The following is a 49,547-nucleotide window of genomic DNA, read 5'->3' as shown; positions in this document are numbered from 1 at the left end:
CGGGGACGACGCGGATGCAAAAGAACGGACGGAAGTCATTCTCGTCGAACTGGGCTGGCCGGGCGTCCACGATGTCGGCGGTATCGACGCTGCCCGGTATCTAGAAGCCCTTGTTCCGCTGTGGGTTCGGGTTGGTTCGGAACTGGACACCTACGAGCATGCGTTCACTGTCGTTCAGTGATGCCACTATGTGGGTAATACCGGGGAACGCCTTGGCACTCCGCTGTTCTTCTGCAGATAAAGCGTAGAACGGATCGAGTGTTTTGTCGTCCCAGTCGGTGAGACTCCAAACGGTATTCAATCTATCACAAGTCAGGTAGGAGAAAATATATTTTATTCATCTTTCAAATAGTTTCATAACTTCGGCAAATTTTTGTCGATACGATACAGAACGTAGCGAGATGCCCTCATCGAAAATGACAGGGGGAAGAATAATCTGTGTGGTGATGCTGTGCACTCTTCTCGCCAGCTCACTGGCTACCGCTCAGGTACCGAGTCAGCCATTGCAGTCAACTACGACATCAACACCGATCACTACGACCCCCACACCGTCGTCCACGACCACTACGACATCAACCCCGATCACTACGACCCCCACACCACCGCCTACCACCACCACGAGTAGTCCGACCACTACGACATCGACACTGACCACCACGACCACTACACCACCGCCTACCACCACCACCACCACGAGCAGTTCGACCACTACGACATCGACACCGACCACTACAACCGCGACAGCCACGACGACGAGTTCTCCACCAACGACGTCGCAGAGTTCAACGACGCAGAACGCAGGGTCGGGCGGATCGTCCACTACAGCCGTTTCCACGAGTGAAGAACCAGGTTCGACTGACAAAACCACCGACGGGGGAGAACCCACACAAGTAACTCAATCCCCGACAGATTCTACGACTTCCCGACCAACGACAGAAAAGAACAATAGTACAGGAAACTTCCCACAATCACAAGGCGACGCGGGAGGCTCCCAAAACGGGACGGGTGTTTTTTCATCGATTCTACTCGTTTTGCTTGCCGTTGGGGGTTTCCTTCTCGTTGGTCTTGTCGGTACTATTGTAGGCTGGAAGTATCGTGATAAAATTGCTTCAGGGCTCGCAGGCGCAATGAATACAGGGAGGCAATCTGATAGCCCGACTCGGATGGATATCTTTGAGTTCGTCACGCAAAATCCGGGGACGAACATCGCATCCATCACAGAGGATCTGGGGGTCAATCAATCGACGGTGAAGCAACATCTTCGTACGCTCACCGAAGAGGGGTATCTACATACCCAATCGCTGCAGGGCTCGAATCGATACTTCGTGGCGGGGAAAGATGGGCAATACGATCGTTCGGTCGCCGCTGCCCTACGCAACGAGGAGTTGCGTGAACTCATTGATACGCTTCATCAACACGGCCCCCTATCGGGATCGAGATTGAGTGAGCTCACCGAGAAAGATCAGTCGACAATTTCACGTCAGTTAGACGATCTTGAAGAGAGCGGCATCATTACGCGGGGTCGTGATGGGAACCAGGTGAGAAATGAACTCACTATTGACTTACCCACGAACGAATGATTATTGACATCCTCTCTGCGCTAAAGGGCGAGGCTTTGCGCCTGTTTGAATGTAAACAACCACTCACGCGAGTTTCCCGATCAGGATCTCTGCGGGCCACACTCCCCACCGACGGTGTCGCTCCTGTCGCTCAATTTCAAATCCTCCCTCTTCGAGGGCTCGACGTGCGTATACGGGACGACATCCAACGCGTTCGTAGCCCGGCACGTGGTCAAATATCCAATCGTACGTCTGTACGAATGGGTCGTTTTCGGAAGCTGCTCTCTCCATGGTCACAACTCCCAGTCGACCATCCGGTTCCAACACTTGTCTAATTTCGCTGATGACTGTGCGCATCTCTCCCGGCGAAAACAACTCGAGGGTGTCCTCGATGAAAGCGACATCAGTTGTGCCCTCTCGGATGGGAAGTGACCGAGCGTCCCCTAGGAGCAGATCAATCCGATTAGTCATCCCTTTTCGCTTGGACCGGTGGCGAGCACGGTCCACCATCCTCGGCGCGGCATCGAGCCCGATCACGTGACCCGTCGGACCGACGTGCCGGGCGAGGGCGGTCAGAGCATGTCCCGGCCCACATCCGACCTCCAAAATTTGCTCACCGGATTCGATAGCGAGAAGATTCAGGGCACGCTTTCGCGTCCCGGTCTGCATGGGTGCGATAAACCAGTCGTATGCTTTCGCTAGCCAATCGTAGGTCGCTACGACAGTTTCGTTCGATACCGCACTGACAGGAATATCGGTCATACGTTGATTTTGGCCTCCCAGTATCGTCATACTGTACTACTGGTTACCATCTAACTGGTGGGCAACCAGCATATTGCTATCCGAATGTAATCAACTCGGTCGTCGGTTCGATTCGAAGCGTAGATTGGTATGCAATTGTCGGCAACAGAAGTCACTTCCTAGCATGTCGGTTTGATGTTCTGATCCATTTTGAAGAGATTGTCCGGATCCCACTCATTCTTGAGTGCGACCAACCGTTCATAGTTCTCTCGGTAGGCCATCGACTGTTCGCCCTCTGGTTCTGTCGTGAAGTTCACGTAAGTTCCAGCAGTTGCGTGCGGCGCTAATACATCGAAGTACTCCCGAATCTACGAAATACACTCATCGTCCTGGGTAGAGCCGTGCCAGCGCGTCGTAATGTTCACGAGGAAGTCCGCGTCTCGGTGCGGATAGTGCGATGGCCTTGGTGGCTTCCCGTACTGGCCATACCTGCGACCAAGACAGAAGGAACCGGAGGAATGCGCTTATTTATTTTTCAACATCGGAGTGCTATTCCAGACGGGTGGCTTTTCACCAAGCGAGTGTATCGATGTATCTGTCTGTGAACGTGTGAAACAAGTAGCAGACGAGACGAATGGAAGCAAAAGCATCGACGCTGATTGCTTCCAGCCTAATCGCAGGCGGGTGCAAGATGGTCAGTGCTGGTCACACGGCAGGCGATCTAGTTCTTGACCGAGCACAACAGCCCAACAACCGTCGCCGCCGAGTACGTCCTAGAGCTGCCGGTCGCAACGATCGACTGGGAGATTTCACACCGACCCCAACGACAGGCAGGGATTTTCCGTTATTTTCCGCCTCGGGCACCCGCGTTACCGTTTTGGTTGCCACCGTTTCCTCCGAGGACGCGGACGCTGTCGATGCCCAGGAACGTACAGTCTCCGTCGGTTGACTCGCCTTTCAGGATGAGGTACGTGTCGTCGGACTCCAGTTGGAGGTCCGAAACCTTGAACTTGAATTTGGTGTCATCGTCACCGTCACCGTCGACGTCCTCGACTCTCGACCAGGTGGGACTTGCGGATCGTTCAGACGTCATCGCGAGTTCACAGAGTTTGGTCGCCGTCTCTGTATCGTCGTTGTACTGGACGTTGGTAAAGTCCTGGCAGTCACCAAATGCGGCGTCATAGCTTCCCTTCACCGGGATGAGTTCAACCGTCGAGACGTCGTAATGGGGCCAGCCTGCAGCTACCGGTAGGACACCAGCACTCTTCGGATTGACCGAGTTGGGGCAACTCGACGGTTTCACGTCGACCCAGCACACTTTGGAACAGCCACGACAGTCTTGGTCGTCTGCTGCAGCCTGGCTGGCGAACACGCTCGTACCGACGACAGCACTACCAGCCGCGAAGGCCGTTTTCTTGAGGATGCTTCGTCGCGATACGGAACTACTCTTCTGCGTATTATCAGGAGCCATATCTATAAGATACATTATTGTGAGAGTATATTACTATTGCTGTACTAAAGATATATTATCAACATAATAAATATCGGATAATCAGAAAGTACAATCACAGTGTGGGAACCGTTCCTATGCCATCTAAGTGTTACTAATACTATCTTTAGTCAAATAAATTTTAATACACGTCCTCTGGGTTCATCACGGATTCGCCAAGTCCACATTGCTTGAAAGTTTCAACAAGGCCTCAATGAGACGATGGTTTCTCGTCTCAGCGAAATTCGTTCGTCCGTTCTCAACACTGGTGGAAGCAGTTCCGCGAACTTGCTATCGGCTGTTTCACCCACAATCTCGACCAAACACTCTGATTTGTATGTGTGGGTGAACATGGTACTCTCTCCTGACTGTCAGAATCCCTGTGACCGATACAGAGACAGAGAGTGCAGTGAAAATGTCGTATCCGGAGTGAAATATGAGATTCAAACGCTCTACCGCCGAATATGAGGGATGAATTTCCCTCTTACCCCCTTCTTCCGGTGCCCTTAGCGGCAGTATTCCTCACGACCCATAGCAGAGGTACTATTCTGCAGGCACCACCTCGTAGGGGAGCATCATCTCTTGGTCCTCGTGTTCGAGGATATGACAGTGCCAGACATACCGGCCAGTGAATCCCGTAAAGGCCGGTCTGATGATGGCAGCCTCGTTCGGGTTCACCAAGACCGTGTCCTTTGGCCCCGCTTCACCCGCCCCCGGTTTGGTCACTTGCCCGTCAAGGTAATCTGGCACAGTCGGGTCCGCACCGGCTTCTCGCGCCTCATCGAACGCCTCCGCGTTGAACGTCTGCCGCCCGATCACCTCGAAATCAACCAGATGAAGATGGACCGGATGCGAGTCACCCGTCACGTTCGCCACTACCCACTCTTCCGAGGTCCCGAACGTCGGCTGGACTACCGCCTCCTCGTCAGTGTACAGGGACTGGTTGAGGAAGTGGGAGTCGTACTCAATCCCCGGCGCGACCTCAAGCGTTCCCGTGTCGAGGGTCATGTATCGAGTGGTGCCTGACTCCGTCACGTCAGGTTCCGGGTAGCGCCTGTTGATCTGTGTCAGGAATCGTGACAGGGGGATATGGCTTTCTTCTGACTCGGTTTCGTTCACCTTGATCTGCATGATTTCGGGCATGTCCGACTCAGAGATGGGGACCGTCTCACCCGCATACGGCGTCGGAGCAGTATTGGTGAGCGTGAAGGTCTGCCCCTCGAAGCCTGAGAAATCGACGACGATGTCTGCCCGTTCCGCACCCGAAAGCAGCAGCGACGCGTGGTCGCCATCCGCCCCGATTGTGGCGACGGATTCAAGGAACCCGAGATCGGTGGCGATCTGGTTCATCATCGGCACGCCAGAGGCCGTTTCGTTCTGAAGTTTGAGGTTGAACACCCGTCCATTCGATCCGTTCAGGAACCGGAAGCGGTACGTGCGCGGTTCGACCTCAAGGTACGGATAGGCCTTGCCGTTGACGACGGGCACATCGCCAAAGAACTCCGCTTCGAAGTCGTCGTCGGTCCCGTCCGGGTAGAAGAGCGAGCCATTGCTGTTGAACGAGCGGTCTTGGATGACGATCGGGACCTCGTAGTCGCCGCTGGGGAGACTGTTCTCCATGGGGTCTCGGAGCAGGTAAAACCCAGCGAGGCCAGCGTAGACGTTCAGGCGTGTAATGCCCATCGCGTGATCGTGATACCATAACGTCGCCGGCTCCTGACCATTAGGGTACTCCTTGACCTGCTGATAGTCGACATCACTGTCGGCGGCGGTTTTTCCGTCTGGGGAGACCCACGCCTCAGGGTTCCCGTCGCTGCGTGGTCTCGTTACGGCGCCGTGTAGGTGGGTCACAATCCGCGTCTCGGGTGCCGGAGGTTCGGCGCCATGCACCTGCTGGTCGACACTCAGCAGGTGGTCAGTCGGGAGGTTGTTGATCCATTTGACCTCAACCGCACGGTCGGGCCGGGCCTCGATGGTCGGTCCAGGGTAGCTCCCTGCGTAGCCCCAGACTGTCGTCTCTTTGCCCATCGAGGTGGGGAGTACGGTCTGATCGAATTCGGTGAGTTCGATCTCGTAGCGATCAGTCCCAGCTTTCCGACTGGTGGGGGTCAACACCCCCGGTCGTGGGAGTGGGTCTTCCCACTGGGGAACGGTGAATGGGGTTTCACCGGTGACGGCGGCGGCTTGGTCGGTAGCCCAAGGGGAAGTGGTGAGCAGGCTAGCCGCGCCGGCTGCCTTGAGAAAGGTCCGTCGGTTTGGTGTAAGCGAGCGCTGTTGATCGTCGTCGGTTGGGTCGTCTCTCTTGGTCATGATGGGGGAGCGCGTAATGATCACCACGTCTCACCATTTCATCAAATAGCATCTACATGTCATCTATGGCAATCATCAATTGGATAATATAACTCCCCAACATTATATCTATTGATTAAATATTTACACTTGAGTACAACTCATAGTTATATTAGAAATAATCAATATTTATTTCACACCCTTATCTAATAGTCTCGTGAGGAAACTCTGAAATCTCCCACTGATGGTAATGGAATAATTATATAGTCAATAAATTAATCATTGTCACCTTTATTTGTACAGCAGACATGTATTATGTCTATTTCAGGATATTTTAGCAGGCACTGGTGGATAAAAGAACTTGTGTCTGGATTTTGTTCGTGAATCCGTTTGAGTCAACTCCTCCATCCGTGTGCCATCGGAGATCTTGACTACTGTTCTAGCCACAGTACGAGCTTGATCCGAAGCCACAAACGAGGCAACGTCACTCACATCTTCCAGCGTTGCTGTCCGGTTCAACAGTGCTTCCTCCTCGGTGGTGGCACCGATCTCGTCACGCCCTGGGGGCTATCTTTCTTCGGCGAGAGAATCCCGCCGTTGACGGCGTTAACGAGAGTGAAGCTCTCGTTCGCACACCAGAACGCTACGCGTTCTGGGAACGGGTGTGACTCGTCGCACAGTAGATTCACGTGTCCTGTGGTCGGACTGGCTGCTAACCGACGTAGAACAAACAAGAGACCTCCGAGTCAGCAGAGCAGAACCACGACCCCACTGCCGGATAGGAGTAACGGTCGCGTGACCCGGCCAGCACCCCATCGGGTGGTAACCCAGACGAGAGCATCGAACCACGGACCAGACGTGTGGAAAGCCCCGTCGTTTACCACAGAGAGGAGGTCATGTTGATTCCTCTTCGGTGCGCACAGCGGCACGGCGCTCAGGAATGAGATCAAGGTCGCCGTCGATATCACCGAGGATGAGGAGCGCGTAGTAGCGCAGATACGTCACGACGGGGACTTGGGCGAGCGCGACGACGAGGAGCACCGAGAGGACAAACAGCAGCCCGACGATGGTGAGGACACCGATCCCGAGCGGCTGAACCGTCATCAACAGACCGAACCCAATCGCCCCGAGGATGCCAAAGGGAATTAAAAGAACAAGCATAGCAATGCCAGCAAGGATCGCAATGAGAATTCCGCCGGCGATTGAGAGTATGACTCCGCCGACGGCGTACGCGAGGTACTGCCAGGGATTGGCGGTGATCGTCGGCCAGAGTCGCCGCCAGCCGCCGAGTACGCCACAATCCTGGACGATCATAACCGGGACGACGAACACTGTGGTGAAGCCATTGATCAGGCCGACGAGAATCGCGAGAATGAGGAGCGCTGGCACCAACAGCAGGAAGGGGACGATCGAGAAGCCATCGGTTGGAGCCGCATTTGCGGGCCCAGTCTCGACAACGACTGGCAAAAGAAAGAGTGCAGCAATCACGACGACGCTGCCCAATACGAGCAGTCCGATAACGAGTCGAAACCCGAACAGACGGACTCCCTGGCGCCAACGCCGGTTCCAGTACCGGCGAACCGTGACTTCCTCGTGACGGAGCGACTCGATGAGGACGAACTCCATAATCGATCCTACCAGCAAAAAGAGGATGCCGAGCAGGAGGACTGCCGCGATGATCACCGCGACGAGGAGCCAGACCCGTGGACCAATATCCGGTGGCATCGGGAAGCCACCCGCTGGGGCTTGGTCGGCTGGGATGTTGTACTGGAAGGTAGTGGAGTTCACTCCGGGAGCGCCGATAAAGAACACCACGAGCGCGAGCTTGATCCAGCGCGTTCGCTCGATCGGCCACAGGAACGCCTTTGTCGCGTCGATGGCATCGTCGAGATTCTCAAGTGCGTAGAGCGTCATAGTGAGAATATATCGAACGGACCACATAAAGATTCACCGCAAGACGCATCACCGACCGAACCCGGGTAGCAAGTTCAGACAGGAGGAAATGACTTTTTGCCAAAGTATATTCAATCCCAATAGTAACGTGTCGAAAAAAATACAAAGCATATCGAGCCATCTCAGTTGGTCAAGCGATGTCGCTGTCCCTCAGTGGCCCTCTGTTTCACTATTGTTCACAGTGCTGTGTTGAAAGATGCGTTGTGGAAGGTATCGGGGGTCCCCGAAGGCGGATTCCTCAGGGGACGCTGAACCCCCCTTCCTCGCTGATCGTGAAATACGTCTGGGTACTCGCATCGTCGAGAGTAGTATCGACGACCTCGCTCACCTCGGCGACGGACTCGGCCTCCCACACACAGGTCGCCACTGATCCGTCCTCGGCAGGACAGAACTGGCGGACCTGGACGTTCTCGGGAATATTCTCAGGGGACAGCATCGGTTCACCTCGCTCTAGAAACGCTTCTGGGTCGTGGATGTCGTGTACGATACCGATTTTCATGAGCCTCACACCCCCTAGTAGGGACGTCGGAACGGAGCTTAAGTATTATCTGCACGATATTCTTTGCGGTAGCGAGGAAACCCCGTCGCTTGCAGCGGGGAAGAATCGCGTTCGTTTAGCTGGGCATGCTTAGAGTGGGTCACAGAGTTGTTCCATGTTCGAGATAGCGAACACGAGGACATTTCCGTGGTTCAGCAACGTCGTTGGATCGATTACATCGTTATAATAACGGGAGAGTGCTATTGTGTTCTCTCGTTTTTCCGCAGAAACACCGCAGATACAACTGCACTTGCTAGTGGTCGCGTGTTGTGTACAGGGGGTGGCGTGGGTGAAAGGTTCGTCCCGGTGGCTCGCGGAATGGATCACACGGCGTAGATTGGTATGCCAATGTCGGCAACAGAAGTCCCGTCTCAGCTTGTCGGTTTGATGTTCTGATTCATTTTGAAGAGGTTGTCCGGATCCCACTCATTCTTGAGCGCGACCAATCGTTCATAGTTCTCTCGGTAGGCCATCGACTGTTCGCCCTCTGGTTCTGTCGTGAAGTTCACGTAGGTTCCACCAGTCGCGTGCGGCGCTAACACATCGAAGTACTCCCGGGTCCACGCAATACACTCATCGTCCTGGGTAGAGTCGTGCCAGCGCGTGGTAATGTTCACGAGAAAGTCTGCATCTCGGTGCGGGTAGGCCGTCGCGTCCGACGGGACGCGATTGACCGCCCCGCCGAGATGCGTTACGGAGACCCTCGTGTCCGGTGTCGGCGGCGAGACAGCATAGTCGGTGATGTGATCGAGTGCCTCGACAGATGGAGATTTGAAATTATGCGACTTCCAGAAGTACCGCTCACCTGCCGGATATGACTCATCGAAGGCCTGTTGCCAATCGACGAATCGCCGAGGTTCGACGGTATCGGCGATCGGGTCGCCGACCTCGCGCAATGGAGCGATCACATCCCAGCCCTCCTCGACGTTACCCGAGTAAATTGGGATGACCGAAAGTATCCGCTCACCATGATACTCCTCTGAAATAAACGGCTCGGGAGCAGCGTGGGAGAAGTTGAGCCACACAGAGAGCTCGTCAGGAGCTTCGGATATGAACTCCCACCAAGAGCGTACGACCGAATGTGCTTCATCAGCTGGATAGATGATCAATCCGGCGAGGACCTCCTCCAGTTCATGAAGCTCGAACTCGAAACTCGTCACGATACCGAAATTGCCACCACCGCCCCGGATGCCCCAGAACAGTTCGGGGTGGTCATCTTCACTGGCGTGAACGAGGTCGCCGTCAGCTGTGACGAGATCCACCGACAAGAGGTTGTCAACCGTCATCCCGTGCTTTCGACAGAGATAGCCGAATCCACCACCCAGGCTCAACCCTGCGACACCAGTAATCGATACGACGCCGGCGGGAGCGACGAGTCCGAACGGAGCTGTTTCGTGATCAAGGTCTCCGAGCCTCGCGCCGGGTCCGACACGGGCCGTTCGTGCGTCGGGATCGACCCGAACTGACGACATGAGACCGAGATCGATCATCAGTCCATCATCGCAGACAGCAAGCCCTGCAACATTGTGTCCACCTCCTTTCACCGCAACCAGAAGGTCCTGTTCCCGAGCGAAATTGACGGCAGCTATTACGTCTGCAGCACCTGTCGGACGAACAATGATACCCGGATGGCGATCGATCATCGCATTGTATACCGTTCGTGCTTCGTCGTATCCGTCGTCGTCTGGTTGGAGCACTGGGCCACGGACCTCTGCCTTGAGTTCGCCTATTGCAGTCTCGTCTACTGGGGAAGTGGTGACTGCCATGATCGGTCACCCTAGTATAACACGGAGCAACCGCTTAATTTTTGTCATTATTTATCATCATATTCAGCGAATGCTGTGACCAGCTCCATCCGTTCTTTTTAGTGAGATTCTGTGCTGAATAGATACTCACCGTCGCACGCAAGCGACTGCTAACTGTCTGTGTGTTTCAGCACAGTCATTGAACCCGATTACACCATTTAATTGTTGTCGGAGAATACTGGTCGCCAGTATCGTTCGGAATGATAACTGCTTGCCAAGTATTTTTGATTCCGGGGCCTCTTGTCGGATCGAGATTAACAAGAACGATATTCAGCACAGTCGTCGGGTCGATTACAACAGTATAATAACGGGAGAGCCCCGCGGCACTCCCCCGTTTATCCGCAGACAGACCGCAGAACAGACCGTACTCGACAGTAGACGTCCGTTGCGTTCGATGGTGGTGTGGGTGGAAGTTTTGTCTCTACGGTTGGAGTGGTGCGGCACACGGGGGGTTCGCCGAACCCCCCGATATTATGCGATTGTAATCAGCCCTCCCGATGCGCACGAACCCATCCACGAAGGTCGGGGTGGTTCCACTCGACACGAATGCTCTTTCCGTCGATTTTGGTGGTAGGGTCGATATCGGGGTTAGCGAGATGTCCATCGACGTATGCCACACCAGGAACGCGTTCTGCCATCTCCTCCATCACGCGATAGCCGTCCGTTTTGTACGCACAGCCGTAGTGTGTGGCCACCTCGCGGTAGTTCAGGAAGACGGTTTGGGAGCCAGTTTCGCGGGCTTTCTCCTCAGCCCGACCGAGGACAGAGAGATATTTCTCGTGGATGCTCGCGTTCGCGGGGCGTTTGGTTGAGAAATCGAGGAGGCTGGCGTTTTCTGTGGTTCGTTGGATGATGTCGTGGAGTTCCTTTCCAACCGTGGCTGCTTCAGCAACGATCGTCGGAGAGGTAGCGTCGACACTACTGCCGTCTTCGCTGGTGTACTCGCGCACGTCGTTGATGATTCGGGAGACCGAGGCGCGGATGCGGTGGTTCTGTTGGCGGTCTTCTTCACAGTCGTCTTGGAGGTCCTCAGTCTGGGATTCAAGATCCTCAAGACGAGTTTCGAGCTGGGTGGTCCGGTCGCGTTCTGTTTGGAGTTCGGTTTCGAGGTCGTCGATTCGCTCGTCTTTCGTCGTGAGTTGGGTTTCGAGTCTGGCTTGCTGATCTTCTAATTCGGTGATGCGGTCGGTGAGTCGCTCGATTTGTTCGGCACGGTCTGCAACTGACCGCTTGTTCGTCGTGCCAACAGCGGACGTACGGGTGTCACACATCGGCACCCACCTCCACTGGAACTGCGGTGTGTTCTGGTGTGGAAAGGGGTAGACAATGAGTGATGGTCGTGGCGGTGTCGATCCACTGTGGGGTCTCGTGAGTCGTGTGGGTGGCCTCGATGACAGTCATGGGCGAATCGGCGTTGGACACGGCCGTGGTGGGGGCGTTGTGGAACGTGGCGTGCTCTGCTGTGGTGATCGGAGGTGCCAGGAGAACGAGCGATGGAGTGTGACTCGTCAGTGGATTCGTCTCGACAAGGCGTGTCGATGGAAGATTCGAGATGCGAACGTGAACGCCATTATCGGGTGAGCGGTACGTGAGTAGCGCTGTGTTCACTGAATCCACCGAAAGCGGTGTCTCGGCCCTCATGCGCGCTCACCGTCCGTTGGGTCGGCGAGGTCCTCGACGTGAGCGCACGTTCGGAGCCAAGCATATCGTCCGGTGGGTGTGCGGCCGTACCGATCCAGCTTGGTCTCAGTGTGGTCGTACTCATCGTAGTAGCGGTACTGCACCCTATAGCGGTCGTTCGTTGGTGTGACGACGAAGAGGACGTGCTCGCCGGGTTCGGGACCACGGCAGGTGAGGACGGGATCGTGGTGCTCACACTGGTAGACGACGCCCGTGAGCGTACGCGTTTCAGTGTGAATCTGGATCGGGTCCCCGCAGTCGAACGCGAGCACCGTGTGTTGGTCGATCATCGGTCAGCCTCCCGTATGAGCTGAATATGCTGGCAAGGTGGGCGGAATTGGTCGTGTGCGTCGGTGGGGGTGACTGTGTGCGATGAGTGGCTGGTAATGGACGAGAAGCGTGGATTGTCTGTAGTAACCCACGCCGACTGGCTCATTGGTCGGTCACCTCTGGGTTCACCGGAGCACTGCGATGGAGTACGTTGCCATGACAGCCGCTTCGGACGACGGTCTCCACATCGATGCCACCATCAGTGAGGGAGTTGATTCGTATACGGTGCGATAGCCGGACGGGACATTTTAGTCCCGTGTGCGTGTAGAGAGGCATGCGGTTCTCCGAACGACCGCACGACGGGCGCGTGCTGATACCACGCGCCACTCGAGTTTCTGCGGCTAATTGCCCGTCGAACAGTCGTTAGTGTCTTCAAGCAAGGGAAGTCTATTAAATATTGTCCGTGAATACAGACATGCATGTCTTCAAATAGTGATGTTGTCTGATATTTTCGGAGAAACTAAACCTAACGTCTGGAATCAGTATGTGAATGCGAAAGCGGGCAAACTGGATGAACGAGAAAGACGATATCATCCTTGAGTTACTGCAAGAGACAGGGCTCGCGTTGCCTGTAACTCCCATCCATGAAAATCTTCGTCTACAGGGGTATGATTTCACTCGAAGAACCGTTCGGCGAAGATTGAAGCGGTTAGAATCACACGGCTTGGTCAATTCTCTATTGGGTGAGAAAGGTTATTACCAAATATCTGATATTGGAGAAGCGTATCTTATTGGAGATTTGGATGTGAGTAAGTTAGACTCCAGTGAGGATAGTTCCTGACCAACTGGACATTGAATGTGATTAAAATAATACTACCGAGAGTAGGTCATACACTCCATGTTCGGTACTGAAGTAGTTCATCTGTCTCGATTCGGAACTCACACGACTTCTCTTTCGGGATATCCGTGAGCGAGCGCTCCATAGAGACCGATATCATCACCTAACTCTGTGATTTGGATGTCAGGCCTCTTGACATAGAGATAGTCGTCAAGATACGTTCGAATACCATTCAAGATGGTTTGCTGGTTGTTGAGCGCTACGCCCCCGCCGATGGTGATGAGGCCGGGATTGTACGCGTTACAAAGAGTTCCGATGCCAGCCGCATTATACTGGGCGGTCTGATCGAGATACTCTTGGGCGACTGTATCACCATCGTTTGCAGCCTCGAAAAGATGCTCTGCCTCGGAGTGAGGGCCATCTCGAAGCGTCGTTTCCCGGTCGTCAGTTTGCAGTCGGTGGGCGATATAGTCTGGGATACCGCGACCCGAACAGATCGCTTCCCACGCTCCCGGAACACCAAAACTATCGAGACCAGATGTCGGTGCAACGGGAAAGAGCCCGACTTCTACAGCTTGGCCGGATTCGCCACGGAGGAGTCGCCCGCGTTCGACGACCCCAGCACCGATACCGGTGCCGAAGGTGACGTGAGCTACGCACTCATATGAATCGCCCGCACCGAAATACCATTCTCCGAGCGCGGATGCACTACAGTCGTTCGCCAGAAAGAGCGGGAGGTCACATTCGGACTGAATCACACTTCGAAGATCGATATCTCGGACTGCCGATCCATATTTGGTATCCATTTCCCGAATGATTCCGTTCGAAGTGTCAACGAGACCAGTACAAGAGACAGCGACTGCAACAATCGTCGCGGAGGAGTTCTGTTGTAGGTTCTGAACTGCGTGGACGATCTGCATCGGAAGAATTTCCGGTCGTGTCGGTTCGACTGCAATCTTGGTGAGAAACTCCCCTGCCGGTGTCCCGACCGTATACCGGAAGTGAGTACTTCCGATGTCGAACACCGCAATTCCATCCATTACATTTACTTCGAAACATTTCCGTATAAACCTTCTTTTCCGCTATTCGACGGTTACACTCTTGGCAAGATTCCGAGGTTTGTCGATGGAACGGTCTTTCTGATTCGCGATGTGGTAGGCGAGGAGTTGCAGATACACGTTCGCGACGACCGGTTCCATCATCCCAACATTCGGTACCTCAAACGTGACATCAAACACTGGATTCGGATCAGTTTCCGAGGTCACACCGATAGTGGGGGCACCTCGTGACTCGACCTCTTTCACATTGTGTACCGTCTCGTCAGCGTTCGTTCCCTCGGTCAGGATCGCGATGACCGGGGTTTTGTCCGTGACGAGTGCAAGCGGACCGTGTTTGAGTTCGCCACCCGGAAAGCCCTCCGCGTGATCGTAAGAAATCTCTTTGAGTTTCAGCGCCCCCTCGAGTGCGACCGGATGGCCAAGCCGCCGGCCGATGAAGAAGAATGCATCACTGTCGGCGAGCGCTTCTGCCGTCTGGCGGACTGTCGGTTCGGCATCAAGGACTTGTTGGATCGCACTGGGAACCTCGGAAACCGCGTTCAAGATAGTCGAGGCTTCTTTCGACGAGAGGGCGTTTCGCTGGCGGCCGAGATAGACGGTCAGCAAGGTGAGCGTCGTCACCTGTGAGGCGAACGTCTTGGTTGCAGCGACACCGATTTCCGGGCCTGACCGAATGTACACAGTGTCATCGGCTTCACGGGCCATCGTGGATCCGACGGTGTTCGTCACTGCGAGCGTCCGTACACCTGCGCCTGCAGCCATTCGGAGGGCACGTAACGTGTCTGCGGTCTCACCGCTCTGGGTGACTGCCACGACGAGCGTTCGCCACGGATCCCGATTCTCTCGGAATTCGTACTCACTTGCGACCGAAACCGAGACGCGCACGTCCGCGTACTGCTCTAAAAGTTCTGCAGCGTATAATCCAGCGTAGTATGATGTTCCGCATGCAATTATCTGGATTTCATCGAGAGAGCGACAGTACTCTTCGGACAACGACAGGTCGAGGTCGGCAACACCAGCGAATTCGTCGACACGACCAGTGAGTGCTTGCCGGACGGCCTGAGGTTGTTCGTGAATCTCCTTGCGCATGTAGTGCTCGTAGCCGCCCTTCTCCGCAGCATCGGCATCCCAGTCGATGACCGTGCGCTCACGTTCAACGATATTACTGCCGTTCACGACCGTGATACCACTCTGGGTGATGTGTGCAATATCGCCATCTTCGAGGAACGAAACCGTTCGGGTGTGTTCGACGAACGCCGTCACGTCACTTGCGATGAACGTGGCGTCGTCAGCGTGGCCGATGACGAGGGGACTGTCTTGGCGAGCAACGACGATTCCGTCGTGGTCAACTGCGGTGACAGCAATCGCAAAACTCCCTTCAAGCATCGAGACGACTGCTTCGACGGCGTCGAGGAGATACTCGGTTTCGTCAAGCGCGTCTTCGATGAGGTGGGCGACGACCTCACTATCTGTCTCGCTCGTGAACTCGTGGTCGTCAGTGAGATCTTGTCTGAGCGTCTCGTAGTTGTCAATGATACCGTTGTGAACGATCGCGACTCGGTCCGCACAGTCAGTATGTGGATGTGCGTTTTCGTCGGTCGGTGCGCCGTGGGTACTCCAGCGAGTATGGCCGATTCCACACGTCGCATTAGGTATCGAGGGGACGGTGAGGTCATCGATTTGTCCGCTTTGCTTGTGAACGTGAAGGGAGCCATCGAGTAATGCTACCCCAGCGGAGTCGTAGCCACGATATTCCAAATTCTTCAAACTCTGTGCAACGATCCTCGAACAGTTTCCGTCACCGAGATAGCCTGTTATTCCACACATGAATTAGCCTCGTACTATGGACGCATTATCTGCAATTCGACCGCTTACGACCGCACCACTTTCGACCCCGACACCCTCCCCAATGACAGTTCCCGGTTTCACCGTGATATTAGCCTTGAGTCGCGCATAATCGCCGACAAGACCACCGAACTCAACATTACGGTGAACTTCTCCGTCGAGTGTGAGCTCAGTGTTCCCGCCTTCGATAGTCGTATTCGGGCCAATAGTGGCGTTCACTCCAATGATACTGTCTCTAACGACCGCACCGGGGCCAATCGTGGCATCAGGGAAAACGACGACGTTTTCCAGAACCGCGTTTGCACCGACGGAAACGTTCTCGCCGATGGACGTCCCATGAAGCACGACGGCACCGGGGTGAATGGTCACGTTCTCGCCTAGGAGGAAGTCATCGTGGAGCGTCGCAGTCGATGCGACGTGCCCCGCTTGAGTCATTTCCGAGTCCGGATTCGATTGGAATTGGTCCAGAGCATAATCGTTGAGCGAGAGTAGGTCCCACGGATACGAGACATCGCCCCACCGACCTGTGACTGAAATCGCTCTGAGTGGCTGAACTTTCGATTGTGTCTGTAAGGTCGTCGTCAGCGCTTGTTCGCCGAAACTCTCGGTCTCGCGAATCGAATCAAAGATTTCCGGGCCAAAGGCGTACACACCCGCGTTGATCTGTCTCGACGACGTCGTTCCGGCTGGTGGTTTTTCGACGATATCTGTGACCGTTTGACCGTCGAGTTCAACAATTCCAAACCGATTCGGCGTATCGATACGAGTTACCGCGATACACGACCACCCGGACTGACGGCGTTCGTCAATCAGGTCTTCGATGACCTGTGATTCGATATAGCGGTCACCGTTCAGTGCGATGAAATCCGAATCGATGTACGGTTCGGCCTGTAAGAGCGCGTGACCAGTTCCAAGCTGTTTTTCCTGGATGGCGTAGGTGATATCGACATCCCACTGGTTCCCATCGCCGAAGTGATTCTGAATCCGTTCGCGGTGATAGCCGACAACGAGGACAATTTCTGCAATCCCGGCCGCGGACACCGCTTCGATGATGGACTCTAACAATGGTTTGTTCCCGACCGGAAGCATAGGTTTGGGACGATGGTTCGTAAGGGGCCGCAGTCGTGATCCCTCACCAGCAGCGAGAATGACCGCTTTCATCGATGAAATAACTTGAATGAGAGAGTATAATCGTTTGCATCTGTAGTTAATTTCATTTATTATTTATCTGAATGACACACATACGCCTGATTGGATCCAAAATAAGATTAGCCAGTACTTGCAGGTATGGAATCAATACAGACTTGCCGAACCAGCAGCTGACGGTGGAAAGAATTCTAGTTTACCCAATTAGAAAGAGTAGATCTTTCGACACGGAATAGACCGCGCGATTTACTGTAATCGATTTCAGTAACAACTCCTACAAAATTGTAATCCATCTTATACTTATGACGGTGGCCACCCACTCTCTAGCTGTGATGAAATCGAAACCAAGCCAGTTTCCTGACGGACTACAGGTGCCGAATCAAACGCACAGCGTAGGCAAGGCACTCATGGGATGGGCAGTGCTTTACGGGCTGTTCCTCGTCATCCTCTTAGCGATCTCATATCCCACTATCGTCGTCGGTGTACTCATAACGACGATTGCACTCAGCGTTCGTGTACAACGGCGTCGTCGTGACCACCGTGCCCGTCGTCGCTGCGTGCCCATTGTCGGTGTTTGTGTGAAGTTGTAAATCTCTAACGCGCCTATCAACGACGAGGAGATCGTCGGGTACGTTCAAGTCGTCAATGAGTTCATAGCCAGACACATTCCAGACTAGTTGTTATTCTCTTTCCTTTCGTTAATAATATGGGGTAGAAATCTTTGTTAGGGTGTGATTTATCTTTACGATAAAATTATATGTTCCGTTCAGGGTCATCATAACAATGTATATAGCGATTATAATTGAGCTAAGTTATGAGTAAATTTATCGTTCGACAAGAATTTTCGGATGGAACGAGCAATCAGAGAGAAACCGAGACAGTTCCCGGTAACAAGCAATTGGAAAGTACCGTAGAGATCAGTGAACACCCGAGAAGTCGATGCCAGGAACTCGACGAAGGGAGGGATGTGAATGCCAACCTATGACATCGTCGAACAAGGAGCAGACGATACCGGAGGAGACGCCATCGACGGCGTTCTCGAGAATCTGGTTGACAATGATACGACCATCATCTTTCCGCCAGGAACGTACAAACTCAACGAGCTCATCGTCCCGTCGGGGACTGACAGGCTCGAACTCATCGCGCCGGACGGTGCACGGCTCGTTCCCGGACGGTCGGGCGACGACCTACCGTGGATCGACGTCTACGCGCGAGGATTCACGCTCGACGGCTTCGAACTCGACATGCGGAACACGGCGGTCCCGCCGTTCGTGCGGATGAACTCAAGTTCAGGATACTGGGAACTAAGACGACTCATCACCCGTGGCTACGTGCGAGCAGCGACTGACACGAACATTGGGTCAAACGACTCGGGGGATGCGCGCACGTACTTCCGGTTGTCAGCCGAAGACGGAACGCGTGGGCTGCTCCAGGACTGCTACTTTCACGAAGGGTCGTGCGCACCGGATGAGTCGAGCAACCGACGTGCAATCCTCGTCGAATCCGGGAAGGGGGTTCTTATATTTAACCGCTGCTGGTTTGAACACTGGGGAGAAAACACCATTTATGCAAAAAAGCCAGAAGGGCGTGTAAGAATACTGAACAGCTTCGTTCGAAATTCACAGAACGGGATGCGGCTCGGTGGTGACACCCAGGTTCGTAACTGTGTATCGATCAAAGACGCGCAGCACCCGAGACAAGCTTGGTCGGGTGGGTCGCTCCAACGCGGCGTGAACGTGGAGGCAAACGTCCCGACGAATCCTTCGGACGGCGTCAATAGTTATGATGGAACAATTTCTATCAGCGACTGTGACTTCTACCATCGGTATTTGGATAGCAGCTGCGGCGGAGCGATCACGGCGGTAGCACCGTGTCAACGTATCGACATTCAACGGACTCGTGTTAGTTACGATTCGACGAAGAATCACGATGCGATTTACACGTACGAGGGCACAATGTACGACGGCACGCCCGCGAATCTCGAATATTTGCGACTCGAAGACGTGCAAGTCACCAACGACCATGATTCGGAGTACGCCATCTACATCGGACAAGAGCCAGATACGTGGGGACCGGTGTCCGGTGTGTTAGGTGGGAGTGGCCCACAAACAAATTCGAGTTACATCGAAAGTCAGATGACGATCAATGGAAATCCCACACAGCCAAATACAACGCCGCCACTTCCAAGTCCACCGCCACTCGGGGAGATACCGATGGAATCGGCACAGCTAGTCCGTATTGATAACAGGGATAACGATTCTCGGACGACGTACCAGATTACGGCCGGCGACTATGTTCTTCCAGCGGGTAACGACGGGACGACGATATCGATGTGGTGGGGGCCAGACGGTGACCCAAGGCGGCCACCAAATTCGGGGGTCGCAACTGGTACTGCTCCAGGGGGAAGTGCGTACGCTTTCTACGTGACAGGCGGCATCATTTCGACGGAGTCAGACGGGCCAGCGACTTGGACGGTCGATGGAGAGGTATATAACCCTGGTACTGAAGAAATTCTGAAAACGGATACAATTACAAGTGGCCCACAGGAAAATAAAGATCAGTGGAAGCAGGCTAATTCAGTTACGCAACCGGGTGGTGTCGCCGTTGCAAAGCCGCTGTCATTCAGTGGCAGTAACCCAGCACATGTCCGACTGCGGAACGTCGCCGATGATGACTTCGAATACAAACTCGAAGAATGGGCCTATCTCGATGGGTCCCACGTCAGCGAAACATTTCACACACTCGCCATGGGGCCGAGTGAACGTGAAATACAACTAGGTAATGGGACTCCCTACAAAATGAAGGCTGGGAGTGTATCCGTCCAAGACGGATTCGCTACCGTCTCTTTTGACGATTTCTTTGGTGCAGAGATACCCATCATCTTTGCACAGGCACAGACATTCAACGGGCCAGATCCGATCGTCACCCGACTGCGAAACGTGTCCAGTAGTTCGTTCAACGTGCGTCTTCAAGAAGAAGAGGCAAGAGGTGGACACACGACGGAAACGGTTGGCTACATTGCGCTTGAACCAGCGACTGGACGGATCAATGGAACATCGTTTGAGGTACGGAGGGACGGAGTAAAAATCACCGATGAGTGGTCTCGCATCAGCTTCCAGAAACGGTATAACTCACCGCGGTTCATCGCTGGTATGCAGACATTCAATGGATCAGACACAGCAAACCTCCGCTATCGAAATCTTACCGGCACCGGTGTAGAGGTCAAAGTCGAAGAGGAACAAAGTGCAAATAACGAAACGACGCACACAACCGAACGTGTCGGCTACTTCGTTATCGAGAGTTCTCTGTGAGAGGCTATTTTACCCAATGGCAACTGAGAACAGACATAAACCCTTCTCGTCTATTTTCTGTGTTAGAGATAGTATTAAAAATTGAGTTCTATTAAATTATATATTCTATTGGATAAAAATTTTATTATTTATTTAATATTATATTTTTATACTTTTGGTTTTAATTTCGTCAAGTCAAAGTCCAGAATTTTATCTGCTCAATTGAGCAGCAAGAGGCTTTAACAGTGCGGGAACCAAAGGACCAATATGTTTGGGTCAGGTTAAACGGAGGTCTCTTTGACGATCCTCACACAAGAAATGATTACAAGGATTGACTACATCAAGGTAAAAATTCGATGCGTAAATACATATATTTTATATAGAATATTTATTTCCTTGAGAACCGTTTAATTATATAAAATTATATACTTTATTTTAACTTACTACTATTTTTTTAACTATTTAGTTAAATATTTATGAATGGCCTCCAATCAGGAAATATGAGAAATGGTTCGAAAAAGTGGTTATTAGGATTGAAATCAGCCATTCTAAATAAGGACAAATCAAAATTATTAGAATATCTAGATTATGCTTATTGCGGAGTATGTTTATCCATCACATCTAGGTACCCAATTGGGACAAACATCTTTGAAAAAGACTGGGATGCACTTCTCGTACTTGACGCATGTCGGGTTGATGCACTCAGGGAAGTCGCACCTGAGTATGATTTTATAGAATCGGTCGATAGCATTTGGTCGGTGGGGAGCAGTTCACATGAATGGTATGCAAACACTTTTAACCAAAAGTACAAATATAAACTAAATAAGACAGCACTTATTTCGTCCAATCCGTTCGCTGCAGAAGTTCTTTACAACGATAATCATCCACCGATATATCCAACTCCAATTCTAAACGCGCACTGGAATACAATTAGCGATGAAGACATTGGACACTTTGAACCAACACAACAACATAAACGTCCGTTTGATAATGTCTCCGATTCCGCTCCGGTCGACGAGGTTCAGGATCCAAATTACGTAACTGATAGAGGGATTGTGGCGGGTCGGGAAGACTATGACAGGTTGATCATTCACTACTTCCAACCCCATCGACCGTTCATTTACGACTTGATAGAAGGAGGAGAGATGACAGAAAAGCAGAACGACCCATATGGATTCGCACAAAAAGAAGAAATAGACCATGGTGATTTATGGCCGATGTATCTTGATAATCTTCGATTAGTTCTGGATTCTATCAATAATTTATTAAAAAATCTTGATGCAGATAAAGTTATTATCACTGCTGACCACGGGGAGCTTATCGGAGAATTAGGACAGTATGGTCATTTTGAGTGTATTCCGCATCCTGATTTGAAAAAAGTTCCGTGGGTCGAAACTACTGCAACCGATAAAAAAACTCGTATGCCGGATGAAGAGCCATCTATAAAATCTGAAAACAATACTGAAAAACGGTTACGAGAACTAGGTTATATAAAATAAATAGTATATTAATTAAATGTGTCTTTAAGATCGGCATTTTAGTATATTCATATTTCTGTTTAATTAATTTTAAGGTGAACCAAAGAGCGGGGCATAAGCCCCCACTGCGATGTGATTATTAACGGAATCCTTTCAATTCGGTGGTATAATGGATCGTCGAATATACTAGTCAGCCCTCATCGTTTTGCCGTCATTTAAAGAGCGGGTTTATCCGGAGAACCGTCGCTCCCCTGGCAGCTTCGTCATCCACGGCAGCGTGTTACTTGAATACCTTCGTAAGGACGTCAGTTCATTCGTGGGTCTCTATACCGACTGCCTAAATGATCGCCAGGCACAATGAAAAGAAGCTACCCCGTATAATTCTACGACTTAGCAACAATTGCCCCTAACCTAGACAATATATTATAATACTAAAAATTAATAGTTTTAGTATTAATAATAGAAAAGATACTTTGAATGGATATCCTTTTTAGTCATCAAGCATTCTTTGTATTATGGAGATCTGCCACTTCATCACTTCTTTAGGCCGAGGAGGAGCTGAAACAATGGTTTCGAATATCATAGAAAACATCAATGATGGAGAAATATCTTTGAAAGTTTGCTATCTAGTTGAAAATCACGATCTAGTGAATGAAGTACATGACGCAGGGGCTGAAACAATTTGTTTTGGGGGTATGAATCGTGAAGATCCTAAAGCACACATAAAAGCCCTACAGTATTTCAAGTCAAATTCCTTCGATTTAATCCATGCACATCTTCCTCATGCTCAAGTAACAGCTAGATTGGCAAAGAAATTAGGATTTGTGAATTATGTTATATGCACGCATCATAATTTGCCAGATCTATATGGGACAATACCAAGAAAGTTAGAAAGAAGTAGCCGGAAATATGACGATAAAGATGTAGCAGTTTCTAAGTGTGTGATGAATGCATATCTGACGAAAGGAGCAAATCCGGAAAAGTGGACAACGATATACAATGGAATTGATGTTGATGAATGGTATACTCAGATAAAGGAAGCTGAATTACCAATAATAAATTCCAAATCAACTAATGTATTTGTGAATATCGGAAGGCTTATTCCGGAAAAGGGTCAGCTATCTCTAATTGAGGCTTTCAATTTGTATAATAAAGACCATGGAGATTCAAAACTAATAATAATTGGAGAAGGACCACAACAAGCACAATTAAGTAGTAAAATAAAAACACTTAAGCTAGAAGATAATGTGGTGCTAAAAGGCTCACTCCCAAGAAAAGATATTCCAAAATATCTAGTTGCAGCAGATGCATTTGTCTCAACATCACGATCTGAGGGGTTTGGACTCACTATTATTGAGGCAATGGTTGCGAAATTACCCATTATTGCTACCGACATACCAGCTGTTAGGGAAGTTATACAGGGTTATGATTGCTCTATTCTCATCAATCGTAATAAACCGATATTAATGAAACAAGCAATGGAAGAGATCACATCTAGTAATGATTTATATTCATCATGTGATCGTGGTTATGTAATTTCCAAGAATAAATTTGATCTCGAAGTGTGTGCTAGTGAATATATAGATTTATATAAATCTACAATAAATTAACCACATATAATTCGACTCGGGAATATAATTCCTTCATTATGGTTATTTCTTTCCGTCCCAACATGTTAGTATTGAGCATCAGCGCACCATATAGAGGTGAGAAAACAGCCAAATTGATTAGCATCCCAGAAACCGTAGGCTCTGTAACCCATCTCGAAATGGCAATAAAAATGATAATTGAAAATAGTTGAAATAATATTGTTTGGTTTGTTAGTGATGTTATACGATAGTCAGTAAAGATCTTATATGAATATAAGAGATTTAAAGCCACATACGAAGAAGTAGTTGCAATGGCAGCACCCTCTATATTATAAATAGGTATTAGTATAACATTCAAAATCAAATTCAGAATAGTAGCTAATAAATTAGAAATCATTATATATTTTGTATCCCCGATAGAGATGACTAGATTACCGTTTGGGCCTAGAACAGAATTTGAATAGAATCCGATTGATAAAATAATTAGGGCAGGAGATCCTGCCAGATATTTCCCACCGAAAGTATTTGTTATTATCAGATTAGGATAGCTCACTAACACCAGAAAAAGTGGAAGAGTAACCAACATAATCCATTTGCTAGTATCTAAATATGTTTCTTTTAACTTTTCGTATTTATTATTGGAGTGTAGTTTAGATATAACGGGCATAAAAACAAATCCAAATGCCATCAATGGTGCTTGGAGCAATGTTGCCAATGGATATACGATATTATAGTCTGCAACTTGATTTGGAGACCAATAATACCCCAATAAGAAAGTGTCAATATCTATTAATAGTGCCATCATTGTAGATGTGACAAGTAGGGGAGCTGAAAAAATAAATAGCTTTTTTCTATAACTACTAAAACTAATCTGTCTTGCAAAAATGGGGGTTAAACTCCAGAGAAAATATAACCCAACACCAGCTGCAATACCATATGAGACAACATACGAACTTGCGATACCAATAGATCCAAGACCGAATAGTAATGCTACTCCTATCAACAGAAACCTAGTTAGTGGAAGAACAATATTTTGAATGAGTGCCTTGGGGACTGCTTTTTGTGTGCCTTGAATACCTCCAATAGTCATTTTCATAAGCACTAACAAAGGAATCCCAATTGCACAGATATTTAACACTTGTTTGAGTTCACCATGAATTGCGTGTTGGAAGAATGAGTTTGAAATGATTATAATTGATGAAGAGAGAATAACTGACGATAACAATGATAGTTCTAATCCTGATCGCAAAACTCCCTTCTTACCTGCTTTGCTTTCTATTCTCGGAAGGTATCTAGCAATACCAACATTCATTCCTAACATTGATACTAATCCCCCCATAGTTAAAAGGGAGATACCAAGCGATACAACTCCATAATCAGGTCTACCGATATAGCGTGCAATCACTAACTTTGAAGCAAAGCTCAATACAAGTTCGATGACTACACCGATCATTAGAACAATTGCACCAGAGACGATATTATTATTTCCACTCATACTACCTCATATAGCCCGAATACAGAAGAATAAGGTCTTGCAGGTCGGACGACATCTTCTGGATAAACGAGGGTGACTTCGATAGCGTCGTACGCATTATTAAACTCAATAGACGACTCGACGATCGTTTTGAGTGAAACCAATCAGGTTGTAAATGAACAATCTGATCGTATCCCCATTTTGTTAAATAATACTCTTTATCCGCTAATATTCTTTTTGGATCCGTCCGCTTACTCATATATGATTGTGGGCCATCCGGAAAGTGCCCGAATTGAACGGCTGGGCATAGAGCAAATTCCCAATTAGTGTTCAAATGTCCCGTGAAGAAGTCTATATGCTCTCTTCCAATTGTATAATTTGGATCCCATGAATAATCATCTAAGCATTCTTTTTTGAAAGCGCAAACATTGGGAAGAAAATCAAACTTAATATGTGGAATCGGTTCAAAGTTAACTTTTTTATCACCGCGTATATCATACGATATTAATCCATCATATTCATAGAGGTCTCTACAAGCGCTATAGATTCGGTTTGACTCGATTAACATTCCACAAGCACCACCCAAGGTTGGCTTAGATTCCAACAACTGCACTAATTCAGTAACATTAGGTGGTACTGTATTGTCGCTATCAACAATGATCAAGTATTCCTCTTTTAGTTCCTTGACTATCTCATGTCGTCCATAACCTAAACCTGAATCGTACGGAAGATCAAGAACCTTAAGTTCAAAACTAAAATTGGAATTATATAATTTTTTCTTTTCTTCACTGCCCTTTCCATTATCTGCTACGTATACCTTATTAATATCCGTCTCAACTACGGATTGCAATAGATTTTTTAACTTTTCTGTTCTGTTGAAAACTACGACACCAAGTGAGATTTCGGGCATAGCTAGTTCCAATTCAATGTAACAGTTAAAACTTCCTGGTTTGATTAGCACAAGGAGTACTCTGGGATCTCAGCCATGTGATTTGTGCTTCATTATCGTAAATGACACTAGTTTTCCCCATATTGGTTTTGCAACCAATGAGTTTAGAATTCATAAAGCGCTCAGTCGCTGAATTATGAACAAACAACATACCCGTCTTTACTAACGAGGCGTTCCAATGGCCCTCATCTATAAAAAACCTAGCATCGAAATCTTCTCGCCCTTGTAAGGGAGAAGAGCGAAGAGCAGGTTTAATTGAAAAAACTGGCTTTACTATTTTTTCGTTTGAATATCTGTTGGCAAATTCTCCAGCTTGGTTAGTCTTGTAATCTTGAACGGGACCACCTCCACTAAGTGAATAATTCACAAAAATCAAATTTAACATTGAGATTGGTGACAAAGAAACTACCAATATACAAATGATAATTACCATTATATTCTCTCTATCTAATAGTGCAAATGAAAATGAGATTGGGGCAAATAGTATTTGTAGTGAGCGAGAGCCTATAAGATTAAATATCATTCCACCAATGAAATAGAATCCAGAGGAAACAATCACTCCAATATCTAACGGGGGGATGTCCTCAATCTTTTCTAATAAGAACGAGTATAAGAGTAAGGATATTATTAATGCTAACAAAACCTTATTGCCAAAAGTAAGAACTGTTGAGAGTCGATTATCTATTAAACTGGGATACTTCATAATATTTGTTACGGTTCCACTACTTTTCGATCCGAATAAAATCAGCCTTAAGGTTGATAGGGAATTCCCAGCAGACTTACTCACTGGTTGAATTAAAATAAAAAATACTCTATTTTGGAATTGAGTAAAATAATACATAAAGAAATATAAGTAAATCGTAGAAAGAACAACAATAGGTAGTATGCGATCAATTTTTAATATATTTGAAGGGCGAAAAGATATTCTCCAATTCTTTGCCTCTCTTAGACTGGTGGTCAAGTCAATAATTCGATGTTGATTTGGAAAAGCACTAGTTAGAGGGGTAACAACAATTGAAATTAATTTCGACCCCAAATAAAACAAGAAAAGGATGGGATGTGATAGTATTAGAGACATATAGACAGTTAAAATTAGTATTTTTTTATTACAAATGGTAGAGCGTTCAAGCCCCAAAATAAAAATCAAGAAGACTAATCCTATGAACTGTGGGACAAATTGATTATTCAACCATGGATATATAAGGATAAGAAAGAAGCAAGAAGCAACATGTGTTTTGAAAGGCTTCTTAGTAAGCTGGCGAAAGTAATACCAAGAGACGATCGAAAATGAGACGATAATAATGTAATACCCTATTTCAAAAATAATTTGATTCTCGCTAGCAATTACTTTTTGTAATGTGAAGAAATATGAATAATAGGCTGGCCACTGAAGATACGAATAGAACCCACTAGAGAGAGGATGTGCACCGAAGGAACCCATGAAACTAATCCATCCAGAAAGTCCAACAATATCATTTCCAGCAATGCTATAAAATAATAAATTGTGAGAATTTAATAGTACATAGAAGCCGATGGTAGCAAATAGGCTAAGATAGCTGCTTTTAGAGATGAAAACAATAATCGGCAAGAGAAAACAGATCAAAAAGACTAGAATCCAAAAAATGGTTGGAATTTGTGATAGGTAGCCCGAATTACGAGGAACATGCAAAGGATAAAATTTAGAAATTTCGATTGATAACCATCCGATGCAGATGAACAAGAGGGAAAGACAGAGAGTCACCAGATTTCTAGATTTGACATATCTATTTTTAATCATAGTATTCATATATTATGCAAAATTTTATTCTAAATAGCCGAGTTTTTCTAATTGTTCCTGAACATCATCTTCGACATCGTAATTTGAGGTATGGTTAGCAGAGAACTCTTTCGGGGTCGATTGATCTATGTCTATTTCTTTTTGAGGCCCCTCATTATATGATATTACCCTACTAAGATAGGGGCGAATATTTTTAGCGATATTATTTAAGCTTTTTCTCGATATCGGAGCAGATGGAGCAGTTGCAAAATGCACCGCAGAATATGGGATCCTTTCATACCAGTCCCCCATATTCACCACAATACCACCTTTCTCATCCCAGATCGAAGATGCGATATATTCTATATGGGGATATTTCGAATGCTTCCATAAATCACATCGTGCATAATTTCTCGTAGAATGGTTATTCCACAGGTTTTCACCTTCACATTGAATATTAATACCCATGGCGGCAGCAGCTGTAGGAAGAATATCAATGCTTGAAACACAGCTGCGAATTTCCCGAGAGGGTAGACCAGCACCTGCAAAAACAAGGGGAACCTCAACTAGCTCAGGAACTATTGGTGAACCATGTCCATACATGCCACCATATTCTCCAAGTAGCTCGCCATGGTCTGACGTTAATATCACTAGGGTTTCATCATATATTCCCCGTCTTTTTAACTCAGAGATCAGATTTTTAAATCGGCACAATGAATCTTCAACCCCATCCTGATATAATGTAGAAATTTTTTTAGGATTGTGTTTATGATCATTGAAAAATTCGCTGGGAGAATCATATTGATCTCTATATCCTTTACCTCCATAAACCATATGCCCTCCAAAATGGTGTTCAACATAAAAAAATGGACTATTCATTTTAGACAATTTTGTTTCATCATTTAAATGAAGAATCTTTAGCGGAGGCTTTTGAGACGCGTCGTCTATTCCCCTCCAGATTTCATTTGGAAAATAACCAAAATTGCCATATTTACTAATAATTTCAGGTTTTTTTTCCAAACAGTCTGAGAACGACCATACTTTGTGAGATTCAGGATATTCTCCAGTTAAAATAGATGGGAGGCTTGATGCTGTGAACGTGCTAGGAGATATAGCCTTGCAGCTAATACCGAGATCCAGAATCTCTTGAGGCGTATAATCAAACCGGAGGCTATCACAGATAAATAGCACTACATTCTCCACATTATCATTAGCAATTCGTTCAATCTGGCCTTTAATTTGGTCACTCATAGTCAAATAATTACTCAATATATCCTAGCGATTCTAGTTGTTCGTTTACATCTGACTCTAGCATTATACTTGAATGGTGGCATGCTTCACTAATAATCTTACGTCTACTATCGAACTCACACTCAAGCCATGGGACAGTAGTAAGATTCCCTAAATGTATATTTGGAGGATGTCCAAAAACATTCCATTTGCCAAACGAATTCCCATGATCAGAAGTTATAACAGTTTTTCCAGCCAGATTTTCAACAAGTTCACTTACGTAGGGTAATGACAAAGACAAATTTTCACGATAAGCTTCCCAAGCTACATTTTTATTTAAATTTCCAGCTTCTAATTGCTGCCAGATAGAATCAGACCTGTTTTTTGGTTTGAAAACTTGACCCTGAAACTCTGGTTGAGATATCATTTGTCCCTTTGATCCTATGAATGGGATGTGGGGTTGAATGTAATGGATAATCAAACGCTTGTTAGGATTTTCTTTTAACGCTTTAATAGCCCTCTTTGTTACTCTTTCTGGATGTACAGATCCCAGTGAATCGTCCCATTCAGTACTCCATAATGGAATAATTTTATGAAATTGAGAATCTACTTTAGTGATCTGTGGATTAGCAGTAATATAAACAACATCGGGAAATGAGTTTTTATGGACGGTCTTGCGGAGAAATTCTTCAGTTTGAGAAGCAGGAGATTGTATTGAAGACAATCGACCATCAATTGTATTTTCAGCTTGGAACAAGTCGAATCTGCATGCATCAAGAATTACAAGATTGTCCCAATCCAACTCGATGAAATTCTCACCCTTATGGTCGTAAAATTTGTCAAAGTAGATGCGAACAAGTTCGTCAAAAATTGCCGAAGGGCGTTGTAAACCGTTGAGGACCTGATTAATAGAGTACATTCATGTTTGTATTAATTAGTGTATCACTTATACCTGTTGATTTCTCGTATAGGAATCGGATTGGTTGAGTTGAAGGACACATTATAAAATATGGCACTATCTAGTTGAGCTAGTTTAAGAAACGAGCAGGTTGTTGAGTAACTTGCCTAGAGATGCTCCCAAACCTGCTCAGTGATGGCTTAGACGTGGATTTAGAAGAATCTTGGGACAACGAGCGGACGGTTGTTCTCTCAGAGAAGTAAAAGCAATTCTTGCGCTTTTCGACGTAAAACGCTCACATCAAGCGATTTTTCAGTGGGTACATCGGCTGGCTGACAGCGTGTCCAACGCGGGTCGCGGTCGACGAAACCGCTGTCAGAATCAACGGCGAGTGGTCTTGGGTGTACGCTGCAATAGACACCGAAACAAAGCTGCTACTCGGTATCGAAGTGTTTGATCGGCATAGTACTGATTCGGCGGCTGCGTTTCTGTCTGGATTAGCCGAAAAAACGGTCTCTCGGACGCCATGTTTCTCGTTGAAGGCTACGGATATCGGACTGCCCTCTTTCACATTGGGTTGAGCGATCGCCTCGACTACACAGAGCGAAACCTGATCGAAAAGTGGTTTCACACGCTTAAACAGCGCATCGACCGCTTCCATACGTCCTGGGTGGGCAGTCGGCCGAGCGTCCAGCGCTGGCTTGAACAGTTTGTATAGTACTATAACCATCAGAGGCCGTACCAATCGCTCAACAACCGAACGCCTATCGAGGAGGAGCTAAACAATACAGTGCCATTTAATAGGACATATAGATTAGATAAAATCTGATTAGGATTGATTTGGAAAGAGCAAAAAGGCAAGACCAATACATCATGCAGTAGACTGTAGCGATAATAATGACTCAAAGTAAAATCAACGTACTTCTCATCGGACCTGTAAATCCGACTGGTGGAATCGCCCAGTATATCAACGAACTAGTACCACGTCTGCCTGAGCCTTTTGACCCAGAGGTCCATGGTGTCGATAGCCTCCAAGACCATGACGGCTTTTCAAGCTTCCTTGTAGGACTAATCGATTCGACAATCTCGTTCGTCTTCCGGAGTGAGCCCGATGTCGCACATATCCATACTTCTCACGGGGCCTCCTTCTTTATCTCTTCGGTGTATATCCTGTTCGCTGCGAAAGTATGGGACTCCAAAACATTAATCCATGTCCATGGTTCCTCTTTTGACGACTTTGTGACAGAATCTTCCTTCCCAGTAAAAAAATACGTGGAGTTCGTCCTCCGTGTGGGGGACGGAACAATTGTTCTCTCCGATTATTGGAAGGATGTGCTAACGAGTGTCCAACTTGAAAAAGATATTTACGTTCTTCAGAACGCTGTTGATCCAAGTGAATATAATTCCACAGAAGAGAATGGAAATACAGTCAAAATTGCATACATCTCAAACTTAATTGACCGGAAAGGATCGGTTGAGTCCTCAATCGCGTTTAAACAACTCTGTGAAGAGGAGGTTGACTGTCAGATTGAAATTGCCGGAAAAGGAATTAACTCAGACAGGATGGAATTGCTCGACGAGCAATTCAACCAAGTCACATACCACGGCTACGTTTCTGAAACAAAGAAGCGTGAGATTCTAGAAAATAGTGACATCTACGTTCTTCCATCATACGCCGAAGGACTACCAATCGCCATTCTAGAGGCAATGGCGGGGGAGAATGCGATTGTGAGTACGAATGTTGGAAGCATCCCGGAGGTGGTTTCAGACAAAAATGGTCGCCTCATCAAACCGCGCAGCACTGAGGAAATACTGGAGGCTCTAAAAACGCTGGTTAAACGTTCAGACGAAGTTGAAAAGATGGGTACTGAGAGTAGGCGAATGATAGAAGACAAATACAATTGGGATGTCGTAATTGAACAACTCGCACAGATATACCGCAACAAATAAGGGGATGATTTAAAAATATATTTTTATAATAATTACTTTTCTACTCTTTTCTATCACTATGGAAACTAAATGACGAGAGTGCGTAGCACATCCATGCTTGACTCCACCGCATATAGGGAGTTTTATCCGAGAAAATACGACCGATTCGCCGGTAGAAATACCCGTTTGAATCGAGAAGATTCTCCAGCGACCACTGCCCCACTTTTCGAGCCATCTCCCAGTCTTGATCGGTACCACGTTGAACGAAAGTGAGAATCGCTTGAGCTGAAGCGTGTGCGTCATATGGGTAACGTTGATCGGCCTCAAAGCGCGGTGCACCATCATCATCGAATAAGTTTCGACGGTAGAACTCCATCCCTTTCTGATACGCCTCCCACGTCGGATGGCCGTCCGGACGTTCCATCGCGTATTCGTAGAGACTCTCCAATACGAATCCAGTATGGAAGTTGTCGTGACTTAAGTGGGACTCCGTGGCAGGCATTGAGTAGTACCACCCGCCAGTGTCGGCTTGTGCATCGACAACGAATTCGAACAGTTCCTCTACTCGGTTAGACAATTCTGTCGAACCAATGTGGTTATTAAGATTATGGAAGAACCCCGCAGCGAGAGCGTTTGTGTTTATCAGTACAAACGAATCGTACGGAGTGTAAGTGAATACGTCGAACCCGTTAATTCGTTTCTGATTGATATGGGTACGAATAAACGATGCAGCCGACTTCGCTGTGTCGAGTGCCCACCTTTCCCCTGTGGCGTCATAATATTGGAGAAACGCACGACCAACAAAAACGGTGACAACGATCGAGGGATGGTATTCTGGGAGGAAAAATTTGCGTGCGTTTTGCCAGTCAAAATTGTACCCCCAACCAGCAGCATCGTTATATTCGGGGGAGCGGTTCCGATCGAGCCATCGAAGAAGGTTCTCTGATTCTTTTTTATCTGCTTCCCGACCCGTCTCACAATATCGATTCAGATATGCCATCGAAAACAACGCAATCCCCTTCGGATTGCGCTCTTTTGGCACCTTGAGCAACGGACGGAGGTTGATTGGAGACTTGTTCACGGAATGTATCCCAATTAACCGCGTCAACCAATTTGTTGCGGTTGCGGAGATGAGTGGACTATTTAAACCGTCGTAAGGGTCGTATCCCGCATAGTCTTGGCCTTCCGCCCATTCGAGACATCGGTCGCACGTTATTCCTAAACCGTCAGTCATTCCGCTATTCCCGGTTGATTTCATTCTTGATTAGATTGGTTGTAATATCGCCAACTTCCTGTAGGACTGTTTTGGATCGGGATCTATCCGGCGAGATATCATTTGATGAAAGTGAACCGATATAGTCAAGAATAGAAGTCGAATTCCGGGAATGCAATATTTTCTCGTCGGATACCAATTCTTCGTCGACGGAAAGGAGTGAATTCGGGAAAAAAGACACTGCTGGCTTGTCCATGCACGCTGCTTCACGCGCCATCGTCCCTGAGCCAGTGAGCACACACTGTGTATGCCATGCAAGTTGTAACCCATTCAGAGCCTGTTCAGGAACGAACACACGGTCGGAGGGATATGGCTCTGCAAACTGCTCGTCACCACGACCACGAGGCAAATAGACCACGTTGAACCCTCGTCCGACTGCACCCTCCAAGATATTCGGTACGAGAGATCGTTCGGCGTCTACGTATGCCGCGTCAAGCGCCTCGGGACGTACGACAATGTAGTCCTCGAAAGGAAGCTTGTCGGTAAACGATGGATCAGGTTCGAACTCGGCAATATAGATATCCTCTTTGTATCCATCGTACGAAATTACCTGTTCGGGGTCAGCGCCCCACTTAATCAACTCCTCGACATCAAATGCCGATGGAACAACATTGTACGTCGCCTGCGCTTCCAGACGATTGTATAACTCTTCGAATTTCAACCCATCAACGTGCGCCGTAATATCATTGTCCGTGAAATGAATTGATGGAATGCCACGGGCTTTTGATGCGAGGATACACATGGCGTTGCGCGAAGAAATAGACACGTCAGCGCCTGGTGCTTGTGCTGTTAGTTGAAACGTTCGAAATGGAATGCCCATTTTCCGAAGTAATGTGTTATCGAAGTCTCGTCCCATTCGGGTGTAATCGAATCCTACCTCCTCAGCTAATCCCACAGTCTCGGTTTTCTCACGCACGGTTACGGTTGTATCCAGACTGGGGAGTGCATCGATTAGACTCCGGAAGAAAAACGGATGTGAGGGACTCACTAAATCAACCCACGCTTTTGGTCGTCGTGCCATTATTATTGTCTTAGATGCGACTAACTCTAAACCCTTCCGTGTTCCAATCGTGCTCGTCCAGTATCGCCTTCGTATCGACGATGAGGTCGCCGTCCATCCACCGGGCGATAGAATGTGGGTCCATCTCTTTGAACTCGTCATGGTCCGTGGTCACTATGATGGCGTCAGCATCGACAACTGCTTCATCGAGTGGCGATAGCTGCAGCGTCTGATCGGTTACGTGCGGGTCATGAAGTGTCACTGTCGGGGCCTTCCTGGAGTCTGATTGAGTACCGCCGTCAGCGAGAGCTGGCTCCTCCTCTTGCATAGCCGGTGACTGGAGTTCTCGTGCTAGTTTCAAGCCGGGGCTCTCACGCGTATCACCAACGTTTCCTTTATACGCGACGCCGAGAATCGCTATCTTGGAGTCCGCAAGTCCGTCAAGTTCCTCGTCAAGGATATCGATAATGTAGCTGGACATTCCATCATTAACTTCCCGAGCGTGCTTGATAAGATCAAGTTTCTCAGAGTTTTGTCCGAGGAACCACGGATCGACGGGCAAGCAATGGCCACCGACACCGGGTCCAGGGTGATGGACATTTACCCGAGGATGCTCGTTTGCGAGCGAAATCGCTTCTCGAGAATCGATTTCGTAGTCGTGGGCGAGCTTTGCGATTTCGTTTGCGATTGCGATGTTTGCATCCCGGAATGTGTTCTGGATGAGTTTCACGAATTCCGCGGTCGTTGCGTTCGCCGTCGTATGGATTTCGGCTTCGACGAACGACTCGTAAAGGCGTACCGCCGCCTCGGTAGAAACACCATTGACGCCACCGATGATTCGAGCGTTCTGCTTGAGTTCGGTGATGATATCACCCGGCAGAACAGTTTCCGGGCAGTGAGCGAGAGCGAAGTCCTTGCCCGCTTCGAGTTCGGATTCTTCAAGAATGGGTCGAAGGACGTCGGCAGTCGTTCCCGGGGGCACCGTCGATTCAAGGATGACCGTATCGCCTGGACGGAGATGCGGCACGATGGCTTTCCCCGCACTCTCGACGTATTCAAGTCCGGCCTCCTTCGACTCGCGGTCAAAGGGAGTCGGAACACAGATAATGTGATATTTTGCCGGGACGACCTCGTTGCTAATCGTCAACTTGTCTGATTCGATTGCCTGCGTGACGAACGCACGAAGACCAGGTTCGTCGATATGGACGTCTCCTTTACTGAGACGGGAAACCACCTCTTCGCTCGTGTCGTAGCCGACCACGTCGTGGCCATAGTTAGCGAACATTGCTGCCGTTGGGAGTCCAATATATCCCAATCCGTGGATACAAAGTGTGCTCATTGTGAGATCATCTCCATTTCTTCAGTTGTTTCGGAAGGTTGTACTGTGTCCACTATTTGTTCACCTGCCGTTCCATCACCGAACGGATTAGTCCAGTCAGGCGCTGTACGATCCATTTCGATGGCCGATTTGAGGATTTCGTCCGCGTCTGTTCCTGTAAGAACGTTCGCGCCGGCATCGATCGTTTCAGGTCGTTCGGTGTTGTCCCGCATCGTCACGCAAGGGACACCGAGAATACACGCTTCCTCCTGAACACCGCCCGAATCGGTAAGGATGAGCCGAGCGTTTGATTCGAGATTGAGAAAATCAAGGTAGTCCTGTGGCTCAACGAGCCGAATCGACCGTGGAACAGAAAGATTGAACTCCTCGAGTCGATTTTTCGCGCGCGGATGAATTGGGTAAACTACCTCCGTTCCGAATCGATTCGCAACACGGGAGACACCAGAGAGCATTCCCTCAAAGCGGTCTGGGTCGTCTACGTTCTCTGCCCGATGTGCAGTCATGAGAACATACTCACCGCGTTGCAGTTCAAGCTCCTCAAGTACCGAACTTTTCTTCTGTGCGAACTCTCGATGCTGCTCAACTGCATCAACGACAGTATTTCCAGTAATGTGGATTCTATCCGCTGGAATTCCCTCATCTTGTATTAGTGCCGCCGAATCATCGGTCGGAGCGAAGAGATAATCCGCCACATGATCGGTCATGACGCGGTTAACTTCCTCGGGCATATCACGGTCAAAGCTCCGAAGCCCGGCTTCGACATGACCGAGGTCGATATCCATCTTGCTTGTCGCAATAGCTCCCGCAAGTACCGAGTTTGTATCCCCTTGTACGAGAACAGTCTCGGGTTGTTCTTTTTGAATAATCTCTTCAATTCCGACGAGCATTGCCGCGGTTTGAACCCCGTGCGAGTCCGAACCGACCCCGAGATTGTAATCAGGATCAGGAAGTTCCAATTGCTCGAAAAACACGGCATCGAGTTCTTCCGAATAGTGCTGGCCAGTGTGAATCACCGAATACGGGACATCGTTTGTTTCACAGGCGCGGATGACCGGCGCGAGTTTGATTATCTCCGGTCGCGTTCCGAGGACGATTACGATTTCAGTGTCTGTCATCTCAAATCCCCACCTCGTGAACCCGATCAATCATGTTTGAAATCCGGTTCAGGATCAGTCCACAGAAAATCCCAAGCGTCCCGATAATCGTCACGAATCCGCTCACCAATACTTTCGCGGGATAAAACGTTCCGGTGGATTGGTAGATGAGGATCGCATCAAGACCGTAGAGTGCTCCAGCAACAGTCAGGAGCAATCCGGGAAGCCCGAAGAAGATTAACGGATGCTTGTCACGAACTAACTTGAGGATGAACGTCACGACGGTCAACCCGTGATGAAGGGGATTGTATGTTTGTCCGTCAATACCCTCGTATCGAACGTCGATAGAGGCCTCTTCAATAGTGAGATCCTGCCGCACAGCCGTGTCAATCATCTCACTTTCGACACCGATCCCATCGGTCTGCAATCGAAGCGAATCGATAGCGTCTGCAGAGAATGCACGAAACCCACTCTGAGTATCTGTGAGCTTTGTACCAGTCCGACCGGTTGTCAGTACATCCAATATTCTCTGGCCGAACCGTCTGTAAAGCGGTGTTTCATCGTCTGCATCCGTTTCGAGATAGCGACTACCGATGACGATATCAGCGTCACCATCGGTAACAGGTCCGATGACCTGGGGAATATCACTCGGCTTGTGCTGACCATCTCCATCGATGAGAACGAGATTTTCACACTCAGTCGACCGAGCAAATTCGAGAATCGTCTTTACTGCGCCCCCTTTACCACGATTAGTGTCGTGTTGGAGGACGGTCGCACCAGCCTGTTTCGCGATCTCGATAGTATCATCGGAACTCCCATCATCTACCACGACAATATGGTCGGCGTGTCGTTGTGCGGCGAGGATAGTACTTCCAATCCCCACTTCCTCATTATAGGCAGGGATACCGACAAGGAGATTTGTCTGTTCGTCCTCAGTCGATTGAATCTGGGCATCAGCGCTAGTCGTTTTCCGCCCTCGTTGCTCCCTAGTTTTCTGTTGCTGTTCCTCAGTCATATTAAGTCTCAACTTTTCAAACGACATCTCCCACTCCTTGATTATAGAATAAGACTAATGAATTAAATATCTGCTGGTGGAACCATTTCTTGTAACCTGATACTTCCACAAAACAATCACACCGACCCTATAACTAAGTACTTTCTGATTGATAATCGTGTATAAACTATAATTGGAGTTTTTTAGTTCTCGATAATCAAAATATCGGTGGAATTGCTCGTTAAAATTCTAAATATATATCAGTTCTTCCCACGCTCTTTAACACTCCACAGATAAATTTCGTTCGATTGTAAATCATGCAAATACTGTTTTAACTTTGTGTTTGATATTTATACCCTTAAAACCATTAATTGGCAATCAGAATATTTATATAAACAGATATATATAGACAAATTCAGTTTGATTTAGACTAACTATTACACCTCTTTCTACCAGTTGTTGGGATTGTGAATATCAGCGGGTCAGTACCGCTATTCGAATAAACGAGATTCCGAGTCTGAGATGATGTCGCATACGAATCGGGACTGATTTTCGTTGGAGACGACGGGAACAGTTGTGCCCCAACGGTAGTCCACGACTGCTGCGATACGACTGGACAGCTCGGTACCTTCCCACCATGCAACCACTCGTACACTGCAAGCTGTGAAACGTTGGCATCAGTCTGTTTAGGATAGTACTTGAACGCGAGTCTCGTCATATGCCCGTCACTGGTCCAACCATCAGCGTACGTTGTCGCGAACGTCGCCGTTTCGAACTCTGGTTGCGTCACCAGCGGTTGGGCAGACGTGGCTCGCAAGCCGCTAAACGCGAGAGGGGCACTCACTACTGAACAGAGGAGAACGACCACGATGAGTGCGGCCTGAATCGACCGCGAAGTCGAACGCCGAGTCAAGAGAATCACACCAACGCCGGCCAACACGGCAAATGGAACATGGATGAAGGTCTGGGCACGAATCGCGAGGTCCTGATACGGAACGGTCAGGCCACCGGTCAGTGCAAAACCGATTATCGACAGAGTTCCGAGAAGCAAGGCAAAGACTGTGGATCCATCGAGACCGGCACCGACAAGCCGCGGAATCCCGTGGATCGCGACGATACCTACGAGAGCGATGGGAAGGACGTACACGAACACTAATTTGTCCGTCGTTGCCGTTCCGGGGAAGATCGGCGTCACAGCGTTTGCGGTGATGAGACCGGCCCCACCCAGAAGCACCACCGACGGCAAGTCGCGCTGGATGCGGGGACTTGCCCTCGAAAGCCACACGGTAAGCAGGACGAGGACAATGACCCACGCGACGAACAAGCCCGGAGCCGAGGAGATTTGGCTCAACTCGTTGAGTTTGAACGTAGTGTAATAGACGCTAACGTAGGTCCAGAATCCGGCGACTACCAACATCATCAACAATCCGCGTTTGTCGACCGACGAGCGAAGAGAGAGCGCCAAGAGTGAAACGATGGCGAACCCCCCGACGATGGTGCTGAGATTGTGCGTGAGCGGAAGGAGGACGAGCACCAATCCCGTCACCACCATCCACGAGCGACTATTCGTTCGGAGCGTACGGGCGAACGCGACGATGCCCAGAATGATGAAGACGAGACCCAACCCTTCGCTCGTCACCGCCGTCGACCGGCCGAGGAAGATACCGTTCGTCGCCAGAACGACACCAGCCACGAACGCCGCGATGCGAACGTCAAACCGTGACCATCGGAGTCGGAAGCCGATCCGACGCGTGACGACGACGACGAAGAGACACGCCGTCGCGCCGATGCTCGCGGTGAGAAGTTGGGCGACGTACAGCGGTTCGATTCCCGTCAGCTGACTACAGATGGCGAGCAGGGTCGAAAAGGTGTACTCGTCCGGGTTGAGAAACGCAGTCGAAACGGGGAGGTACCCGTGTCGAACTGTCTCGCGGGCGAGTCTGGCGAATTTAAACCCATCCACATTAAATGCTAACGGGCTCCAGTACAGCGGAATCGTACGCATTGCGAGCGCGATGAGAACGACGGCCAGCGAGACGAGGCCTACCGAACGACGTCTTCTCATTGGACACCCCTCCCATCCGACGGGCGTCCCCGTTCGGTCGCCCCGACGGAATCTTTCACCAATTTTGCGGGTTGTCGCCGCGAGAACTGCACCGCGACGAGTCCCGCGCTCAGGAGCATGATGGCCAGACCGCCGAGAACACTACCGATAACGATTCCCGGTGTCAGCGTGGTTGAGATGCGAACCCCGTAGACGACGAGGTAGTTCAAGCGGTCAAGAACGAACAGCGCGCCCGTCCCGAACACCAGCGCACCGCCCACGGCGACGACACCGATGCGCAACGCATCCCCGACGACGAGTCGAAGCACGCGCGTCGGCCACGCACCTGTCGCTCGGTAGACACCGATCGCCCGTTGACGCGCGTGGACGGCTTGCGCGAAAACGGCGGTCGTGCTCCCGACGGTCATGAGACCCGCAAGGGAGACGAGGACAACGAGCAGCAGTTGTAGGTTTCCGAATGCCGTAGTCAACGCTCGACCGATGCCCGTTCCACCCGCTCCGCTGCCACCACCCGCATAAGCGGTAACGAGTCGGTCATCCCCGCTGACAGTGTACGATGTGGAAGCTATGGGTTGCCCGTCAGAGACGAGGGACAGCGAGTGTGAGCCGGGGGTCTGTTGCCCGAGGCGGACCGTCTTCACCACAGTGTCGCCGGGAGCAACCGAAACGGTCTGTCGTACATCCGCGCCGCCACCAGAGAGACGAAGGTCCCGGTCGAGGGTCCGGTTCCACGGGTTGAAGAGTTGAAGGCGAGCACTCGTCCGCGACAACAGACTCGGCGAGCTCGGTCGAACCCCGATGTCGGCGACGAGCGTCCGGAACGTCGACTGTGACACCCGCACCGTGCGCGTAATAGTCCGGTTTCCGGCGGTGACGCGGACAGTCGAGTTCCCGGCGGCCCCGAACGGAATCCCGACGCTGCCGTTCTCGTCGGTTCGAACCATCGTGTCCGAGCCGTTCCCTGAAGTTGAGACGCGAATAGAAGCGTTCTTTACGGGAGCTCCGGCCATCGTCGAAACCCGGACGTGGGGCGTGCTGTTCGGCGGTGCGGTCTCTGGAAGTCCACGGATTTGAATCGCGTTGGGGGAGACGACGGTTATCGAGCGCGTCTCGTTGCCGACGCGGAGGGTCGCGGTCCCCGGCTCCGGCGTGGGTAACTTGACAGTTACTGCGCGCTGTGAACCCGAATCCAGGCGAATGGAGACGGTTTTCGAGGCGTCACCGAGTGTGGCCGTCACGTTGTGCGTCACCGGCTCGTCCCTGAAGTTACGGAGCCGAATCGTCACCGGCAGGCGTTCATTCGATTCGACCTGCGGCGGTGCGGACACGTCGAGGCGTTCGACGGACGCGTCGGGGCGACCTTCGAGCCGTTTGGGCGTCCGAACGATGTGGACGGAGCCGTTCGATTTCGTCGACAGCTGTCGACCAACAGGAAGCGACACGAGGATCTGATCGTCGTACACTCCTGGTGCGGTATATGTGCCGACGATGCGGACTCGTGCGAGTCCGGTTTCAGTGCTACCACCCAGGGAGACATTGTCTCCAACATCAATTCCTGCGGTCCGAGCCAAATCAGCGCCGACGACGGCTTCGTTCGCGGACTGGGGCGGGCGACCGCGTTCGAGCGTCGCGTTCGAAACGGACGCGAACGACGAGTAGTTCACGCCGCGGGCGACGACCGGTTGACCGTCACGGACAGTAAAAAGAAGGATTTCCGCGCTCGCCGCGATTCCTTTTGCTCGAAGCGCATTGGCATACTGTTGTGGAACGTCACTTGCCACCGGATGTATCGCACCCGGTTCCGTGAGTGTCGTTCCCTGTGCACTCATGAGCGGCGTCATGACGCCGGCAATTGACCCCATGAGAAGGATGACGGTGACGAACACGGTCAGCGTCGCCATGCTCGGGGCGAGTGCACGCCAATCGAGCAGTTGCAACGTGAACAGCCGCCGAAGTCGGGATTGTGGAGCCTCTCGCGGTTGGTCCCGTTCCAGTTCGCCGGTAACGCGCGCAGGCGGTGGGCTGACGGTCGGCCACACGGCAGCGGCCCCTGCCATGAGTGCGACGAATAGCGTCCCAACGTACAGAGGAATCAACACCGTGAGAACCAATCGACTGACATGGACCGACAGCGATGTCGGGAGGCCGAGCGAGACGGCTGCATTAACGGCGATATTCGGGAGGATGATGCCGAGTGCGTAGCCTACACCGACGCCGATGGCAGTGAGCAGTCCGGCCCGCAGTGCGAACAGCGAGAGGACGGTGCGCGGCCGACAACCGGTCGAGCGGAGGACGCGAATCGACTGTCGCCGGTCGCGGACGGTCATCTTCATCACACTGTAGATGGTCACACCGACGAGTACCGTCCCCCCGACCGCGGTCAACGTCAGGACGGTGAGGAGCTGGCGCGTGCCGGTGACGAAGAACGCCAGCGCGGAGCGGAGCGTGACCCCACGGGATGGGATTCCAGCACCGTCCGCCGCACCACTCCCGGAACCTGCAGGTGTGATGACGTACGCGCCGGACGCGCCGAGTTTCCTTATCGTGTCCGGCTGGGCGACGTACCAGTCGGACGGAATCAGTTGCTCGCCAGACGTTCGCGGCGTGACGGCTACGGTGAGGGGACCTCGGTCACCTACGAGTCGCTGTTTACCCTTCGTCGTCCTCGTACCGCTCGTGACGCCCGACGGCGGTGGCGCAGGTATCGAGGCGTCGGAATCGGTTTTGAACGCGGACGCCTGTTGTTTCGAGATACCGGCGACGTAGCGCGTTTCACCGTTCGGCAGTTCCACCGTCGCCATCGGGACGACGAGCGCGTCCGTACCTGCTTCCTCCTGTGCACGAGCGACGGAATCGTAGTGGACGGCGGTCCCGTCCGTGCCGTACTCTGCGGCAATGCTCGTCGTTTGCGTGCTCACGGCGGCGACGACGATGGTCGTCCCCGTCAGGAAGCCGACCGTCACCGCGATGACGAGGATGGCGAGCTTGTCGCGGCGTGACCACCGCGTCAACAGCGCGCGTCGATACCCCACGGAATCACCTCATGGCGACGGCGCGCCTCGTTTGGCGGGGGCGGTTCCGTTGCCCGCGGTTACGTTGACCCAGAGATGCACTTCCCGATAGGCGTTGTTCGCAGTCGGGTTCTCGGGAACGCCGTCCTTGTACAATAGGTAGAGCACGCGAAGTCGCTCACCCGTCATGCGTGGCGTGATTTTATGGGTGGTTTGCCACGTCTCATTCTGCCCGAGCGTGGTCTGGAATCGTTGTAGCCGCTGCTGGTCGTTGACCACGGTCGAATTGTTCTTCATCGTTACGTTCTGTAACAACACGACGGCAGTGTAGCGCTCGCGGTCGTGTTCGTGATTCTCGATACCAACGACAACGGGCTTGCTCTCACCCTGGGTGAAGTTTGCCGGGTAGTTGTCGGCGACCAGTTTCCCATCGTCGTTCTTCGTCAACAGGTAGAACTCGCTAAACGATTCGCCCTGCTTCGGAACCGCAACGGCGTACGTCACACTCGCCGTGGCGAGAAGGATACTCAGGATCAAAACGACGTTCAACACGGCATCGGCCCGCGTATCGGGTTCGAACAGTTCGCCCCGTGCACGCCCGAACCAACTCCGGTAGGGGACGGAAAACCGCTCCTCTTCGGGAAGGTTGTTCCGCCGAACCGCCCCAACAGCGGTCATACACAACGTGAACGCGCTGAGGCTCAACAAAACGGGAACAAGTCGAATCCCCCACGGGGTGAAGTTGAGTATCAATCCGATGAGCGGGACGATTGCGATGCTCGTCCCGAACGACAGCGCCACTCGCTCGAGGCCATCGATTCCGGTACCCGGGCGTGGAAGCCGTGAGTCGTCGGCATCGGGCGACGATTCATCCGCTATCGATTCTGCCGGTGTGTCCTCCGGGAAGAGCGCTGCGATGAACGCATACCCCGGTGGGAAGAGGACGAATACGAGACCGACGGCAGGCCGGAGCGGTGTCGTATTGAGACCCGGTATCAGAACGACAGCGAGCGTGAGGAAAACGAAAAGACAGATCGCAGCCAAATCCGCGGGAAGAGAACGCACTTGCCGAGGGAGAAGAAGCTGGAGGTTGACGTCACGAGCCATTGGTTTCCCTATAATCCCCGCCATAATAAAAAATCCCCGATGGGGAAGGGATTTCCCGTTGCTAGGTCCAATCATCCGATAACCGCAGTGGAGGGAACCGTACTGGGGGAATTCGGAGAAATGTCAATCTATCTACTCACTACACTCTACTACAACGGCATGAACAACACGGGGGTGAGAATACTCACAACAGCCGAGCCAGCGAGCCATCCGTTGTATAGCGAACTACACCGATTCCACTACCAATTGCTGACACTCCGGAGCAGTCCCACCAGCGCGTACAAACCAGCTCAGGAGAACGTATTTCTGTTCGTATCGTTCGCAAAATCGTATCGAGAGGGTCGGCTTTACCCACTCGTCCACCGAAGAGTCCGTTTTCCGCCCGAGCCGGAGTATTCGAGATTTGCGGTCACGTCGGACTTCGTTGTTCCTTGCGGAACCTCGAAGATGAGGGTTCCCGATTTCGTTGCACCAGCCCCGACCGACCGGGTTGTGTAGAGGCTGCGAACGGCACCGGTAGAATCGGTCGGGTCGTATCGTCGGCCGCCGACCGTCACGTAAATCGACATCCCCGATGGAATGCTCTTACGGGAATTCGTGGGGTTTGCGACGGAAAAGTCCACGAAGAGGAACGTCTGGTCGGTCGTTTGCGTCGTCCCGCCGCTCTCGTACTCCGATTTGAATCGGAATTTCCGAACCGTCCCTTCGAGGTCGTTTCCGAACGTCGCCGTTTCGCCGAGCGTGAGATTCGCGTCCGTCTGCCCATCAGTCGTGCTCGTTGTGGTCGAATCGGACCGTTCGGTTGTCGTCGCCGTCTCTTTCTGGTCGGTCGTGGTAGCCGTCTCGGTCTGTTCACTCGTGGTCGTTGTATCCGTGTCTTCGGTCGTAGTAGCCGTCTCAGCGGCCTCTGTAGTGGTCGTTCCCTCTGTTGTCTGCGTCGTCTGTGACGTGGTGGTCGTTCCGGTACTGGAACTCGACTCGCTCGGAGAGTTCCCCGACGAAGAACACCCAGCCACGCTGATTCCGATGCCGGTACTGACCGTAGCGATGAAGTCTCTGCGTTTCACACAAGGGGGACCACCTCTTTGTTAATTACTCTATGCTAAAGAAAATTATAAAATCGAGCGTTCAAAAATACCGCGATGAAGATGAATCTCGGTGGAAAGAAGGCGAACGAGAAGTCGAGAATCAGCCGGAGCAGTGCCTCGTCGAGTCCCGGAATGAAATGACGGCAGTACGAGGACAAACAGACAAGCGCCGCGAGGTCGGCGGGAAAATGGCGGAGTGACTCCAAAAAGGGCGACAACGATCAATCTCGCTGTAAATTGCGTTCACCTGTGAATCTGATAAAGATCTCTCATGGACATATGTTTACACTCATACATTTGAAAAGCGCTGCCAGAATAGCGGACGGATTCTCGGATGTCGACCAACCGACCAAACTAGTCCGGGGAAAACCATTTTTTACTAACCGGTTGAGTGTCGGTTGGGGGAACCAAAATGAAGCAAACCAGACGACAAGTACTCAGAGCCATCGGCGTGAGCAGCATACCCATTCTCGGGGGGGTTTCGAGCGCACAGGACATGACCACCAGCCAAAACGGGAACGCGAGCCGCGTCCGAGTCATCCACGCGATTCCGGACGCTCCGGAAGTGGACGTCTACGTCGACGGAGATCGCGTCCTGCAGAACGTCGCGTTCAAGGACGTGAGCGACTATCTCGACCTCGACGCCGGAAAGTACACGATACAGGTCGCACCGGCGGGACAAGGCCAGGGAAGTGCGGTCATCGACGAACAGGTCACACTTGATGCGAACACCGATTACACGATCGCCGCTGGGGGGACACTCGACAGTCCGCAGGCGTTCGTGTTCGTCGACGAGAATCAGGAACCGTCCGGTGACCAGGCGCGCTTGCGAGCGGTCCACCTCTCGCCCGACGCACCGGCCGTCGATATCGCGGCGGACGGCGACGTCATCGTCGAAGGACTGGAGTTCGGCAACGCCAGCGATTACGTCGAGGTTCCCGCGGGGTCGTACACCATCGAGGTCCGACCCGCGGGGAAGAACGAGGCCGTCGCCACGTTCGACGTGACCCTCGAAAGCGGCACAGTGGTTTCGGCGTTCGCCGTCGGACTCCTGCAGACGAACGACAAGGCGCAAGCCTTCGACCTCCTGCCGACGGTAGACGCCCCGACCGAGATGATGACGACCACGACGACGACGATGTAGCGGTCGCGACGACCTGCGAAACGACACCGTATTTGTTTTCTGATAGTTCTCGATGAGAGAGTGACCACCTTCGACGCGGTGTCGAGTGGTCCGGCGGTCTCATCCCAGTAGGGCGGTAACGTTACAGCGCCTGCCAGTGTCGATGAAATAACCCGATGCCCAAGGACCTCGAACGCGACCTCGGTCTGGTATCGACGACGACCATCAGCATCGGCGCGATGGTCGGGAGCGGTATCTTCGTATTGCCCGGTCTCGCGGCGGCGAAGGCGGGACCGGCGGTCATACTGGCATACTTCTTGGCCGGGGTGGTCGTCCTCCCCGCGGCGATATCGAAGGCGGAGATGGCCACCGCCATGCCCGAGGCGGGGGGTACCTACCTGTACATCGACCGGGCAATGGGACCGCTTCCCGGAACTATCGCCGGAATCGGGGCGTGGTTTTCCCTGGTGTTCAAGAGCGCGTTCGCGCTGGTCGGCCTCGGCGCGTACCTCCTCTTGCTCGTGGAGATTCCACCCGGCCTCCTCACGGTCGTGGGACTGGGAATCGCTCTCCTACTTATTGCCGTGAACGTGGTGGGCGTCAAACAGACCGGCAGATTACAGGCGACCATCGTCAGCGTCGTGTTGCTCTCGCTCATCGGCTTCGTCGCCGACGGGAGCACGTACGTCGATGGAGACCTCTACCACCCCTTTTTCTCCCACGGCGGCGGGGGTCTTCTTGCGGCGACGGGGTTCGTGTTCGTCTCCTACGCGGGTGTCACTAAAATCGCGAGCGTGGCCGAGGAGGTCGAAAATCCGGGGCGCACTATCCCGCGCGCAATCCTCGGGTCGGTCGTCCTGATGATGTTCCTCTACACGCTCACGGTGTTCGTCATCGTCGGCGTCACACCGCCCGACTCGCTCCATCACAACTTGACGCCGATGGCCGCCGCCGCCGTCCAGTTCGCGGGTGAATCAGCTCGGCTCGCCGTCGCTGGCGTCGCCGTCCTCGCGCTCACGAGCATGGCGAACGCGGGCATCCTCTCGTCGTCCCGATACCCGCTCGCCATGAGTCGCGATTCGCTCGCGCCCAAACGCTTCAGCCGAATCAACGGCCGGTTCAAGACGCCAGTCGCCGCCATTGCGTTCACCGGCGTCGTCCTGCTCGTCCTCATCGCGTTCGTCCCGGTCAACGAGTTGGCGAAACTGGCCAGCGCGTTCCAAATCGTCGTCTTCGGCCTCATTAACGTCGCCCTCGTCGCGTTTCGAGAGAGTTCGTTGGACTGGTACGACCCGGAATTTGTCGCGCCAGGCTATCCGTGGGTGCAGTTGTTCGGCGTGGTCGGGACCGTCGTGTTGCTCACGCAGTTGGGACTGATTCCGCTGGCCGGTGCCGTCGGCATCTTCGTCGTGGGCGTCGGTTGGTACCGCCTCTACGGACGGGACAAGACGGACCGCGAGGGAGCCGCCCTCGACGCCCTTCGACGGTCGATGGGCCAGCAGACGCTCGACAGAACCGAGCAGGCGGTCGCCGACAGTCACGAGAACGTCCTCGTCGTCGTCGGAGAGGACACCGACCCGAACCGGATACGGGCGCTCGTTCGGATGGGCGCGTTCGTCGTCGCAAAGAACGACGGGACGCTTCGAGTCGCCAAGATAGAAGCGGTCCCCGAGCAGACGACGCTCTCGTCGATGGTCGAATCGTCGGAGACCGATACCGCGTTCGAAAACCGGGTCACCGAGTCGCTGCCGTCGATAGAAACGTCCGTCGTCGTCGACGAACTCGTGACGCACAATCCGAGACATGCGGTCGTCAACGTCGCCGACGAGATGGACGCGGACGTGGTGTTCGGCGAACTGGAGCCCGACTACCTACACGCAGAGTTACTCGGCACCGGCATCGACTGGTATATGAACCACGCCCCCTGTGACGTCGGATTCCTCCAAAACCGCGGCCTCGGGGACATCTCGACCGTGACGGTGCTCGTCGAACCCGGCATCTTCAACGCAGCGAAGGTGTCCGTGGCGACCGAAATCGCGACCCACAGCGATGCGACCCTTCGTTTCGTCACCGCAGTCGCGAACGACGCGTCGCCCGAACTGGTCGAGGCCACGGAGGACTTCTACCTAGAACTCGAAGACGTGTCAGAAGTTTCGACCGAATGGGAGTTGATACGCACCGACGACCGCGTCGGGACGTTGGTCGATGCCACGACGGACTCCGACCTCGTCGTCCTCGGCACGATTCCCCATTCGACCCTGTACACGCTGTTGTTCGGCCACTTCTCGACCGACATCAGTGACCGCATCGACGCCAGCGTCCTGTTGTTCCATCCGAACGAGTCAGAGGGACGGCCGTTCGTGCGGAAGCTCCTCGAACGGGTCGCCTTCGGGACGACTGAATCGTCATCGTGATTGCACCCACGAAACGGGGAAATTCGCACCGGCATCGGAACCGGAGGAGGGCCGCGACGTGCCGAGTCGAACCCCACTCGAACATTTTCCCGAACATATTTGCGGCGTTCCCCACCGATGGGAACGACGATTCAGTTACATGATAGGCCCCATCGAAGCCCCACTTGTATGAGGGTACAGCGCTCGACGCTCGGCAAACTGCTCGCAATCGTCTTCGTACTGAATCTCATGGTGATGGGTGCAGGTGCGTGGTATTCCTACGAACACGCCCCACCGATACCACAGAAGGTCGTCGGACCGGACGGGGAGACGGTCGTGACGAAGGCGCAAGTGCAGGAAGGAAAACGAGTCTTCCAGTCGGACGGCCTGATGAACCACGGGTCGATTCTCGGCAACGGTGCCTATTTTGGGTCAGATTACACCGCGAACGCGTTGTCGTTGAAGACGAAGTACATGAAGGAGTACTACGCGAAGGAAAAGTACGATAAACCGGTCAGCGCGCTCTCGCCGGAGCAACGGGCGGTCGTCAACGCGACGGTGAAGTCCGAACTCGAAGCGAGTCGGCCGAGCGACAGCGTGCAGTACTCGGCCGCGGAACTGTACGCCCACAAGCAAGTTCGGGAGTTGTACGTCGAGCGGTATCACGACGGCGACCTCGAACGCGGCGTTCCGAGCGGGATGATCGCCTCGGAGGAGGACGCACGGGACTTCGCCGACTTCGCGATGTGGACGGCGTGGATTTCTCACACCCAACGGCCGGGGAGCGACCACACGTACACGAACGACTGGCCGTACGAACCCGCCGCCGGAAACACGCCCCCGACGGCGTCGATGACGTGGAGTGTCATCGCGATGGTGCTGCTCGTCGCGGCGGCCGGAATCGGTGTGTGGCTCTACACGTCCATCGACCTTCCCGAACCCGAGACGAAGGGAATCACGGTGCCGTCACCGAAGGACGTCGTGGTCTTCCCGAGTCAGAAGACGGCCGCGCGGTTCGTTCCCATCGCCGCCCTCCTGTTCGTCGTACAGGTGTTACTCGGCGGGCTGTTGGCCCACTACTACATCGAGCGGGGCGGGTTCTTCGGCCTCGGGTCGCTCCTCGGCATTAATTTCGTCAAACTGCTCCCGTTCGCCATCGCGAAGACGTGGCATATCGACCTCGCGATTCTGTGGATAGCAACCCTCTGGCTCGGCGCGGGGCTATTCTTACCCCCGCTGCTGACCGGACAGGAGCG

At 51.4% G+C, this 49,547-nt stretch carries 36 protein-coding genes and 3 pseudogenes; 12 read left to right on the top strand and 27 right to left on the bottom strand.

All coding sequences use genetic code 11. The features are described 5' to 3' along the window. The coding region (locus BG842_RS30310) for a hypothetical protein (protein ID WP_217493364.1) at positions 1–181 on the top strand (181 nt) is incomplete at its 5' end. Between the two features lie 315 nt (positions 182–496). On the opposite strand, the gene BG842_RS30305 is transcribed toward BG842_RS30310, so the two are convergent. After that, positions 497–835, bottom strand: coding sequence for a hypothetical protein (locus tag BG842_RS30305; protein WP_217493363.1), 339 nt, complete (start codon positions 833–835; stop codon positions 497–499). A gap of 328 nt (positions 836–1,163) precedes the next feature. Here BG842_RS30305 and BG842_RS22225 point away from each other — a divergent pair, with 328 nt between their 5' ends. After that, positions 1,164–1,580: an ArsR family transcriptional regulator gene (locus BG842_RS22225; RefSeq protein ID WP_175424254.1), complete on the top strand. Its 417-nt coding sequence runs from the start codon at positions 1,164–1,166 to the stop codon at positions 1,578–1,580. Between the two features lie 63 nt (positions 1,581–1,643). Here the strand turns inward: BG842_RS22225 and BG842_RS22220 are convergent, their stop codons facing one another. The 3 genes from BG842_RS22220 to BG842_RS22215 all read right to left on the bottom strand — a co-directional run bounded on the left by BG842_RS22220 (position 1,644) and on the right by BG842_RS22215 (position 3,672). Then, entirely contained in the window at positions 1,644–2,321 is a 678-nt protein-coding gene (locus tag BG842_RS22220) for a class I SAM-dependent methyltransferase (protein WP_175424253.1), read from the bottom strand. A 158-nt stretch (positions 2,322–2,479) separates the two neighbouring features. Continuing rightward, the gene (locus BG842_RS28235) at positions 2,480–2,617 is read right to left on the bottom strand and encodes a BBE domain-containing protein (RefSeq protein ID WP_083252699.1); all 138 of its coding nucleotides are present in this window, start codon (positions 2,615–2,617) and stop codon (positions 2,480–2,482) included. Positions 2,618–3,144: 527 nt separating this feature from the next. Next, positions 3,145–3,672, bottom strand: coding sequence for a hypothetical protein (locus BG842_RS22215; protein WP_139136240.1), 528 nt, complete (start codon positions 3,670–3,672; stop codon positions 3,145–3,147). Positions 3,673–4,034: 362 nt separating this feature from the next. Here BG842_RS22215 and BG842_RS29280 point away from each other — a divergent pair. Beyond that, positions 4,035–4,121, top strand: a pseudogene (locus BG842_RS29280) (IS5/IS1182 family transposase); the annotation flags it as partial. Between the two features lie 211 nt (positions 4,122–4,332). Here BG842_RS29280 and BG842_RS22210 read toward each other — a convergent pair. From BG842_RS22210 to BG842_RS22185, 6 genes are all read right to left on the bottom strand, one after another. Then, positions 4,333–6,099 (bottom strand): multicopper oxidase family protein, encoded by a 1,767-nt coding sequence (locus BG842_RS22210; RefSeq protein WP_083252701.1) that lies wholly within the window; start codon positions 6,097–6,099, stop codon positions 4,333–4,335. A gap of 873 nt (positions 6,100–6,972) precedes the next feature. Next, positions 6,973–7,992, bottom strand: a complete 1,020-nt coding sequence (locus BG842_RS22205) for a hypothetical protein (protein ID WP_069452500.1) — start codon at positions 7,990–7,992, stop codon at positions 6,973–6,975. 277 nt (positions 7,993–8,269) lie between these two features. Beyond that, entirely contained in the window at positions 8,270–8,530 is a 261-nt protein-coding gene (locus tag BG842_RS22200; RefSeq protein ID WP_069452499.1) for a hypothetical protein, read from the bottom strand. A 410-nt stretch (positions 8,531–8,940) separates the two neighbouring features. Then, a complete protein-coding gene (locus BG842_RS22195; protein ID WP_069452498.1) occupies positions 8,941–10,335 on the bottom strand; it encodes an FAD-binding oxidoreductase in 1,395 nt (464 codons plus the stop codon). 524 nt (positions 10,336–10,859) lie between these two features. Next, a complete protein-coding gene (locus tag BG842_RS22190) occupies positions 10,860–11,645 on the bottom strand; it encodes a hypothetical protein (RefSeq protein WP_175424251.1) in 786 nt (261 codons plus the stop codon). Positions 11,646–12,011: 366 nt separating this feature from the next. Then, on the bottom strand, positions 12,012–12,344 hold the full coding sequence (locus tag BG842_RS22185) for a hypothetical protein (protein ID WP_069452497.1): 333 nt from the start codon (positions 12,342–12,344) through the stop codon (positions 12,012–12,014). 530 nt (positions 12,345–12,874) lie between these two features. Here BG842_RS22185 and BG842_RS33320 point away from each other — a divergent pair. After that, on the top strand, positions 12,875–13,165 hold the full coding sequence (locus BG842_RS33320; protein ID WP_069452496.1) for a winged-helix domain-containing protein: 291 nt from the start codon (positions 12,875–12,877) through the stop codon (positions 13,163–13,165). 98 nt (positions 13,166–13,263) lie between these two features. Here the strand turns inward: BG842_RS33320 and BG842_RS22175 are convergent, their stop codons facing one another. Genes BG842_RS22175 through BG842_RS22165 form a run of 3 tightly spaced genes read right to left on the bottom strand, consistent with a single transcriptional unit; the run spans position 13,264 to position 17,226 of the window. Continuing rightward, the gene (locus tag BG842_RS22175) at positions 13,264–14,202 is read right to left on the bottom strand and encodes an ROK family protein (protein WP_069452495.1); all 939 of its coding nucleotides are present in this window, start codon (positions 14,200–14,202) and stop codon (positions 13,264–13,266) included. A 42-nt stretch (positions 14,203–14,244) separates the two neighbouring features. Then, positions 14,245–16,047, bottom strand: a complete 1,803-nt coding sequence (gene glmS, locus BG842_RS22170) for a glutamine--fructose-6-phosphate transaminase (isomerizing) (protein ID WP_069452494.1) — start codon at positions 16,045–16,047, stop codon at positions 14,245–14,247. Between the two features lie 3 nt (positions 16,048–16,050). Next, positions 16,051–17,226, bottom strand: coding sequence for a sugar phosphate nucleotidyltransferase (locus tag BG842_RS22165; RefSeq protein ID WP_083252698.1), 1,176 nt, complete (start codon positions 17,224–17,226; stop codon positions 16,051–16,053). A 956-nt stretch (positions 17,227–18,182) separates the two neighbouring features. On the opposite strand from BG842_RS22165, the gene BG842_RS22155 reads away from it, so the two are divergent. From BG842_RS22155 to BG842_RS28225, 3 genes are all read left to right on the top strand, one after another. Then, entirely contained in the window at positions 18,183–20,522 is a 2,340-nt protein-coding gene (locus BG842_RS22155; protein WP_069452491.1) for a hypothetical protein, read from the top strand. 455 nt (positions 20,523–20,977) lie between these two features. Next, positions 20,978–22,000, top strand: a complete 1,023-nt coding sequence (locus BG842_RS29275; RefSeq protein ID WP_139136239.1) for a hypothetical protein — start codon at positions 20,978–20,980, stop codon at positions 21,998–22,000. 494 nt (positions 22,001–22,494) lie between these two features. Continuing rightward, a complete protein-coding gene (locus BG842_RS28225) occupies positions 22,495–23,589 on the top strand; it encodes a glycosyltransferase (RefSeq protein ID WP_083252696.1) in 1,095 nt (364 codons plus the stop codon). On the opposite strand, the gene BG842_RS28220 is transcribed toward BG842_RS28225, so the two are convergent. The 5 genes from BG842_RS28220 to BG842_RS29265 all read right to left on the bottom strand — a co-directional run bounded on the left by BG842_RS28220 (position 23,576) and on the right by BG842_RS29265 (position 29,896). Further along, a complete protein-coding gene (locus BG842_RS28220; protein WP_083252695.1) occupies positions 23,576–25,063 on the bottom strand; it encodes a flippase in 1,488 nt (495 codons plus the stop codon). The genes BG842_RS28225 and BG842_RS28220 overlap by 14 nt on opposite strands. 1 nt (position 25,064) lies before the next feature. After that, positions 25,065–25,952 (bottom strand): glycosyltransferase family 2 protein, encoded by an 888-nt coding sequence (locus BG842_RS28215; protein ID WP_083252694.1) that lies wholly within the window; start codon positions 25,950–25,952, stop codon positions 25,065–25,067. A 25-nt stretch (positions 25,953–25,977) separates the two neighbouring features. Beyond that, positions 25,978–27,579: a hypothetical protein gene (locus tag BG842_RS29270; RefSeq protein ID WP_217493362.1), complete on the bottom strand. Its 1,602-nt coding sequence runs from the start codon at positions 27,577–27,579 to the stop codon at positions 25,978–25,980. Between the two features lie 213 nt (positions 27,580–27,792). Further along, positions 27,793–28,998, bottom strand: coding sequence for a sulfatase-like hydrolase/transferase (locus BG842_RS28210; RefSeq protein WP_139136237.1), 1,206 nt, complete (start codon positions 28,996–28,998; stop codon positions 27,793–27,795). A gap of 10 nt (positions 28,999–29,008) precedes the next feature. After that, a complete protein-coding gene (locus tag BG842_RS29265; protein ID WP_139136236.1) occupies positions 29,009–29,896 on the bottom strand; it encodes a hypothetical protein in 888 nt (295 codons plus the stop codon). 214 nt (positions 29,897–30,110) lie between these two features. On the opposite strand from BG842_RS29265, the pseudogene BG842_RS22145 reads away from it, so the two are divergent. Beyond that, positions 30,111–30,704, top strand: a pseudogene (locus BG842_RS22145) (IS6 family transposase); the annotation flags it as partial. 68 nt (positions 30,705–30,772) lie between these two features. Further along, positions 30,773–31,825 carry a glycosyltransferase family 4 protein gene (locus tag BG842_RS22140; protein ID WP_069452489.1) on the top strand — a complete coding sequence of 351 codons (1,053 nt, stop codon included), beginning with the start codon at positions 30,773–30,775 and terminating at the stop codon, positions 31,823–31,825. 40 nt (positions 31,826–31,865) lie between these two features. On the opposite strand, the gene BG842_RS22135 is transcribed toward BG842_RS22140, so the two are convergent. The 9 genes from BG842_RS22135 to BG842_RS22095 all read right to left on the bottom strand — a co-directional run bounded on the left by BG842_RS22135 (position 31,866) and on the right by BG842_RS22095 (position 44,754). After that, positions 31,866–32,885 (bottom strand): hypothetical protein, encoded by a 1,020-nt coding sequence (locus BG842_RS22135; protein ID WP_254663391.1) that lies wholly within the window; start codon positions 32,883–32,885, stop codon positions 31,866–31,868. A gap of 157 nt (positions 32,886–33,042) precedes the next feature. Beyond that, positions 33,043–34,098, bottom strand: coding sequence for a DUF354 domain-containing protein (locus BG842_RS22130; protein ID WP_083252692.1), 1,056 nt, complete (start codon positions 34,096–34,098; stop codon positions 33,043–33,045). 10 nt (positions 34,099–34,108) lie between these two features. After that, positions 34,109–35,416 (bottom strand): nucleotide sugar dehydrogenase, encoded by a 1,308-nt coding sequence (locus BG842_RS22125; protein ID WP_069452487.1) that lies wholly within the window; start codon positions 35,414–35,416, stop codon positions 34,109–34,111. Next, entirely contained in the window at positions 35,413–36,531 is a 1,119-nt protein-coding gene (gene wecB / locus BG842_RS22120; RefSeq protein ID WP_069452486.1) for a non-hydrolyzing UDP-N-acetylglucosamine 2-epimerase, read from the bottom strand. The genes BG842_RS22125 and wecB overlap by 4 nt, the downstream gene beginning before the upstream one ends. A 1-nt stretch (position 36,532) precedes the next feature. Then, positions 36,533–37,525: a glycosyltransferase family 2 protein gene (locus BG842_RS22115; RefSeq protein ID WP_069452485.1), complete on the bottom strand. Its 993-nt coding sequence runs from the start codon at positions 37,523–37,525 to the stop codon at positions 36,533–36,535. A 409-nt stretch (positions 37,526–37,934) separates the two neighbouring features. Continuing rightward, positions 37,935–39,569: a sodium/phosphate symporter gene (locus tag BG842_RS22110; protein WP_069452484.1), complete on the bottom strand. Its 1,635-nt coding sequence runs from the start codon at positions 39,567–39,569 to the stop codon at positions 37,935–37,937. Beyond that, complete coding sequence (locus BG842_RS22105; RefSeq protein WP_069452483.1) at positions 39,566–42,601, bottom strand: FtsX-like permease family protein; 3,036 nt, start codon at positions 42,599–42,601, stop codon at positions 39,566–39,568. Before BG842_RS22105 ends, BG842_RS22110 begins: the two co-directional genes overlap by 4 nt. A 9-nt stretch (positions 42,602–42,610) precedes the next feature. After that, complete coding sequence (locus BG842_RS22100) at positions 42,611–43,687, bottom strand: DUF1616 domain-containing protein (RefSeq protein ID WP_069452503.1); 1,077 nt, start codon at positions 43,685–43,687, stop codon at positions 42,611–42,613. A 347-nt stretch (positions 43,688–44,034) separates the two neighbouring features. Beyond that, positions 44,035–44,754, bottom strand: a complete 720-nt coding sequence (locus BG842_RS22095) for a DUF4352 domain-containing protein (protein WP_069452482.1) — start codon at positions 44,752–44,754, stop codon at positions 44,035–44,037. Between the two features lie 433 nt (positions 44,755–45,187). Here BG842_RS22095 and BG842_RS22090 point away from each other — a divergent pair, with 433 nt between their 5' ends. From BG842_RS22090 to BG842_RS22080, 3 genes and pseudogenes are all read left to right on the top strand, one after another. Further along, positions 45,188–45,919: a DUF4397 domain-containing protein gene (locus tag BG842_RS22090; protein WP_069452481.1), complete on the top strand. Its 732-nt coding sequence runs from the start codon at positions 45,188–45,190 to the stop codon at positions 45,917–45,919. Positions 45,920–46,074: 155 nt separating this feature from the next. Next, positions 46,075–48,312, top strand: a complete 2,238-nt coding sequence (locus BG842_RS22085; protein ID WP_069452480.1) for an amino acid permease — start codon at positions 46,075–46,077, stop codon at positions 48,310–48,312. Positions 48,313–48,480: 168 nt separating this feature from the next. Next, positions 48,481–49,547, top strand: a pseudogene (locus BG842_RS22080) (cytochrome B); the annotation flags it as partial.

Source organism: Haladaptatus sp. W1, from assembly GCF_001723155.1.
GTDB classification, from domain to species: Archaea; Halobacteriota; Halobacteria; order Halobacteriales; family Haladaptataceae; genus Haladaptatus; species Haladaptatus paucihalophilus.
The sequence above is the reverse complement of the archived record's forward strand: the minus strand, read 5'-3'. Positions and strand labels throughout refer to the sequence as shown.

Excerpts from the sequence above, each read along its gene's own strand:
- BG842_RS22225 (WP_175424254.1), top strand. The coding sequence starts at position 1,164 with ATGGATATCTTTGAGTTCGTCACGCAAAATCCGGGGACGAACATCGCA.
- BG842_RS22220 (WP_175424253.1), bottom strand. The coding sequence starts at position 2,321 with ATGACCGATATTCCTGTCAGTGCGGTATCGAACGAAACTGTCGTAGCG.
- BG842_RS22210 (WP_083252701.1), bottom strand. The coding sequence starts at position 6,099 with ATGACCAAGAGAGACGACCCAACCGACGACGATCAACAGCGCTCGCTT.
- BG842_RS22205 (WP_069452500.1), bottom strand. The coding sequence starts at position 7,992 with ATGACGCTCTACGCACTTGAGAATCTCGACGATGCCATCGACGCGACA.
- BG842_RS22200 (WP_069452499.1), bottom strand. The coding sequence starts at position 8,530 with ATGAAAATCGGTATCGTACACGACATCCACGACCCAGAAGCGTTTCTA.
- BG842_RS22195 (WP_069452498.1), bottom strand. The coding sequence starts at position 10,335 with ATGGCAGTCACCACTTCCCCAGTAGACGAGACTGCAATAGGCGAACTC.
- BG842_RS22190 (WP_175424251.1), bottom strand. The coding sequence starts at position 11,645 with ATGTGTGACACCCGTACGTCCGCTGTTGGCACGACGAACAAGCGGTCA.
- BG842_RS22185 (WP_069452497.1), bottom strand. The coding sequence starts at position 12,344 with ATGATCGACCAACACACGGTGCTCGCGTTCGACTGCGGGGACCCGATC.
- BG842_RS33320 (WP_069452496.1), top strand. The coding sequence starts at position 12,875 with ATGCGAAAGCGGGCAAACTGGATGAACGAGAAAGACGATATCATCCTT.
- BG842_RS22175 (WP_069452495.1), bottom strand. The coding sequence starts at position 14,202 with ATGGATGGAATTGCGGTGTTCGACATCGGAAGTACTCACTTCCGGTAT.
- glmS (WP_069452494.1), bottom strand. The coding sequence starts at position 16,047 with ATGTGTGGAATAACAGGCTATCTCGGTGACGGAAACTGTTCGAGGATC.
- BG842_RS22165 (WP_083252698.1), bottom strand. The coding sequence starts at position 17,226 with ATGAAAGCGGTCATTCTCGCTGCTGGTGAGGGATCACGACTGCGGCCC.
- BG842_RS22155 (WP_069452491.1), top strand. The coding sequence starts at position 18,183 with ATGCCAACCTATGACATCGTCGAACAAGGAGCAGACGATACCGGAGGA.
- BG842_RS29275 (WP_139136239.1), top strand. The coding sequence starts at position 20,978 with ATGAATGGCCTCCAATCAGGAAATATGAGAAATGGTTCGAAAAAGTGG.
- BG842_RS28225 (WP_083252696.1), top strand. The coding sequence starts at position 22,495 with ATGGAGATCTGCCACTTCATCACTTCTTTAGGCCGAGGAGGAGCTGAA.
- BG842_RS28220 (WP_083252695.1), bottom strand. The coding sequence starts at position 25,063 with ATGAGTGGAAATAATAATATCGTCTCTGGTGCAATTGTTCTAATGATC.
- BG842_RS28215 (WP_083252694.1), bottom strand. The coding sequence starts at position 25,952 with ATGCCCGAAATCTCACTTGGTGTCGTAGTTTTCAACAGAACAGAAAAG.
- BG842_RS28210 (WP_139136237.1), bottom strand. The coding sequence starts at position 28,998 with ATGAGTGACCAAATTAAAGGCCAGATTGAACGAATTGCTAATGATAAT.
- BG842_RS29265 (WP_139136236.1), bottom strand. The coding sequence starts at position 29,896 with ATGTACTCTATTAATCAGGTCCTCAACGGTTTACAACGCCCTTCGGCA.
- BG842_RS22140 (WP_069452489.1), top strand. The coding sequence starts at position 30,773 with ATGACTCAAAGTAAAATCAACGTACTTCTCATCGGACCTGTAAATCCG.
- BG842_RS22130 (WP_083252692.1), bottom strand. The coding sequence starts at position 34,098 with ATGGCACGACGACCAAAAGCGTGGGTTGATTTAGTGAGTCCCTCACAT.
- BG842_RS22125 (WP_069452487.1), bottom strand. The coding sequence starts at position 35,416 with ATGAGCACACTTTGTATCCACGGATTGGGATATATTGGACTCCCAACG.
- wecB (WP_069452486.1), bottom strand. The coding sequence starts at position 36,531 with ATGACAGACACTGAAATCGTAATCGTCCTCGGAACGCGACCGGAGATA.
- BG842_RS22115 (WP_069452485.1), bottom strand. The coding sequence starts at position 37,525 with ATGACTGAGGAACAGCAACAGAAAACTAGGGAGCAACGAGGGCGGAAA.
- BG842_RS22110 (WP_069452484.1), bottom strand. The coding sequence starts at position 39,569 with ATGAGAAGACGTCGTTCGGTAGGCCTCGTCTCGCTGGCCGTCGTTCTC.
- BG842_RS22100 (WP_069452503.1), bottom strand. The coding sequence starts at position 43,687 with ATGGCTCGTGACGTCAACCTCCAGCTTCTTCTCCCTCGGCAAGTGCGT.
- BG842_RS22090 (WP_069452481.1), top strand. The coding sequence starts at position 45,188 with ATGAAGCAAACCAGACGACAAGTACTCAGAGCCATCGGCGTGAGCAGC.
- BG842_RS22085 (WP_069452480.1), top strand. The coding sequence starts at position 46,075 with ATGCCCAAGGACCTCGAACGCGACCTCGGTCTGGTATCGACGACGACC.